The 54,550-nt window shown below is 53.1% G+C and carries 59 protein-coding genes and 1 riboswitch (1 of these 60 only partly in view); of the genes, 19 read left to right on the top strand and 40 right to left on the bottom strand.

What is annotated here, in order from left to right; translation table 11 throughout:
* Positions 1-127: 127 nt before the first annotated feature.
* Together Q8W22_RS05715 and Q8W22_RS05710 are read left to right on the top strand one after the other, a co-directional pair.
* Entirely contained in the window at positions 128-2,524 is a 2,397-nt protein-coding gene (locus Q8W22_RS05715; protein WP_305451791.1) for an archaeal ATPase, read from the top strand.
* Positions 2,525-2,572: 48 nt separating this feature from the next.
* Positions 2,573-4,987: an adenosine deaminase gene (locus Q8W22_RS05710; RefSeq protein WP_305451790.1), complete on the top strand. Its 2,415-nt coding sequence runs from the start codon at positions 2,573-2,575 to the stop codon at positions 4,985-4,987.
* 217 nt (positions 4,988-5,204) lie between these two features.
* Here the strand turns inward: Q8W22_RS05710 and Q8W22_RS05705 are convergent, their stop codons facing one another.
* The 10 genes from Q8W22_RS05705 to rutR all read right to left on the bottom strand — a co-directional run bounded on the left by Q8W22_RS05705 (position 5,205) and on the right by rutR (position 17,239).
* On the bottom strand, positions 5,205-6,749 hold the full coding sequence (locus tag Q8W22_RS05705; RefSeq protein WP_305415473.1) for an esterase-like activity of phytase family protein: 1,545 nt from the start codon (positions 6,747-6,749) through the stop codon (positions 5,205-5,207).
* A gap of 451 nt (positions 6,750-7,200) precedes the next feature.
* Positions 7,201-8,133, bottom strand: a complete 933-nt coding sequence (locus Q8W22_RS05700) for a helix-turn-helix domain-containing protein (protein ID WP_305451789.1) — start codon at positions 8,131-8,133, stop codon at positions 7,201-7,203.
* A gap of 911 nt (positions 8,134-9,044) precedes the next feature.
* Entirely contained in the window at positions 9,045-9,812 is a 768-nt protein-coding gene (locus Q8W22_RS05695) for an SDR family NAD(P)-dependent oxidoreductase (protein WP_303434709.1), read from the bottom strand.
* A 51-nt stretch (positions 9,813-9,863) separates the two neighbouring features.
* A complete protein-coding gene (locus Q8W22_RS05690; protein ID WP_305451788.1) occupies positions 9,864-10,793 on the bottom strand; it encodes an ABC transporter permease in 930 nt (309 codons plus the stop codon).
* Complete coding sequence (locus Q8W22_RS05685) at positions 10,793-11,887, bottom strand: ABC transporter permease (protein ID WP_303434707.1); 1,095 nt, start codon at positions 11,885-11,887, stop codon at positions 10,793-10,795. The genes Q8W22_RS05690 and Q8W22_RS05685 overlap by 1 nt, the downstream gene beginning before the upstream one ends.
* Positions 11,880-13,400, bottom strand: a complete 1,521-nt coding sequence (locus tag Q8W22_RS05680; protein ID WP_303434706.1) for an ABC transporter ATP-binding protein — start codon at positions 13,398-13,400, stop codon at positions 11,880-11,882. The genes Q8W22_RS05685 and Q8W22_RS05680 overlap by 8 nt, the downstream gene beginning before the upstream one ends.
* Positions 13,397-14,491 (bottom strand): BMP family ABC transporter substrate-binding protein, encoded by a 1,095-nt coding sequence (locus Q8W22_RS05675; RefSeq protein ID WP_303434705.1) that lies wholly within the window; start codon positions 14,489-14,491, stop codon positions 13,397-13,399. Before Q8W22_RS05675 ends, Q8W22_RS05680 begins: the two co-directional genes overlap by 4 nt.
* A 57-nt stretch (positions 14,492-14,548) precedes the next feature.
* The gene (locus Q8W22_RS05670) at positions 14,549-14,935 is read right to left on the bottom strand and encodes a VOC family protein (protein ID WP_303434704.1); all 387 of its coding nucleotides are present in this window, start codon (positions 14,933-14,935) and stop codon (positions 14,549-14,551) included.
* Between the two features lies 1 nt (position 14,936).
* Positions 14,937-15,944 (bottom strand): isopenicillin N synthase family oxygenase, encoded by a 1,008-nt coding sequence (locus Q8W22_RS05665; protein WP_303434703.1) that lies wholly within the window; start codon positions 15,942-15,944, stop codon positions 14,937-14,939.
* Between the two features lie 599 nt (positions 15,945-16,543).
* Positions 16,544-17,239, bottom strand: coding sequence for an HTH-type transcriptional regulator RutR (gene rutR, locus Q8W22_RS05660; protein ID WP_303434702.1), 696 nt, complete (start codon positions 17,237-17,239; stop codon positions 16,544-16,546).
* A 281-nt stretch (positions 17,240-17,520) separates the two neighbouring features.
* Here rutR and rutA point away from each other — a divergent pair, with 281 nt between their 5' ends.
* From rutA to Q8W22_RS05630, 6 genes are read left to right on the top strand one after another with little or no spacing between them, the layout of a single operon-like run.
* On the top strand, positions 17,521-18,612 hold the full coding sequence (rutA, locus tag Q8W22_RS05655; protein WP_303434701.1) for a pyrimidine utilization protein A: 1,092 nt from the start codon (positions 17,521-17,523) through the stop codon (positions 18,610-18,612).
* On the top strand, positions 18,609-19,364 hold the full coding sequence (rutB, locus tag Q8W22_RS05650; RefSeq protein ID WP_303434700.1) for a pyrimidine utilization protein B: 756 nt from the start codon (positions 18,609-18,611) through the stop codon (positions 19,362-19,364). The genes rutA and rutB overlap by 4 nt, the downstream gene beginning before the upstream one ends.
* Positions 19,361-19,744, top strand: coding sequence for a pyrimidine utilization protein C (gene rutC, locus Q8W22_RS05645; RefSeq protein WP_303434699.1), 384 nt, complete (start codon positions 19,361-19,363; stop codon positions 19,742-19,744). Before rutB ends, rutC begins: the two co-directional genes overlap by 4 nt.
* A gap of 15 nt (positions 19,745-19,759) precedes the next feature.
* Entirely contained in the window at positions 19,760-20,557 is a 798-nt protein-coding gene (rutD, locus tag Q8W22_RS05640; protein ID WP_305415470.1) for a pyrimidine utilization protein D, read from the top strand.
* An 11-nt stretch (positions 20,558-20,568) separates the two neighbouring features.
* On the top strand, positions 20,569-21,159 hold the full coding sequence (locus Q8W22_RS05635) for a malonic semialdehyde reductase (RefSeq protein ID WP_303434697.1): 591 nt from the start codon (positions 20,569-20,571) through the stop codon (positions 21,157-21,159).
* An 11-nt stretch (positions 21,160-21,170) separates the two neighbouring features.
* Positions 21,171-21,692, top strand: coding sequence for a flavin reductase (locus tag Q8W22_RS05630; RefSeq protein WP_303434696.1), 522 nt, complete (start codon positions 21,171-21,173; stop codon positions 21,690-21,692).
* Positions 21,693-21,776: 84 nt separating this feature from the next.
* Here the strand turns inward: Q8W22_RS05630 and hemW are convergent, their stop codons facing one another.
* The 18 genes from hemW to Q8W22_RS05540 all read right to left on the bottom strand — a co-directional run bounded on the left by hemW (position 21,777) and on the right by Q8W22_RS05540 (position 34,734).
* Complete coding sequence (hemW, locus tag Q8W22_RS05625) at positions 21,777-22,922, bottom strand: radical SAM family heme chaperone HemW (RefSeq protein WP_305451787.1); 1,146 nt, start codon at positions 22,920-22,922, stop codon at positions 21,777-21,779.
* Between the two features lie 2 nt (positions 22,923-22,924).
* Positions 22,925-23,422 carry a hypothetical protein gene (locus tag Q8W22_RS05620; protein ID WP_305451786.1) on the bottom strand — a complete coding sequence of 166 codons (498 nt, stop codon included), beginning with the start codon at positions 23,420-23,422 and terminating at the stop codon, positions 22,925-22,927.
* A gap of 96 nt (positions 23,423-23,518) precedes the next feature.
* Complete coding sequence (gene rdgB, locus Q8W22_RS05615; protein WP_303434693.1) at positions 23,519-24,127, bottom strand: RdgB/HAM1 family non-canonical purine NTP pyrophosphatase; 609 nt, start codon at positions 24,125-24,127, stop codon at positions 23,519-23,521.
* A gap of 87 nt (positions 24,128-24,214) precedes the next feature.
* Positions 24,215-24,661, bottom strand: a complete 447-nt coding sequence (locus Q8W22_RS05610) for a DUF4426 domain-containing protein (RefSeq protein WP_303434692.1) — start codon at positions 24,659-24,661, stop codon at positions 24,215-24,217.
* Positions 24,661-25,257 (bottom strand): methionine biosynthesis protein MetW, encoded by a 597-nt coding sequence (gene metW, locus Q8W22_RS05605; protein WP_303434714.1) that lies wholly within the window; start codon positions 25,255-25,257, stop codon positions 24,661-24,663. The genes Q8W22_RS05610 and metW overlap by 1 nt, the downstream gene beginning before the upstream one ends.
* 20 nt (positions 25,258-25,277) lie before the next feature.
* A complete protein-coding gene (locus tag Q8W22_RS05600) occupies positions 25,278-26,432 on the bottom strand; it encodes a homoserine O-acetyltransferase (RefSeq protein ID WP_303434691.1) in 1,155 nt (384 codons plus the stop codon).
* Positions 26,433-26,496: 64 nt separating this feature from the next.
* Positions 26,497-27,258, bottom strand: coding sequence for a twin-arginine translocase subunit TatC (tatC, locus tag Q8W22_RS05595; protein ID WP_305415467.1), 762 nt, complete (start codon positions 27,256-27,258; stop codon positions 26,497-26,499).
* Positions 27,255-27,710, bottom strand: coding sequence for a Sec-independent protein translocase protein TatB (tatB, locus tag Q8W22_RS05590; RefSeq protein WP_305451785.1), 456 nt, complete (start codon positions 27,708-27,710; stop codon positions 27,255-27,257). The genes tatC and tatB overlap by 4 nt, the downstream gene beginning before the upstream one ends.
* On the bottom strand, positions 27,710-27,964 hold the full coding sequence (tatA, locus tag Q8W22_RS05585) for a Sec-independent protein translocase subunit TatA (RefSeq protein WP_303434688.1): 255 nt from the start codon (positions 27,962-27,964) through the stop codon (positions 27,710-27,712). Before tatA ends, tatB begins: the two co-directional genes overlap by 1 nt.
* 21 nt (positions 27,965-27,985) lie before the next feature.
* The gene (locus Q8W22_RS05580; protein ID WP_303434687.1) at positions 27,986-28,318 is read right to left on the bottom strand and encodes a histidine triad nucleotide-binding protein; all 333 of its coding nucleotides are present in this window, start codon (positions 28,316-28,318) and stop codon (positions 27,986-27,988) included.
* A gap of 36 nt (positions 28,319-28,354) precedes the next feature.
* A complete protein-coding gene (locus Q8W22_RS05575) occupies positions 28,355-28,687 on the bottom strand; it encodes a phosphoribosyl-ATP diphosphatase (RefSeq protein WP_303434686.1) in 333 nt (110 codons plus the stop codon).
* 41 nt (positions 28,688-28,728) lie between these two features.
* Positions 28,729-29,112, bottom strand: coding sequence for a phosphoribosyl-AMP cyclohydrolase (gene hisI / locus Q8W22_RS05570; protein ID WP_303434685.1), 384 nt, complete (start codon positions 29,110-29,112; stop codon positions 28,729-28,731).
* 127 nt (positions 29,113-29,239) lie between these two features.
* Complete coding sequence (gene ubiB / locus Q8W22_RS05565; RefSeq protein ID WP_305451784.1) at positions 29,240-30,877, bottom strand: ubiquinone biosynthesis regulatory protein kinase UbiB; 1,638 nt, start codon at positions 30,875-30,877, stop codon at positions 29,240-29,242.
* 3 nt (positions 30,878-30,880) lie between these two features.
* On the bottom strand, positions 30,881-31,543 hold the full coding sequence (locus tag Q8W22_RS05560; RefSeq protein ID WP_303434683.1) for an SCP2 domain-containing protein: 663 nt from the start codon (positions 31,541-31,543) through the stop codon (positions 30,881-30,883).
* The gene (ubiE, locus tag Q8W22_RS05555; RefSeq protein ID WP_303434682.1) at positions 31,543-32,304 is read right to left on the bottom strand and encodes a bifunctional demethylmenaquinone methyltransferase/2-methoxy-6-polyprenyl-1,4-benzoquinol methylase UbiE; all 762 of its coding nucleotides are present in this window, start codon (positions 32,302-32,304) and stop codon (positions 31,543-31,545) included. Before ubiE ends, Q8W22_RS05560 begins: the two co-directional genes overlap by 1 nt.
* Before the next feature lie 192 nt (positions 32,305-32,496).
* A complete protein-coding gene (locus Q8W22_RS05550; protein WP_303434681.1) occupies positions 32,497-33,087 on the bottom strand; it encodes a YggT family protein in 591 nt (196 codons plus the stop codon).
* Positions 33,088-33,175: 88 nt separating this feature from the next.
* Entirely contained in the window at positions 33,176-33,994 is an 819-nt protein-coding gene (gene proC / locus Q8W22_RS05545; protein WP_303434680.1) for a pyrroline-5-carboxylate reductase, read from the bottom strand.
* Positions 33,991-34,734, bottom strand: a complete 744-nt coding sequence (locus tag Q8W22_RS05540) for a YggS family pyridoxal phosphate-dependent enzyme (RefSeq protein ID WP_305415463.1) — start codon at positions 34,732-34,734, stop codon at positions 33,991-33,993. The genes proC and Q8W22_RS05540 overlap by 4 nt, the downstream gene beginning before the upstream one ends.
* Positions 34,735-34,883: 149 nt before the next feature.
* On the opposite strand from Q8W22_RS05540, the gene Q8W22_RS05535 reads away from it, so the two are divergent.
* Positions 34,884-35,918 (top strand): type IV pilus twitching motility protein PilT, encoded by a 1,035-nt coding sequence (locus Q8W22_RS05535; protein WP_303434678.1) that lies wholly within the window; start codon positions 34,884-34,886, stop codon positions 35,916-35,918.
* Positions 35,919-35,952: 34 nt separating this feature from the next.
* Positions 35,953-37,068, top strand: coding sequence for a PilT/PilU family type 4a pilus ATPase (locus tag Q8W22_RS05530; RefSeq protein ID WP_303434677.1), 1,116 nt, complete (start codon positions 35,953-35,955; stop codon positions 37,066-37,068).
* 6 nt (positions 37,069-37,074) lie between these two features.
* Here the strand turns inward: Q8W22_RS05530 and Q8W22_RS05525 are convergent, their stop codons facing one another.
* The 9 genes from Q8W22_RS05525 to pyk form a co-directional block, all read right to left on the bottom strand.
* Positions 37,075-37,893 (bottom strand): class III extradiol ring-cleavage dioxygenase, encoded by an 819-nt coding sequence (locus Q8W22_RS05525; RefSeq protein WP_305451783.1) that lies wholly within the window; start codon positions 37,891-37,893, stop codon positions 37,075-37,077.
* 75 nt (positions 37,894-37,968) lie between these two features.
* Positions 37,969-38,430: an isoprenylcysteine carboxylmethyltransferase family protein gene (locus Q8W22_RS05520; RefSeq protein WP_303434675.1), complete on the bottom strand. Its 462-nt coding sequence runs from the start codon at positions 38,428-38,430 to the stop codon at positions 37,969-37,971.
* Positions 38,431-38,505: 75 nt separating this feature from the next.
* The gene (gene moaE / locus Q8W22_RS05515; protein ID WP_305451782.1) at positions 38,506-39,003 is read right to left on the bottom strand and encodes a molybdopterin synthase catalytic subunit MoaE; all 498 of its coding nucleotides are present in this window, start codon (positions 39,001-39,003) and stop codon (positions 38,506-38,508) included.
* Between the two features lies 1 nt (position 39,004).
* Positions 39,005-39,256, bottom strand: coding sequence for a MoaD/ThiS family protein (locus Q8W22_RS05510; RefSeq protein ID WP_303434673.1), 252 nt, complete (start codon positions 39,254-39,256; stop codon positions 39,005-39,007).
* Positions 39,253-39,768, bottom strand: a complete 516-nt coding sequence (gene moaC, locus Q8W22_RS05505; RefSeq protein ID WP_305451781.1) for a cyclic pyranopterin monophosphate synthase MoaC — start codon at positions 39,766-39,768, stop codon at positions 39,253-39,255. Before moaC ends, Q8W22_RS05510 begins: the two co-directional genes overlap by 4 nt.
* Positions 39,769-39,789: 21 nt before the next feature.
* On the bottom strand, positions 39,790-40,335 hold the full coding sequence (gene moaB, locus Q8W22_RS05500) for a molybdenum cofactor biosynthesis protein B (protein WP_303434671.1): 546 nt from the start codon (positions 40,333-40,335) through the stop codon (positions 39,790-39,792).
* A gap of 5 nt (positions 40,336-40,340) precedes the next feature.
* On the bottom strand, positions 40,341-40,967 hold the full coding sequence (locus Q8W22_RS05495; RefSeq protein WP_303434670.1) for a molybdenum cofactor guanylyltransferase: 627 nt from the start codon (positions 40,965-40,967) through the stop codon (positions 40,341-40,343).
* A gap of 30 nt (positions 40,968-40,997) precedes the next feature.
* Entirely contained in the window at positions 40,998-41,987 is a 990-nt protein-coding gene (gene moaA / locus Q8W22_RS05490; RefSeq protein WP_303434669.1) for a GTP 3',8-cyclase MoaA, read from the bottom strand.
* Positions 41,975-42,148, bottom strand: a riboswitch (molybdenum cofactor riboswitch). (Overlaps the previous gene by 13 nt.)
* A gap of 195 nt (positions 42,149-42,343) precedes the next feature.
* Entirely contained in the window at positions 42,344-43,780 is a 1,437-nt protein-coding gene (pyk, locus tag Q8W22_RS05485) for a pyruvate kinase (protein ID WP_305451780.1), read from the bottom strand.
* A 519-nt stretch (positions 43,781-44,299) separates the two neighbouring features.
* Here pyk and Q8W22_RS05480 point away from each other — a divergent pair.
* The 5 genes from Q8W22_RS05480 (at position 44,300) to Q8W22_RS05460 (ending at position 48,551) form a co-directional block, all read left to right on the top strand.
* Positions 44,300-45,658 (top strand): ammonium transporter, encoded by a 1,359-nt coding sequence (locus Q8W22_RS05480; protein WP_303434519.1) that lies wholly within the window; start codon positions 44,300-44,302, stop codon positions 45,656-45,658.
* 79 nt (positions 45,659-45,737) lie between these two features.
* Entirely contained in the window at positions 45,738-45,908 is a 171-nt protein-coding gene (locus Q8W22_RS05475) for a hypothetical protein (protein WP_303434518.1), read from the top strand.
* Positions 45,909-46,079: 171 nt separating this feature from the next.
* Positions 46,080-47,471, top strand: coding sequence for an ethanolamine ammonia-lyase subunit EutB (locus Q8W22_RS05470; protein ID WP_305451779.1), 1,392 nt, complete (start codon positions 46,080-46,082; stop codon positions 47,469-47,471).
* A gap of 1 nt (position 47,472) precedes the next feature.
* A complete protein-coding gene (eutC, locus tag Q8W22_RS05465; RefSeq protein ID WP_305415460.1) occupies positions 47,473-48,315 on the top strand; it encodes an ethanolamine ammonia-lyase subunit EutC in 843 nt (280 codons plus the stop codon).
* 35 nt (positions 48,316-48,350) lie between these two features.
* Entirely contained in the window at positions 48,351-48,551 is a 201-nt protein-coding gene (locus Q8W22_RS05460) for a hypothetical protein (RefSeq protein WP_303434515.1), read from the top strand.
* Here the strand turns inward: Q8W22_RS05460 and Q8W22_RS05455 are convergent.
* Entirely contained in the window at positions 48,524-48,775 is a 252-nt protein-coding gene (locus tag Q8W22_RS05455; RefSeq protein WP_305451778.1) for an accessory factor UbiK family protein, read from the bottom strand. The two genes, Q8W22_RS05460 and Q8W22_RS05455, sit on opposite strands and share 28 nt — an antisense overlap.
* Positions 48,776-49,101: 326 nt before the next feature.
* Here Q8W22_RS05455 and Q8W22_RS05450 point away from each other — a divergent pair, with 326 nt between their 5' ends.
* The 3 genes from Q8W22_RS05450 (at position 49,102) to Q8W22_RS05440 (ending at position 51,494) form a co-directional block, all read left to right on the top strand.
* Positions 49,102-49,764, top strand: coding sequence for a TorF family putative porin (locus Q8W22_RS05450; RefSeq protein WP_305451777.1), 663 nt, complete (start codon positions 49,102-49,104; stop codon positions 49,762-49,764).
* Positions 49,765-49,832: 68 nt separating this feature from the next.
* On the top strand, positions 49,833-50,171 hold the full coding sequence (gene glnK, locus Q8W22_RS05445) for a P-II family nitrogen regulator (protein ID WP_303434512.1): 339 nt from the start codon (positions 49,833-49,835) through the stop codon (positions 50,169-50,171).
* A gap of 54 nt (positions 50,172-50,225) precedes the next feature.
* A complete protein-coding gene (locus Q8W22_RS05440; RefSeq protein WP_303434511.1) occupies positions 50,226-51,494 on the top strand; it encodes an ammonium transporter in 1,269 nt (422 codons plus the stop codon).
* Between the two features lie 145 nt (positions 51,495-51,639).
* On the opposite strand, the gene Q8W22_RS05435 is transcribed toward Q8W22_RS05440, so the two are convergent.
* Both Q8W22_RS05435 and Q8W22_RS05430 read right to left on the bottom strand, forming a co-directional pair.
* Positions 51,640-51,831 carry a PA3496 family putative envelope integrity protein gene (locus Q8W22_RS05435; protein WP_303434510.1) on the bottom strand — a complete coding sequence of 64 codons (192 nt, stop codon included), beginning with the start codon at positions 51,829-51,831 and terminating at the stop codon, positions 51,640-51,642.
* Between the two features lie 123 nt (positions 51,832-51,954).
* Positions 51,955-52,842, bottom strand: coding sequence for a MurR/RpiR family transcriptional regulator (locus tag Q8W22_RS05430; RefSeq protein ID WP_303434509.1), 888 nt, complete (start codon positions 52,840-52,842; stop codon positions 51,955-51,957).
* A 147-nt stretch (positions 52,843-52,989) separates the two neighbouring features.
* Here Q8W22_RS05430 and uvrD point away from each other — a divergent pair, with 147 nt between their 5' ends.
* On the top strand, positions 52,990-54,550 hold the 5' portion of the coding sequence (uvrD, locus tag Q8W22_RS05425) for a DNA helicase II (protein WP_303434508.1). 617 nt of this gene lie beyond the right edge of the window; the window shows 1,561 of its 2,178 coding nt (coding positions 1-1,561); it begins with the start codon at positions 52,990-52,992; its stop codon lies off the right edge, out of view.

Raw genomic sequence — 54,550 nt, 5'->3', positions numbered from 1 at the left:
TGCTGGTCATCAGACACCTCGTTTATGGTGGCGATATTACCACCTACGTTGGTGTCCGGAATCATTGAACCACTACAAATGTCTGCCTCCAATTGATCCAACTAAGTTGCCAAGATCAGAACCGATTTTGGTTACAGTAACCGCTCGTTTGAATTATGTGGTTTCAAAAAAATTCAAAGGCTGTTGGTCATCAGATAAAAACAAACCGAACAAAGAAAAGTGGCAACAGCAACTTCAGCAACTGGAGCGTGGATTACGTTTATTGAATGATAAAGAATACAAACCAGAATATTTTAGTGAAGCTCTACAGTTGAATGCTCAACTTGAATACTCCATGGGTGGGCAGGATCTATCGGCCATCTTTGGGACGTTAGTGGAGTTGGCATGTGATATTTTGGAATGTAAAGCAATTCTTATTTCATTTGATGATATTGACACTCAGTTTGATACAGGCTGGACTGTGTTGGAGTCGATTCGAAAATTCTTTAATAGTAATAGATTGATAGTTATAGCAACAGGAGATCTTCGGCTTTATTCACAACTGATTCGGGGTAAACAATATGAAAATTATAGTCAGGTTTTATTGGAGCAGGAAAGTGAGACAAAAAGAACTGCAGAACGTGGATATATGGTCGAGCACCTTGAACAACAGTATTTGTTGAAGATATTTCCAGTTCAAAAACGAATTCAATTGAAAAACATGCTCCAATTGGTTGGTGAAAAAGGACAAGAATTAAGTGAGCATGAGGAAATACTAATAATAACAGATTCGGGTGACTCTGTAGGTATCCGTAAGGCGTTGGAAGATTCTGTTCGTGATGGTTTGAATATTAGATCTTATTCGGATTTGAATATTTATGTTGATGAGATGCTTAAACAACCTGTGCGTCTGTTAATGCAAGTTTTGCAAGACTATTACACGAAAATAAGTACTGGTGTGGATAAGCCTTTGCTTTTTCGCAATGCTTTATATGGCGCGATGTTGAGTAGTATTTATAGGGCTGGTTTAAATTATGAACAACATCGTTTTGGAATGGATTCTATTTGTAAGGATGTATTTATATATACTCGACAGGATCAAGATCTTAATACTGGATTTTATCTGAGGCCACAATCAGACTCTGAAGCCCTGAGGAATTGTTCGATATATCTTTCTGCTCAGGTTGGAGCTATTTGTCAAAGGGATTTGTCCAAAGTTCTTCAAATGCTTTTGGTTGGGTGTGGATCTATTAGCATATTTAATCAATTTGTTATGAATTTGGGGGTCTCTAAAATTCAAGGTCAGACTGATGATCAAATAGCTAATAGCTATGTCTCATATATGTCGGTAGGACGTAGAGAGAGCGCTACTCATTGGGCAAATCGATGCTGCGCTGTTATATCTGGTTATGCTAATATTGGTGTCTTTTTAGGAATGGTTCAGTTAAATCGCAAAGGTGGCAAGAAAGCAGATACATATTCGGCATTTAAGTTGAATCAGGAAAATGGTTTGGCGAAGGCTTCCATGGCAGCATCTTTGAGTTCTGTATCTGGAAGTAATTTGACAGACTATACAAGTGTTTTTAACTTGATTGGTGCGATTTCTGATTTGTCTTCTTCATATGCAGGAGAAGACGGGGAATCCAAGACCGCTTCATTTGTGAAGTCATTTAATAAAATAATATCTCAACCTACTTGTATTGTTCCGCCTTGGAAAAATGAAGCAGAGTTAGCAAAAATGAAAAGCGGCAGTGATGAAACAATCCAAGAAGATTATTTGATAGATGACGTGAGTGATAGTGATGGATACAAAAAATATTCAGGTGTAAATAATGAGTTCACAGACGCTATTGAGTCTCTTGAAAAATGGGTGGAATATGTTCATGAACATCAGAAAAATATAAAACCATCATCTATACTTATTGGTAAAATATGGACACGGTTGTATTTTAATCTTAATAATATTGCTGACAAACATAGAGTAAGACTCCACAGTGATGCTGATGGCGGTGCTATGGCAAGTCAGTCTAACGCTGCCAAAATCATGCGGTTTAATGTATTGGCTTTTCTTCATGCCGTCTTGGTTGAGGAAGATTTATATCATGCTGCAAGTGAAAAAGAATATCTTGGAAGTGGCCTTCGATTGAATCCCGTGACCTCTGTGGATGTATTTACTGAAAAGCTTGAGGAAATTAATAAAAAATTGGACAGCGCTGGGAAATCATGGGTTAGTTCTCATCCAATTTTTTATTTTCTGATAAAATGCCCACTATTACACCCATTTTTATTTCCTGTAGGGGGAATGAGTGTCGATACGATGCGTTCTAGCGAGCAGAAGTTTTATGACATCGTATTAAAAGTTCTTGGTGAGACTGATTTTCATGGATTAAGATTTGATGATTTAAATAATAGTACCAATAAATTAGAATCATCGTTTTCGATAAAAACATTGAACTGTGCAAGTATAGCTGGCGCCAAGTATGATACAAGCACTCCAAGAGGCAATTCAAAAAGTACAGGGGGTTTGAGTGATGATGCTCAATAAAATATTTATTTGTCGTGGCTTTTTAAATATATTTACAAGTGGGCAGGCATGGAAAGATATATAATCAGTTCTACCCACTTGCTACACGAATTATTGACAACCTGTTTTTCTGAAAAGATTACTGATGAGCAGGTAGAGACTTCGATATTTCTGACTCAGTATGAACTGGATAGAAATTTTCCTGATCATATTGCTAAGGCAGAGTGGTTGTCTTTACAGCAGAGCCTGAAAAGACAACATCTATCACTAGGACCTATAGCGGCGCTACGTAATATCGCCAAAATATTCGTGAAAAACGAAAAAGATGGGCCTAAGGCAGATTTAGGTTTGTATTCAACTTGGCAGACATTGATGAGCCGGATTTCTTGCTTGCCAGTCATGGCTTGTCATCAGGTTTTTAATCCTGGAGCTGCCAATCAGCAATACGATTTTCATTGGCCTCTGTATCCGTATCACCCAGGAGTGGAAGATTATATCCGCTGTGAGCAGTTGCATGAATCTCATCAGCATCTGAATGGCAGTACTAGTGCTGAGGAATGCTGGCTGGATACTTTGGCGTCTCCGGATCTCTCTGTTAAGGAGTTTGAAAAAGCATTTCATAAATTCTCGATGTTGCGTCAACTTTGTCGCCAGGTAGATTTCTCGCTGACTCCTAAGACATTGAGTATGCGTTTGAAAATAGCAGACAATATTCGGGAGATACTATGCCGAGTTGCACAAGGGATGATACTACCAGATTGGTTATCGGCTTTGGAGCACCCTGACCAGTTAAAAGAAAACAGCTTATGGCACAAACAAGAAAATGGAACAATGGAGGAATACTTTTTTACAACTTCATGGCCATCTGATAATAAATATAGCCAGATATCTGAATACTGCTTGTTGGTTAAATTGTTCGAACGCTGGAAATATGGTGCTCCGAAAGAATTGGAACGATTGTTGTGGATCTATTTACTGATTCAAAATCAGTATTTGACGTTATTAGTACAGCGTGATGACTTCTTTGGGTTTGACCAGTTTCAGAAATACACGACTACTGAATTGCGGGAGGAAACAGAAAAGACATATTTGTCGCGTTTTAAAAATGCTCATGGTAGTGGTGAACACTCTCAAACCTTTTATCTGGAGGGGCGTTTTGCACCAAAAGATACATCAGTGAAAATGCAGAAACTGTTGTTTAGTATTCTCCGTGGATATTGGGAGTATTTGTGTTTGTATAATAATAATGACTGGCCTCACACTAACCCTCTTAGTCTCTATCAGGTTTTGGATAATCTGGAAAATATAGGTGTTGATAACCGAGTTGCTCAGTTGGCTTTAGTCCCTCATTTTATCAAACAACAACAGAAAAATAATGAGGTTTACCCATACGCGATACTATTTAAAGATTTAAAAACCAGGGCAGCTATTTTGATGGAGCTGCTACAACATGACCCTCGCTTGACTCGCTGGGTACGAGGTATTGATGCTGCCGCGAATGAAATGCACGCACCACCAGAAGTCTTTGCACCTTTGTTCCGTGTATTGTCGCGAGCTGGAATCAGTCATATTACGTATCACGTCGGTGAAGACTTTCCTCATCTTATCAGTGGTGTTCGTTCAATTGATGACGCCATTCGATTTTTGCCACTTAGAAATGGTGATCGGCTGGGGCATTGCACGGCAATCGGCATCACTCCCGCTATCTGGAAGCGGTCGCTACCACCCAAGTTGGCAATCACGAAAGAAACTCGCTTGCTGGATTTGGTATTTATCTGGAGGGAATTGAAAAATCATCCTGAATTATTACGTTATGCTCATGATGCCGCAATGCAGGCAGTGCAACTGGCTCAGGAAGTTTTTGGGTTGGAAGAAGAAATATCAATCACTACACTGGATCAGCTCTTTAATTTGCGTGATTTACTACCTGAAGCTGAAGGGTTACTTGGTGAGATTGATGGACCTTTGCAGCCTGCGTCCTTGTGGACAGAAGAACATGAACGTGTGCATGAATGTTTGCGCTTAACTTATATGAAACGGCCATTAAGGTTGTATAAGGAATGGCTTAGGTCTACAGAAATTCGTGAACAGCGACAAGAATATATTGATGTTGATATGACAGCTCTACCTGATAATGCTTTGATTGTATTGCAACAGGCAGTCATGGCAAAACTTGCCCAAAAGAATATTGCCATTGAATGCCCACCGACCAGTAATACTAGAATAAGCCAATACCGTGACGTAAGTGAGCACCATATATTTCGATGGATGGGGTTGCCTGGAGAGGCGATTGACGGCGATATATCCATGTCTATTTGTCTAGGGTCAGATGATCCTGGAGTGTTTGCTGCTGATTTGAAATCCGAATTTTATCATCTGTTTGTTGTATTGACGGGAAAATTTGGTTTATCCGCTACAGAAGCATTAAGGAAAGTAGCGGAAGTAAATGAAAACGGCCGGATTTACCGATTTCATTTGAATTAGGATGACTTCATTATTTGGGTGTTAGCACAGTGTCAAGTAATGGTGTATATGTTATCAAATATAGAATTCGATATTAAATCCAATATTCTTGTCAATAAGCTATTTACTGATTGTATTTATATTTTCGGAGAAATTCCTATATAAAACTTTCTGTATGAATAAAAAACCCATATCTGCAGCGCAGATATGGGTTTTTTAAAACACTCAACCGATTATATTAAAGATCCAGGTCTTCAATAATATAGACGGTGTTGGCATCAATCTCGGTTTGTCCTGCGTCCAGGTATTTTTGTTCCAGCACGCCGCTGGTTGACCAGGTTGCAAAGTCATCATCATTGATAACAGCAATGGTTGAATCGTTAATCAGCCACATGCCTTCAAGCTTGTCGTGCGGGTATTGAACTTCTGCCACCAAATCAACCAGGAAGGTTTTGGTAACCGGTGTAATGGTATTTAAACCTGTCCAGCCTTCATTCAGTACAACTTCTTCCAGAGTTTGTCCGTCTTTGGTTAACCCAAGCTCGGCATCCTGAACCCATGATCCTGAATCGGTAATGCTTTCCAGGTCGGTAGCGTTACTGATATCAATTTTATACAGGTATTTCATGGCGCTGGCATCGGAGGCGAAGAAAGCACCATCACGTTCGATCACAACAAATTCAGTGGCGCTGAGAGCAACAATACCCGACTGGGAGTTTTGTGTTTTCTCCTGGCGGTAGAGGTACTGCGCCACGCTGCCTGTTTCTGTATTGACTGTAACAATACGCACGATATCCAGGTCTTTTACTGCGCTGCTTGGGTTATACATGGTGGATTGCATGATGCCGACCAGTGTTTTTTCATCTGGTGTTACGGCTAAACCTTCCATGCCGCGATTGGCTCGGCGATTGGAAAATTCTGCAGGCAGATTGATCGATACGCGGTCATCATCGGCAAAGGCATTAATACGATCGATTTCATTACCGTCAGCGTCGAAGTGAACCATGTGTGGGCCATATTCGTCGCTTACCCAGAAGGTACCATCAGAAAGCGCGACCATGCCTTCGCCATCCAGTCCATAATCATCCAGCAGGATAGGATTGGTCGTTTCATCGTAAGGCTGGCTCATATCTTCACGAAGCACTTCGACAGTGCCATCGTCCAATACGGCGTAAGGTGTTTCACCGGTACCGCCTAGCGCGGAGTTATTGGGCAAGCCGGTTATTAAGGTGCCGTCTGGACGTTTTAATAGAGTTTCCTGGATCAGTTTTACATCGCCATTGTCCTGAATTTCAAATAAGCCGATGCGTGGAGTGTAATCTTCTACCGGGAATATTTTACCGGTACCCTGGTCGCCAGTGTAAACAGCGTTTGGTCCACGGTCGGTCAGGGCATAAAACTGGCTGGCATTGGTTGGGTGCTTAACCATGTCAGAGCCGTAGCCGCCATTACGAATCTCGAACAGAGCGCCCGGTTTTGCACCGTCTTCAATGTCGCTACGTAATACGGTGTAGGGTAATGTCGAGCCATTGACACCAACGGTATTTGCGTCGCAATCATACGTTGTCTGAGCCACTTCGCTCTCTGACAGGGTGCCATCGGCATCGGCATCCAAACCGGATTCGATTTTTACACCACCAAATACACACTCATTATCGCCAAATGCAACCAGCTCATGGTTTACCAGGCTGTTGAAACCTTCGTTTCCATTGTCGCCGTCATCTCCGGCACATGCAGTCAGCAAACCGAATACAGTTAATGAAATTATCCTTTTCTTGAACATGTTCTGATTCCTAGGGTGTGAGAAATCGACGCATGGTAGTGACGGGTTCTTACAAACAAACGACATATTTATTACAAATATAATTATAAATATATCGATTTGACATCAAGGTTTAATATAGTTCTGAGGTTGAATTTTTCTGTGCCGTTTGTTTTTTATAAATCGCCATAAATGCAAACAAATGGTCGGATTTGTCATATTGGCTTTATTGGTCTGAGATATTTGAAGCGATATAAAGGAATATGGTAGCCGTTTTGTCTTTTATTTGTGCTGGTCAGGGTTCTGTCCGGTTGTGAATATTTTCGGCGTTATCTGCGAGATATCTGCTGGCATGTCTGCGTTTGACAGCAGGCATCACGTTTTTGGGTTTGGGTTCCGGTCTTCTGGTTTGGGTTCCTCTGGATTGGGTCTGCTGCCATCGGTGGCCGGAGTGGTTACAGCCAGAGCGGAGTCAGGCAATGGCCCGGCGCAGGGTGCTGGAAGGTGATTCACCAAACAGGGCGGTGTAGTCACGGGCAAAGCGGCCAAGGTGCAAAAAATGCCAGCGCATGGCTGCTTCCGTGACGGTGATGGTGTGATACGGAGGGTGAAGCAAGAGTGCGCGTACCCGGTTAAGACGAAACAGGCGCAGGTAGGTATTGGGAGACATTCCCAGCTGAGTCTTGAAGCTGTATTGCAGGGTACGTTCACTGACACTGGTTTCGCGACACAGATCGACAATACCTGGGCTGGCGTCGGCATTGGGTACCGCTTCCAGATAAGCACAAACATGATGCACCAGCCGGACAGCCCGACGGCGGCTACTGATGCTGGAGTGCATGATATCCGGCTGCGGCCGTGACGACTGCAACATCATCATCAGGTTGTCGGTGAGGTAGCGTTCTATACCCGCAGGGGTCAGGCACGGCTGACCGAGGCTTATGTGGTGCAGCAACTGGTTGATATGCTGATCCAGCTGAGCCTGTCCCGGGGTTTCAAGGCACATCAGCTCAGGGGTGTCGGGGCCTTCCCGGCGCTCAGGGTCAATAATCATCATCTGTTGCTGAAAATGCTCCTGATCGAAGCGAAAATACACCGTTTCGGCTTCACCACCGACATGCACATCCGCCTCGGTTCCGGCAGGGATCAGAAACAGCGCCTTATGGTTGGCCTGATATTCAGAGACCCGGGCGGTATCGAGGGTGCCGCGGACATAGGAAAGAGTGCAATATTTCTTATCCATGGTGAAACGTTTGTGCACTGTGCAGTTCTGGCGCTCGATCACCATCTTGATGCCCGGCAGATTGAGTTCCTGATAGCGCCCGGCATAGCGACCGCTGCTGACCTGATCAATTGAAATCGGTAGCCAGTCTTGTACCAGCGCCTGCTCCGACGCATCTTGCACTGCAAGATTCTGGAAGTGTATATCAGCGGCTGTGTTCAAGCCGTGGCGAGTCGCAGCGAAGGGCTCTGTTGATGTAATGAGTGCCGGGGTGAGAGCGGAATCATGACAGTCCATAAGCATTGGGGTCGGGTGATGAATGGGTGTTTTCAGAGTAATGGATAAGTCATCTTGCCCGTAAAATCGGACGGATTTTGGACTTTATAGAAAGGTTGTGAAGCAGCCGGAGAATATTGCGTAACCATTCTTTTGACTGATGTGGTGGGTGTTTTTTTTCCTTATATTCGACAGGTTTTGCCAGTCTTTAGTCTCAGATATATCAGGCCCGGTTATGGCGCTGCCCAATCCGGTTTTATATCGAATACCCTGGTTTTTATTGTTTATATTGTGCGTCGGTAATGAGTGCAGCCCATGGCCAAAGTGGCCTGGGCGGGAATATTCGTGGCGCGATGACCTGAAGCTGGAACCAATGCAGTTCCAGTGGCTTGCCACAACCGCGTGATGTTCATGCCAATCGCCCGACATCGTGACGCAGTTGTGTTGAATAGGGGGCCGAAATCCGTTTCAACCAGCTCTAAAACCTGTTTGTTGCCAGCGCTCGGGCGATTGATTGCCTTGCTGGACTTGTTCGGGTGTTCTGGCGACGGGTTATCGCATTACCCTTGCCAATATTACAAGCATGAAACAGGCCAATGCTTTATTTTTTGCCACCGTGCCCATAATAACGGCAGGATCGCTTTCTGAGCGATATTGCATGTGTTATTGGCCGCGGATGACACACCAAAAAAGGGCAATGCGGTTAGTGCAGTGCCCTTCAGGGAGGCAGGTGATTTGCGGAATCTATCGGTTTGCGCCCCGTATGGCGATCACCGCAGGGATGATCACCGGGGCCGCAAGTTCCTGTTCGCAAATATCTATTCGGCGGGGTCGCGGTGAATGGCGTAAGGGCCCCAGGCCTGGCGGACGGGGACGATTTCCATGCGGTTGATGTTCATATGTACCGGCAGGGCGGCGATATAGGCGACCTGTTCGGCAACATCATTGGCGGTTAATGGCACGGTGTCCTGATATACGGCATCGGCGGCATCGGCATCTCCGGCGTTACGTACCAGGCTGAATTCGGTTTCGGCGATACCCGGTGACAGGTCGGTAACGCGTACTCCGGTGCCTTGCAGGTCGCAGCGCAGGTTAAAAGAAAACTGTTGCACAAAGGCCTTGCTGGCGCCGTAAACGTGGCTGCCCGGGTAAGGATTGCCCGCTGCGGTGGAGCCGATATTGATAACACTGGCTCCAACACCCCATTCGATCAGTCGTGGCAGTACCGCGTGGGTGACGTTGACCAGGCCGGTGATATTGGTGTCGATCATGGTGTGCCAGTCGGCCAGGTCGGATTGCTGCGCCGGGCCGGGGGCCAAGGCCAGACCGGCGTTGTTGACCAGTAATTGAATACCGGCAAAAGCGTCGGGTAATTCATCAATAGCGTGCTTGACGGCGTCGGCATCCCGTACGTCCATTTTCAAAGCCAATACGGGCGTAGTCGAAGACAGTTCGTCGGCGAGGGCGTCGAGGCGTTCCTGACGACGACCACAAATAATCAGTGGCCAACCTTGTGCGGCCAAATGGCGGGCACTGGCGGCACCGAAACCGGAAGTGGCTCCAGTAATCAAAGCTACACCTTTCATGCAAATATCCTGTTGTCTGTAGTGTGTCTGTAATAGGGTGAGCACGCCGCTTCAGCGGCGCTCTTCACGAATAAAGGGTTCGCCCAGCGCACCGGGCTGGCTGCTGTTATCACGGCTGGCAACGGCCACCCAGATCATTACGCCAAGGGTGACAGCATAGGGCGTCATAAAGACAAAATATTGTGGCAGGCGAATGCCGGAGGCGGCCATCTGTGGAATCAGCGCTTCGATACAGCCAAACAGCACCGCCCCGGCGAGGGCTTTCCAGGGAGACCAACGGGCAAAAATCACCAGTGCGACGGCAATCCAGCCGCGTCCACCGACCATATCCGCCAGCCACATCTTGGTGCTTAATACCGAAATATAGGCACCGGCCAGACCAATCAGGGCTGACCCGGCGGCAATTGCAGCACAGCGGTAAGCCAATACCGGAATCCCGGCGGCGTCGGCGGCCTGGGGGTTTTCACCCACGGCACGCAAGCGTAAACCGAGTACAGTGCGGTTCAGTACCAGCACCACCAACAGGAAGATAATAGGCGTCAGATAGACCACCGGGTCCTGAATAAACAGTTTGCCGAGAACAGGCAGTTCCGACAGCGGCCATAACGACAGGTCTGAGAGGCCGGACACAGGTCGGCTGGTCCAGTTCATCAAGGTGCCACACAGCCCGGTCAGACCCTGGCAGAAGAACACCAGCGCCAGCCCGGCAATCACCTGGTTAATACGCATGATCAGCACCATCAGGGCGAATAGCTGCGATACCACGGCGGCGGCGATCATCGCCATGATCAAGGCGGCAACGGTGGAGCCGTCAGTCATCAGGGAAGCACCGATGCCGGACATGGCACCGACCAGCATCAAACCTTCAGCACCCAGGGCCAGAACTCCGGAGCGTTCAATAATGATCAGCCCCAGGGCTGCCAATGCAAAAGGCACGGCAAAGTCGGGGATATTACCGATCCAGCTTGCGATCAGGCTCATCAGCTCTGCCCTCCTTGAATACGGCGAATACGGTGACGAATAAAGAACTCGGAAGAGGCAACACAAATCACCAGAATGGCCTGGATCAGCTGCACCATGGAGAAAGGAATCTGGTAGAACACCTGCAAACTGCGACCTGCGACAAACAGTGTCGCGACCAACAGCGCCACTACGGTGGCGGCGATCGGTTGGTTACGGGCCAGAAAGGCAATCAGGATTCCCGAGAAGCCATAGCCAACGTAGAACGAATGGGTCAGGCGGCCTTCCTGTCCGGCAGTAATCATAAAACCGGCCAGCCCGGCCAGCGCTCCGGACAACAGTACGGTACCAAGGATTACCCGATTAACCGGCACCCCCACGGCACGGGCCACACCGGGACTGTTGTCGACAAAACGCAGGTACAGCCCAGCCCGGGAGACGTTGGTAAACCAGAGCACCAGAAAGGCAACCAGGGTGGCCAGCACAATCGCCAGGCTGAGTCCGTCAAAGACATCGGGCAGGCGTTCGAATACCCGGTACTGAGGGGAGTAGGGGAAATTGTCACGGGGGTCTTTCCAGTCGCCGTATACCAGATGCAGCAAGAAATTCAGCGCGATGTAGTTGAGCATCAGGGTCGAAATGATTTCGTTCACCTTGAGGTGCAGCTTCAGTAATACCGGCGCCAGCGCCCAGATCAGGCCACAGACCACGGCACTGAGCAGCATCAAGGGCAAGCGCATCGACGGTGGCCCGATCTCGAACAGCGAAATCGCAGTCGCGCCGATAGCTCCCCAGATCATCTGCCCTTCCAGGCCGAGGTTCCAGAACCGCGCCCGGAACGCAACGCAGCCAGCCAGGCCGACCATAATCAGCGGCGCGGCCTGAAACAGCACGGCCCGCAGGCTTTGTGCATCAAACAGCGTCAGAATAACAAACTCATTGAGCAGTTCGCCCGCAGGCACTCCGGCCACCACCAGAATCGCTGCTGAAATCAGCAGGCCGACCAGCAAGGCCAGGGCAATCACTAGCGCCTGCCAGTACCAGGCCATCTGCTGACGTACTTCCAGCGTATAACGCCGTGCCAGCAAGGGTTGAAAATTCGTTGCATCAAACATGGTTCACCATGGCTTGCCCAATTGCCTGACGGTCTGCCGGTTGGGCAAACTCGCCGATAATACGTCCTGCTGACATCACGCCAATGCGATCTGCCAGCGCCATTACTTCATCCAGGTCTTCGCTGATCAGCAACACGGCTGCTCCGGCATCCCGGGCGCTGCGCAAGCGCTGGTGTACGGCCAGAGTGGCGCGCACATCCAGCCCCCGGCTGGGGCTGTGAACAATCACCAGTTGTGGCTGGCGGCTGAACTCGCGAGCGATCACCAGTTTCTGGGCGTTGCCACCCGACAGCAGCGCGGCTTTCTGTTGCAGTGAGCGCACCCCCTGGACATCAAATTCGCTGACGGCGGCGGCGGTATCGGCTTCGATCCGGCGGCGGCGCAGAAACCAGAACGGCCCGTACCGGCCGCTGTGAATCTCGCCCATGGCGAAGTTGTCACTGATCGACAGCGGTGCAGCCAGGGCGGCGGAATAACGGTCAGCGGGAATACAGGCAATACCCAGTTCGCGCCGTCGGCTGGCGCTGAGGTCGCGCAAATCGCCTTCACCAACCAGCTGCATCGAGCCGCTGACCGGTTCTGGCAGGCCCATCAAGGCTCCGGCCAGTTCGCTTTGACCGTTACCGCCCACCCCGGCAATGCCGTAGATTTCTCCGGCGTGCAGGCTCAGGTTAACGCCGCGCAGTATCGGCGCATTGGGATTGGTTGAGCACAGCTCGCTGACTTCCAGCTTGACCTCACCGGCTGCCCGGCTGGCAGGAACCTGGGGTGGGGTCGGGGCGTCGCCAACGGTCAGCTTGACCAGCTCGCCAACCGTTACCGATTGCGGCTTGAGGCTGGCGACGGTGCGACCGGTACGCATGACCGTCACTTCGTCGGCGTAGCGCATAACGTCGTTCATCTTGTGCGTCACCAGAATGACCGCAGCGCCTTCCTGGTGAGCAAAATTCTGTACCGTGGTCAGCAGGTTTTCTGCTTCCGCATCGGTGAGTACGGCGGTTGGTTCATCCAGAATCAGGATGCGGGCACCGGCCAGCAGCACTTTGAGAATCTCAACGCGCTGCTGTTCGGCGACCGACAGCTGATCGACCCGCGCAAACGGGTCAATGGTAAACCCCAGCCTGGCCGCCGTGGTCTTGATCTCCTCGGCGGTTTGCTGCAGACGTTGGCGGAAACTGAGGGCCTGGTCATTACGCAGGCCCAACAGAATGTTTTCCGCCACGCTGAAGGGTTTAACCAGCTTGAAATGCTGATGCACCATGCCGATACCCTGGGTGGATGCATCCAGTGGCCCCTTGAGGCGCACCAGGTTGTCATCAATGAACAGCGATCCGGTTTCTGGTGCGTACAGTCCGGCAGCAATGTTCATCAGTGATGACTTGCCAGCGCCATTCTCGCCCAGCAAGGCATGGACCTCGCCCCATCGAGCTGTAAAGGAAGCCTCGGAAAGAGCCTTGAAGCCGTCAAAGGATTTGCTGACGGCATCGAGTTGGATCGCGTTCTTGTTGCTCATTGCTGGGTAACCACGCCCTTGACGAACCAGTCCATGGACCACAGTTCCCCATCAGACAGACTTTCGCCTTTGGCTGCCTTGATGTTGCCATCACGATCCGAGATTGGCCCGGCGTAGATCAGCTTGTCACCTTTCAGCAGTTCGTCACGAGCGGCCATGATTTTGGCTTCATCTTCTTTGCTGATAATGTCGCTGCCACAGCAGGAGACGTCGGTACCGCCTTCTTCCATCGACAGCAGCGCGCCATGTTCGGCTGGCTGCCAGCCACCGGCCATGATTTTTTTCAGTTCAGGGGCAAGGAAACGATCCCAGACCCAAACCGAAGAACACACGGTCGCTTTCGGGGCAAACTCGCTCATATCACGGTGGTGACCGGTGCCATAGACGCCACGTTCTTGTGCGACGATCTGTGGGGTCGGGCTGTCCACGTGCTGGCCAATTACATCAGCACCCTGGTCAATCAGCGCTGTTGCCGCTGCGCGTTCCTTGACCGGGTCGTTCCAGGCTCCGGTGTAGATAACGGTGACGGTGGCGTCCGGGTTGATTTGCTGGGCACCCATGGCGAAGGCGTTAACGGTCCAGTTAACCTGGCCAAACGGGTTGGCGGCAACAAATCCGAGCTTGCCGGTCGGTGAAGCGGCACCGGCTGCCATGCCACACAGGTACTGGCTTTCGTAGGTACGGCCGTAGAAGGATTCAAGGTTGTCTGAATTGGTGGTACCGGAACCGTTCAGGAATGCGACATCCGGGTACTTGTCGGCCAGTTCCTTGAAGGTATCGGAGTAACCAAAGGCGGTACCGATAATGATGTTGGAGCCACGCTGGATCAGACGCTCAACGGTGGGTTTGATCGCGGAGGCTGTTTCCGGGACGCTTTCCACGTACTGGATTTTCTGGTCGATATCGTCTTCCAGACGCTGGCGTGCTTCGTCGAAGGCCTGAGTCCAGCCGCCATCGTTACGCGGGCTGATATACAGCATGGCGATTTTCGCCGGGCCTTTCAGGGTAAAACCAGCATCTTCCGCTGACACGGAGGTCGTCATGGCGCATGCGGCCAGGGCACATAATGTGCCCGTGAGCAGTTTCTTCATTGTCACAATCCTTCTTGCGGTGAGTCGTTGGAGGTCGTGCGGTAGGTAGAGCCCTGCTTAAAGCATGTGGTTGATACGGAAGACATTGCCTTCCGGGTCAAGCAAAACGGCCTGATACCAGTTGTAGTACGTGGTATAGGGAGCCTTGATCATGGTCGCGCCTGCAGCACAGGCGATCGGTACCATACGGTCGACCTCTTCGGGACTGTCGACGTCGATATTCAGTAAAAACTTGCAGCCGGAGGTGTCGGCGTACTCGCTCAGGTGCAGCAATTCGTAGGCATCCAGCGCATTGAAGCCGATGCAGCAGCTGCCGGCATCGATGCCACGAAATATCGGCGAGCGGATGGCTTCCACTTCCGGGAAGTCGAAGACGCGCTGATAAAAACCACTCAGGGCGACGATGTCTTTGGCGAATACGTTGACGTAAGAAAGTGTGCTCATATCAGGCTACCTTGTTGCCGCCAAAGGTGGTTTGGCGGACGAATTTGGATTGCAGATGGTCGCCGGAGCTAACCGGGGCGTAGCGAGGTTCTTCGCCTTCTGGCACACAGCTGGGCAAGCACTCCACCATGACGTCGTAGTTCGGCTGGTGGAAGAACACCAGTGACTGGCGTTGCTGGTCGCCGTCGACGTCTTCCGGAGGATTCACCACCCGGTGCAGGGTTGAGATCCATTGGTCGTTGGTCCACTGCATCATCAGGTCGCCAATGTTGACGACAAAACCGTCTTCCACATAAGGCACATCGACCCATTCGCCTTCGCGGTTGCAAACTTGCAGACCACCCTGGGCGCTGTCGGGTTTGACGATGGTGAGGCTGCCATAATCGGAGTGAGCACCGGCCCGTAACTGACCTTCTTCGATGCCTTCTTTCAAGTGCGGATAACGCAGGCTGCGGAACATACTGATGTGCTTGTCGATCTTGTCGTCGAAAAAGGTCTCTGGCATTTCCAGTGACAGGGCAAAAATACGCATCACGCTGCGGGCCAGGTCGCCCATGGCAGCAAAATATTCCGCGTACGCTTCCTCAAATCCAGGCAGCGTTGTCGGCCAGACATTGGGGGCAAAATGCGGCCCGGCCATGGCTTCGGAGTAATAAGGTTCATCCGGCACATTCAATGGCCCGATGGAGAAGGATTCTTTCAGGTCGCCCGGAGCGGCTTCTTCCATGGAGTACGACAGGCTCTCTTCTGCTACCGCGCTGTAGCCGCGCACCATGTCGGGACGGGGACGGTTGGCTTTGCGTTTTTCTTCCATGGGCAGGTCGAAGAAGCGGCTGGTCAGTTTGCTGACCCGCTCGATCAGCTCTGCAGGGATCTGGTGTTGGGTAATGACCAGGAAACCAATATCCCGGCAAGCCTGATTCACGGCCTTGGCCACGCTGGCCTTGCCTTCGGCCGTGCCATCAAAATAAGGGCCAAGATCGATGATAGGAACATATTGAAGCGTCATACGATTGCATCCTCCGACTGAAATTCAGGTACTGATTTGATCAGTTACCTGATCTGAAGAATCCGCAGGCGATACCAATCGCCCACCGTTTCCGAACAAAGAAACAAAAGCAGCAACTATGCCAATAAGAAATTTATGTTAGATAACAATGATTTATGTCTTTTTTGATACTTAGTTTTTATCAAATGGTCTGAATTAGAGCACTCGGTTTGTGCGGGAGGCCCGAAAACAGGGCGAGATAATCGTGACTTTGGCAGGAGTTCAGAAGATCGGGATAAATAACCCTTTAAACATAAAGGTTAATGGGTAAAAAACAGCCAATGGGAATAATAGAAAGGCATTGTGACACCGGTATTATGGGCATGGATGCCTTGGAATTGGCAGCACAAACGGCCATGAAAATAACCAGCAAGACACAGTTGCCACTTTGATCCATATCATTGATTTATAAAAAGTTATCTATTAAGCAACAAGGAAAAACAGCCAAGGCAAGAGCGCAGTGACAGCATGCTGTCTGACCCATATGGGTTTTGGGTCAGACTCTGCACCGTGATTGGACAGGGCAAGGATAAAAGAAGACAGCGGGATCTTGGCTGGTCTCAGGGGCGCGGGCAAATGCCTTGCAGCACCAGCATTTTGAGATTGGCGAGGGTTTCCGCAAAAAAGTCGGGATCATCCAGGGTGTGACCCGCCACGGCTTCTACCTGTACGCGGAAGTCGGCGTAATGCTGTGTGGTTGCCCACAGGGAAAAAATCAGATGATGCGGTTCTATCGGGGCCAGTTTGCCCGCTTCTATCCAGGCATTAATCACCGCGACCCGGGATTCGACGGTGTCCCGCAGGGAAGAGCTCAGCTCATTCAGCAATAGAGGGGCACCTTGAATCATTTCCAGACAAAACAGGCGGGACTCTGCCGGATGATCCCGTGACAGCTCCAGCTTGACCTGAAGATAGGCGCCAATGGCTTCCACCGGGTCCTGTTCGATGTGGAACTCCTGCAAGGGCCGCAACCAGATATCCATCAACTGACGCAATACATTCAGGTACAGATCTTCTTTGGAGGCGAAGTAATACAGTAGGTTGGTTTTGGATACATCGGCCTGGCTGGCCACTTTATCGAGGCTGGTACCGTGCAGGCCATAGCGTGAAAACACATCCAGGGCAGCGTCCATAATAGCGGCTCGTTTGGTTTCCATCAGGCGTTTGCGCCTGCTCAAGGTTGCTTCACTCGGGACCCGGCTACGGGCTTTCGGCTTCTTTGCGGGCGTTGCCGTCCGCTGTATCTGCTTGTTCACTCTGCTTACCGTTTGTTCCTTGGTTGCCGCATTCTACCCCATTGTGCTGCCTGCAGCTCAAGCGCTTGATTTGTGCCCCAATTCGGACCGGAGCGCACAAACCAAGTGCTCTAAATCAGACTATTTGGTCTGAACTAAAACACAAAAAATAACTAAGTAATTGATATATATCAACAATATCAAAATGGCACACTTGATGCTTTGGTCTTATTACAGCCAAGCCGCAAAGCAACATAACAGGCGCCAAGGCAAATCTATTACCAAACCCTGAGGGCAGAGCAATGAATGTAGGCATCTTCATACCTATCGGCAACAACGGTTGGCTGATCTCCAAGAACGCTCCGCAGTACATGCCAACGTTTGACCTGAACAAGACCATCGTCCAGCGCGCCGAGCATTATGGCTTTGAATTTGCTCTGTCGATGATCAAGTTGCGCGGCTTCGGTGGCGAGACCGAATTCTGGGAACACAACATGGAATCGTTCACGCTGATGGCCGGTCTGGCTGCCGTCACCGACAAGATCCAGCTGTTTGCTACCGCCGCAACCCTGACCATTCCGCCAGCCATTGTGGCACGTATGGCCTCAACGATTGATTCCATTTCCCACGGCCGCTTTGGCGTTAACCTGGTTACTGGCTGGCAGAAGCCGGAGTACTCGCAAATGGGGTTGTGGCCTGGTGATGAGTTCTTCGCCAATCGTTACGACTACCTCAGTGAATACGCCACGGTATTGCGCGACCTGTGGACAACCGGCACGTGCGATATGAAAGGCGAGTACTTCCAGATGGACGACTGCCGCGTCAGCCCCAAACCCCAGGCCGACATGAAAATTATCTGCGCTGGCCAGAGTGAAGCGGGAATGGCCTTTACCGCCAAATACGCCGACTACAACTTCTGTTTTGGTAAAGGGGTCAACACGCCAAAAGCCTTTGCTCCAACGGTTGAGCGACTGGAAAAAGCCACCGCCGACAGTGGCCGGGATGTGACCTCCGTAGCGCTGTTTATGGTGATTGCTGCGGATACCGACGACGAAGCCCGCGCCCGCTGGGAATCCTATAAAGACGGTGTCGACGAAGAAGCCGTTGCCTGGCTTGGTCAGCAAGGGGCCGCCGATACCAAATCCAAAGGCGATACCAATATTCGCCAGATGGCCGACCCGACGTCTGCGGTCAATATCAACATGGGCACGCTGGTGGGTTCGTTTGCAACCGTCGCCGGCATGCTCGATGAAATTGCTGAAATCCCCGCCACCAGTGGTGTGATGCTGACGTTTGATGATTTTGTTCAGGGCATCGAAGATTTTGGCCAGAAGATTCAGCCATTAATGAAAAGCCGCAAACACGTTGTGGATATGTTGGAGAATGCGTCATGAGCAGTATTGATAATCCGGTTGTGGGTTATGCCCCCGACCAGCAAGGTGATGTCAGCATGGTGCTGCCCGCCAGTCCGGAATCGTTGGCAATCAATGTCAAAGAAACGGCGCTGATTGTGGTCGATATGCAGAACGCCTATTCCACCAAGGGCGGTTATCTCGACCTGGCCGGTTTTGATGTGTCGACCACCGGGCCGGTGATTGAATCCATCACCAAAGCCATCAAGGCCGCCCGTGCGGCGGGTGTGCAAGTGGTGTTCTTCCAGAACGGCTGGGATGCGGAATACACCGAAGCCGGCGGCCCTGGCTCGCCTAACTGGCACAAGTCCAACGCCCTGAAAGCGATCCGCAAGAACCCGGAACTGATGGGCACGTTGCTGGCCAAGGGTACCTGGGATTACGATCTGGTGGATGAACTCAAGCCTCTGCCCGGCGATCTGGTGATCCCCAAACCACGTTACAGCGGCTTCTTTAATACCGCTCTCGACAGCATGTTGCGCAGCCGCGGCATCCGTAATCTGGTGTTTACCGGGATCGCCACCAATGTCTGCGTGGAATCAACCCTGCGCGACGGCTTTTTCCTCGAATACTTTGGCGTTGTACTGGCCGATGCCACCCATCAGGCCGGGCCGGACTACGTCCAGCAAGCCGCCCTGTACAACATTGAAACCTTTTTTGGCTGGGTCAGCACTGTCGATGACTTCTGCACCACCCTGGCCGCCTCTACCCCAACCCAAGGAGCAACCGCATGAGCAAGCAAACAGTCCTTCCTGCCGGTACCGGCAAACCGTTAGCACCGTACGTTCCTGGCTCCATGGCCGATGGCGTGTTGTACGTATCCGGCACCTTGCCGTTTGATAAAGACAACAACGTGGTACACGTGGGTGATGCCACTGCGCAAACCCGTCACGTGCTGGAAACCATCAAGGGTGTGGTGGAAGAAGCGGGGGGCACCATGGATGACGTCACCTTCAATATGATCATGATCCGTGACTGGAGTGACTACCCGGCGGTTAACGAAGTCTACGCATCGTACTTTCCGGGTGAAAAACCGGCGCGTTACTGCATCCAGTGTGGTCTGGTAAAACCGGATGCCCTGATCGAAATCGCCAGCATCGCGCATGTTGGCTAACCGATGAGCAATGTCATGCATATTGAAATTCATGGCCGGCAAGACGCCGATGCCCCGACGCTGGTTTTCAGCTCGGGGCTAGGTGGCGCTGCCCATTTTTGGGCACCGCAGCTGAGCAGCCTGGGCAAAGACTTCCGCATTGTCCTCTATGATCAACTCGGCACCGGGCATAGCCCGGCCGAATTGCCTGAAGGTTACGCAATTGGCGATATGGCCAATGAGCTGCAACGCCTGTTAGCCGAGTATCACATTGGCGACTACCATCTGGTGGGGCATGCGCTGGGTGGTTTGGTTGGTCTGGAACTGGCACTGCAAAAAGCCCCCGGACTCAAAAGCCTGACGCTGATGAACGCCTGGGCCAAGGCCAGTCCTCACACCGCTCGCTGCTTCTCGGTACGCAAGCAGCTGTTGGCGGGTGCCGGTGCTGCTGCCTATATCGAAGCCCAGGCGCTGTTTCTTTATCCGCCGACCTGGATTGCCGAACATATCGAGCATCTGGAAGTGGAAGAATGCAAACAGCTGGCAGGGTTTCCTCCGGTCGAGAATCTGCTACGACGCATTCAGGCGCTGCTGACGTTTAACCCGGGAGAAGCCTTGTCCAAGGTTGAACAGCCCACTTTACTGCTCGCCAACAGTGATGATTCGCTGGTGCCCTGGACCTGCTCCCAAGAGCTGCAACGGGTACTGCCCAACGCCACTCTGAAAGTCTTTGATTACGGCGGCCATGCTTCCAGCATCACCTGCGCCGAGACCATTAATACAACGCTGGCCGATTTTATTCACAGTGTTGCACCTACTACTCCAGCGGCCTGAGCGAGGGCTTTATGAACGAACCACTTGATTCCGGCGCTCTGGCGCAATTGTTTACTGAAGCCCGCAGCCACAACGGCTGGCAAGACCAGCCTGTGCCAGACAGCCTGCTGGAGCAGCTGTACGACCTGGTCAAAATGGGCCCGACCTCTGCCAACTGCAGCCCGGCACGTTTTGTGTTTGTCCGTACCGCAGCAGGCAAGGAGCGTCTGAAACCTTGCCTGTCATCCGGCAACCTCGACAAAACCATGACCGCGCCCGTTACCGTCATTGTTGCTTACGACAGCGAATTCTACGACGAGCTGCCAGCACTCTTTCCCCATGGTGACGCCCGCAGCTGGTTTACCGGCACACCAGAACTGATTTACGAAACCGCTTTCCGTAACAGCTCGATGCAAGCGGCCTACCTGGTGTTTGCCGCCCGCAGCCTGGGTCTGGATACCGGGCCGATGTCCGGCTTTGATAACGCCGCCCTGGATCAGGAGTTTTTCAGTGACGGTCAGTGGAAGTCGAACCTGTTGATCAACCTGGGCTACGGCGACAGCAGCAAGGTCTACGACCGTCTGCCGCGTCTGGACCTTTCCAAAGCCTGTCTGTTTTCCTGAAGGAGCCTGCTATGTTGGCCGTCAAAACCCCAGAAACCGCGCCGCAGACTGTTAGCCGCGACGTATTCCGTAGCGCCATGTCGATATTGGCTGCCGCCGTTAACGTCGTGACCACCGAAGGCCCGGATGGCCGTGCGGGTTTTACCGCAACCGCGGTGTGCAGTGTCTCGGATGAACCCGCCAGCTTGCTGGTATGCCTGAACCGCAATGCCTCGGTCTACCCGGCATTTCGCGACAGCGATTACTTGTGTGTGAATACCCTGAGCGCCGATCAACAGGCGTTGTCGAATACCTTTGGTGGCAAATCCCCCATGGCCGAACGTTTTGCGGCAGCGCAGTGGAGCACCGACGTTACCGGCTCACCAATGCTGGACGGCGCGCTGGTCAACTTCGACTGCCGCATCAGCAACCGTGTTGCCGCTGGCAGTCACGATATCCTGATCTGTGAGATTGTCGGTATTCGCCAGCAGGAAAGTGGCGATGGCCTGATTTATTTCCAGCGTGGTTATTGCAACGCCACACCGTTGGGTTAAAGCGCGGATACGCAATACGGCCATAACCGTGGGGATGTTCTCTGCGGTTGTCCGTATGAACAGGACACACGCCACGGACGGGCCCTAGAGAAATAACCCCAGTAATTCATTCAGGTACTGTTGGCCGCGTTCGGTGGCCCGGATGTCTTGTCCTACTTCCAGCAGCCCCATGGCTTTGGCTTTGGCGATGGGGGCGGCAACGCTGGCCAGTGTTTGGCCGGTACGTTGCTCAAAGCATGCAACGCTGATGCCCTGGCGCAGGCGCAGGGCATTCATCAGGCATTCCAGCCCCATGTCGTGGGCGGCAATTGGCTGGTTACCGGCAAGGAATGGCTTGTCGGGGTTGAGGTAATCACTGGGCTGGCGGGTTTTCCAGCGCCGGGCGCTGTGGATCTGGCCCCGGCTGTCGAGCCAGCTGACTTTGCCGTGCGCACCGGCACCAATGCCGAGGTAGTCGCCAAACTGCCAGTAGTTGAGGTTATGCCGCGCCTGTTTGCCGGGTTGGGCAAAGGCGGAAATTTCATAGTGGGCAAATCCGGCGTCGGCCAGGCGTTGTTGGCCGGCGTCCTGAATATCCCAGAGGGTATCGTCTTCGGGCAGCACTGGCGGGCGTTTGTAAAATTCGGTGTTGGGTTCGATGGTGAGCTGATACCAGGAGAGATGTGGCGGGTCAAAGCTCAGGGCGGTGTTGAGGTCGTCCATGGCGTCGGCTAACGACTGTCCGGGAAGGCCATGCATCAGGTCGAGGTTGAGGTTGTCGAACCCGGCAGTCCGGGCAGCCGTGATGGCGGCTTTGGCCTGGTCGCTGTCGTGGATGCGGCCGAGTTTCTGCAAGTGCAGGTCGTTAAAGCTCTGGATGCCCATCGACAGGCGGTTGATGCCGAGTGCACGGTAGGCGGCAAAACGGTCGGCTTCGAAGGTGCCGGGGTTGGCTTCCAGCGTGATTTCGATATCGTCGGCAAACGTTAGCCGTTGGCGCAAGCCGTTGAACAAGCTGGCGTAAGCCTGCGCCGATAACAGGCTGGGGGTGCCTCCACCAATAAAAATGGTCTGGATGACACGCCCATAGCGGTGTTCCAGCTCGCTGTCGAGGTCATTTAACAGCGCTGCCACATAGTCTGTTTCCGGTAATTCGGTGCTGGCTGTGTGCGAGTTGAAGTCGCAGTACGGACATTTGCGAATGCACCAGGGCACATGGATGTACAGACTGAGTGGCGGCAGCTGGCGCATGCTCAGTTCCAGTTGTTGTCGTGGTGCTCGCCGTGGTGTTCACCTTCATGATGCTCGTGGTGCTCACTGTGGTGTTCACCTTCATGGTGCTCCTCGTGGTGCTCACCGTCATGACCCTGTTCATGGCCACCTTCGTGTTCACCTTCACCTTCACCTTCACCTTCACCTGCGTGTTCGCCATCGGAGTGTTCACTGGCGTTTTCGTCGCCTACTGCCTCGTCTTCTTTGGCGGGCAGCAGTTCTGCAACTGCGACATCAAGAGTCTGCAGCAAGGCCTGAACCTGGGCTTCCATTTGGTGTTGCTGGTGGGAAAGGCGGGTTTGCTCCTTGTCCAGTTCATCGTTCTGTTGCATCAATTCGGTATTTTTTTGCTCGGCAGTGGCCAGAGCTTGCTGGGTTTGTTCCAGGTCTTCCTGCAGTTGCAGGTTTTCCAGTTGCAGGTTTTCCAGGGTTTGAATGGTCTGGGTGATCTTTTGCTGTAACTGCTCAAGTATTTCCACGATGTGCTCCTTTTCTCGATTAACAATGCACCACATGGTGTGCAGAAAACCCCTCACCGCATAACAACAGAGTGTGACGGGGTAAAACAATAATAGTCAGGGTTGCCAGCGTTGCAGCAGTTGCTGCATGGCCTGGCCCCGGTGTGACAGGGCATTCTTACGGGCCTTGTCGAGATCCGCCGCGGCACATTGCTCCGCCGCGACATAAAACAGGGGATCGTAACCAAAGCCGTTGCTGCCGGATGGCGAGGTTAATATGGTGCCTTCCCAGTGGCCTTGAAAGACTTGGGGGGTCGGATCTTCGCCATGGCGCATGTAGACCAGTACACATTGGAATCGTGCCGTGCGCTGTGCTGCCGGAACGTCGGCCAGGCGTTGTAATAGCAGGTGATTGTTGTCGTGATCGCCGCTACCTGCCTGGTTCATGCTGGCAAACCGGGCGGAATAGATACCTGGCTGCCCTTGCAGGGCATCTACTTCGAGACCGGAGTCGTCGGCCAAGGCGGGCAAGCCGGTGATGGTCGCAGCGTGGCGGGCTTTGAGAATGGCGTTTTCGACAAAGCTGAGGCCGGTTTCGTCCGCGTCGCTGACACCAAGGTCACTCTGGGGGATAAGAGTGATGTGGCGGTCGGCAAAGTGGCTGTCGAACAGCTGGGAAAATTCCCGTAATTTGCCAGCGTTGCCGCTGGCGAGAACGATTTTCATAGCAGAGCCTTATGGCGCATCGCAAGGTGTCCGGGCATACCGGGCCGCGTTGGCGTTACCCGGTGTGCTGCTGGCGACACGGGTGGATTATTCTTCTTCGTAAAAACGTTGGCTGAAACGGACATCGAAGTGCTTGTTGATGCCATCGGGGGCAACGTCGAGCCGGATTCGATAGGTTTCTTCTTCATCAAAGCGGAACGTCGCAATGTAATAGACGGCGTTGGTTTCCTTGATTTCCTTGAACTGCAGTTCGTTTTCCTGGCCGATCAGGTTTTTTAACGTGCCTTGAATCTGTGCTGTCACTGGCTTGGGCAGGACGTCATCGCCGGGGTTGTTCAGTACCGAAATACTGAGGAATCCCAAGCTGCGCGAGCGTTCTATGCCATAGGCGCTGGCCACGTCTTCACTGAGGAAGCTGCTGGTCAGGCCGATGTAGTGGACTTCATAGTCGCCAAATACCTTTTTTTGTTCACCGCGATCGGCCAGGGCCGTCAGGCTCAATAGCATCAGACAGGTGGTTAGTAGTGCTTTCATCAGCGTCTCCGGGTCAGGTGATAGATGGCAATTTCTCCTAACAGTGCAGGCCAGAAGTTGATCGACCAGTGTTCCTGGTGGTGATCATCCAGCACGGTTTTACGGAGAATCCGAATGTGTTTTTCCGCACACAGTGCTTCAAAGTCGGCCACGGTACACAGGTGAATATTGGGGGTGTTGTACCAGGCATGGGGCAAGGTTTCCGACATTGGCATCCGGCCCTTGAGCGCCAGGTATAGCCGGGTGCGCCAGTGGCCAAAATTGGGGAAGGTGACAATGGCTTCATCACCGATGCGCAGCATTTCGTCGAGCAGGGCATCGGGCCGTTCAACCGCTTGTAACGCCTGGGTCATGATGACGGTATCGATGCTGTTGTCTTTGTAATTACTCAAGCCTTCGTTCAGATCCTGCTCGATCACGTTGATGCCATTGGCAATGCAGGCGGAGATATTGTCCGGGTTGATCTCCAGCCCATAACCTCGCACGTTTTTGTGCTCTTGCAGGTAGTGTAACAGTTGGCCTTCGCCACAACCGAGATCCAGTACCTGACTGTTGGGTTGCACCCACTGCTGGATAATGGACAGATCGGCTCGCAGGTTGGCCAAAGATGTCTGACTCATGAGTGTTTCTCCACGTCGTTGGCAATGCGGCCCATATAGGCGCGGAGGACCTGGTGGTAGCGGGCGCTGGGCAGCAGGAAGGCATCGTGGCCACCGTCGGAATCAATGCAGGCGTAGCTGACGTTCTTGTCGGCTTCGATCAGGGCGTTGACGATTTCTTCGGAGCGCTCCGGGGCAAAACGCCAGTCGCTGGTAAAGGAGACGACCAGGAAGTGGCAGTGCGCCTGACTCAGGCATTTGACCAGGTCGTTATCGTAATCGCCGGCGGGGTCGAAGTAGTCGAGGGCCTTGGTCATCAACATATAGGTGTTGGCATCAAAGCGGGTGCTGAATTTCTCGCCCTGGTAATGCAGGTAACTTTCGACCTGAAACTCTGGGCTGAAGCTGTAGTTCAGCTTGCCTTCCCGTAGCTCGCGACCAAATTTCTGCCGCATGGCGTCATCCGACAGATAGGTCAGATGGCCCAGCATCCGCGCCTGGGTGAGGCCGACTTTGGGAATGGTGTTGTGTTCCAGATAGTTGCCGTCGTGGAAGTCCGGGTCTTTGGCTATGGCCTGACGGGCGACTTCGTTAAAGGCAATGTTCTGTGCCGACAGTTTGGAGGCTGAAGCAATCACTACGGCGTGACGTAACCGTTCCGGGAATTGAATCGACCAGCGGATAACCTGCATGCCGCCGAGGCTGCCACCGACAACGGCAGCCCATTGCTGGATTCCCAGATGGTCGGCCAGTTGCGCCTGACTGGCAACCCAGTCACGCACGGCAACAATCGGGAAGTCGGGGCCATAGGGCTTGCCGGTTTCCGGGTTTGGGCTGACAGGGCCGGTGGAACCGGAGCAGCCACCCAGATTGTTCAGTGAAACAATAAAAAACTGGCTGGTATCGATCGGTTTGCCCGGCCCGATGGCGTTGTCCCACCAGCCGGGTTTGGCATCATCCATATGATGATAACCGGCAGCATGATGGTCGCCGCTGAGGGCATGACACAGCAGTATGGCGTTGGAACGTTCGGCGTTGAGTTCGCCGTAGGTTTCATAAACGAGGTCGTATTCTGGCAGCACGCGACCACTACGAAGTGTCAGTGGTACATCGGAATGAAATTGCTGGGGAGTAACCAGACCGACGGAATCGTCAGGGATAACTTCCGGCATGGTGGGCGTATTCCTGGAGTATAGAAGCTGGGTAAAAGGCGAGTGTAGCAGTAATCGCGGGGAATCACAGGGTGTCTGTGGCGTCCTGCGGCTCGTCTTCATCGACGGGTTGGCGGATCAGGCGAGCGGCCAGTATTCCCCCTTCAAACAGGGCGTACATGGGCAGCGCCAGAATGGTTTGAGAGATAATGTCGGGAGGTGTCACCAGCATGCCGACAACAAAACAGCCAAGGAAAATATACGGCCGTTTTTCACTCAGGGAAGCAACGGTGGTGATGCCGCTCAAGACCATCAGAAAGGTGGCCACAGGTATCTCGAAGGCGAAGCCAAAGGCAAAAAAGATCTTCAGAATAAAGTCGAGTACGTTGGCGATGTCGGGCATAAACGAAATGCCATCCGGCCCGGCCATGGTAAAAAAACCAAACGCCAGCGGCAGGACCACGTAGTAGGCAAACAGAATGCCGGTGTAAAACAGGATGGTGCTGGACAGCAACAGCGGTACGGCAAAGCGCTTTTCATTTTGATACAGGCCCGGTGAGATAAACCCCCAGAGCTGGTGCAGCATAAAGGGCATGGCGATCAGTACCGCCAGTACCAGTGTCAGCTTGAACGGCACCAGAAAGGGTGAGGCAACGCCGATGGCGATCATTTGTCCCTGGGTTTCAGGGAGCAGGACCGAGAGCGGCTGAACCAGTATCAGATACAGGTCGTTGGCAAAATAGAACATGCCAAGAAACAGTGCCAATACCACCAGCACCGACTTCAGCAAGCGGTTGCGCAGTTCGACCAGATGGGCAATAAGGGGTTGTTCCTGATCCTGGCTCATGATTCGGGCTTGATGTCCTTGGCAGGTGGTGTCGGTATATCGGGCAATATACGGGGTTGGTCGCCGGTACCAGACGGGTATTCAGGGTCGATGGCTGCCGGTGATACGGCTTCCCGGCTGTCGATGGCTGGTCTGGCTGTGGCTGCTGCTGCGGTCGCCGGTTCTGCCGCAGGGGGCTGGCCGTGGTCTGTACCCTTTGCGCTGTCCCGCACGGCGGCTGGCCGACGGTCGTCGTCATCGAGAAACGTGGCGTAAGGGTCCTTGAGTTTTTCCCGCAGTTCATCGGCCCGTACCTGGCGCTCCAGTTCATCCTGGAAGCCACTCATGGTACGGCGCACACGGCCAATCATCAGGCCAACGGTACGGGCTGCCTTGGGCAGACGCTCCGGGCCAAGCACCAACAAACCAAGGACGCCGACAACCACAAGCTCGAGAAAGCCGATATCAAACATCAGTGCTTGTCTTTCTGCTCGCTGAAGTCAGCATCTTTTTCCACGCTGCCAGACTGATCAGACATCAGCGGTTTGGGTTTGGCCGGGGCGGCAGCGTCGTCGTCCTTGTCGGCGCCTTCGTTCATTGCACTTTTGAAGTTTTTGATGGCTCCGCCAAGATCACCGCCCATATTGCGCAGTTTCTTGGTGCCAAAAATCACGATCACGATGACCAGGATGATAACCAATTGCCAGATGCTGATACCGCCAAGCATAAGTGTGTCCTCGTTGAGTGCTCAGAATCCGGGCAGCGCAGAGCCGCCCAGAATATGAAAATGCATATGAAATACTTCTTGTCCGCCTTCGACACCGGTATTGGTGATGGTGCGATAGCCGGTCAGGTTCTGGGTGGCGGCAATACGCGGAATAGTCAGCATCAATTTGCCCATCAAGGCGCTGTCTGTGTCGTTGAGGTCGTTGAGATTGACGATATGGCGTTTGGGAATCACCAGCAAGTGAGTCTCTGCCTTGGGGGCAATATCGTGGAACGCCAGAAAATCATCGTCTTCGTAGACCTTGTTGGCCGGAATCTCGCCTGCCACTATTTTGCAAAAAATACAGTCAGTCATCTTGATGTCCTTACGGATAAACGTATGGCAGCGGGGTTATTGGTCGCCGCGTGACGCTTTTTCTTCCAGCCCGGACATATTGAAGCGACGGGCCAGTTCGTTAATCACGGCTTCCGGGCGTTCACCCAGATGCGCCAGCGCTACCAGGCTGTGAAACCAGAGGTCGGCGGTTTCGTAGATAACGTCCTGGTTATCACCACTGCGCTCGGCGTCCTTGGCGGCGATAATGGTTTCGGTGGCTTCTTCACCCACTTTTTCCAGAATCTTGTTCAGGCCCTTGGTGTACAGACTGGCCACGTAAGAGGAATCTGCCGACGCGCCTTTGCGTTCGTCGAGGATGTCACCCAGGGAGGAGAGAATATCACTCATTTTTATAACAGCTCTGTGAATTATGGAAGATCAGACCCGATCTAGTAGATTTCTTGCGGATCTTTTAATACCGGGTCAACCGCGACCCATTCGCCGTCCTGCCACACTTGATAAAAGCAGCTTTCGCGGCCGGTGTGACAGGCAATGCCGCCTAATTGTTCGACCTGTAACACAATGACATCGGCATCGCAGTCGAGGCGGACTTCATGCAAGGGCTGGATATGGCCCGATTCTTCGCCTTTGCGCCACAGCTTCTGGCGTGAGCGAGAGTAATAAATGGCGCGATTTTCCTCAATGGTCAGAGCGAGGGCTTCGCGATTCATCCAGGCCATCATCAGGATGCGACCGGTTTTGTAATCCTGGGCGATGGCGGGTACCAGACCCTTGTCATCCCATTTTACGGCATCTAGCCAGTTGCTGTTCATGTTGCGTATTACCTGCTGGTCGACACGCTGAAGCCGTGTCGAAAATTCAAACGGTGCCGCCAATGGTGTGGTGACTGGCGCGGTGGTGTTATCCGGGCTGTGAGCATACCGCAAGCGGTTACGGTCGTCAGGCCTTGAGTAATATCCATAACAACCCTAGCAAGCTGATGCTGATACCAAGGGCGTCGGTGATGCCCAGTGCAAAGGCTTGCCACCACAGAAACAGGCCGCCGACGGTCATCAGACTGGCCAGAATATGATGGCGTTTTTGCTGGTTCTGATATTCCAGTGCCTGACGCAGGGCGGTGATTTCGCGTTGCAACTGCTGCTGGTTTTCGTCCATGTGGTTGATGCGAGTGAGCGCACCATGCAGCAGCCCTGGCATTTTCGGGGCTTTTTCGATCCAGCTCGGCAGTTGCCGTTTGAGTTCCTGAAACGCCGCCTTGGGGCCAAAACGGTCACGCACCCAGCGCTCCAGGTAGGGCTTGGCGGTGCTCCACAAATCCAGCTCGGGATACAGTTGACGACCCAGCCCTTCGATATTGAGCAGGGTTTTTTGTAGCAGTACCAGTTGGGGCTGTACTTCCATATTGAAGCGGCGAGCGGTGCTGAACAGCTGGATCAGTACCTGGCCAAAGGAAATCTCCGCCAGTGGTTTTTCAAAGATGGGTTCGCAGACACTGCGAATGGCCGCGGCCAGGTCATGCACCTTGGTGGTCGCGGGTACCCAGCCAGAATCGACGTGTAACTGGGCAACCTGATAATAGTCCTGATTAAAAAAGGCCAGCAGGTTCATGGCCAGATAATGCTGGTCTTCGTCGGTCAGGCTACCGACGATGCCGCAGTCGATACCGATGTATTGTGGCGATTCGGGGTGCTCGCGGGAGACAAAAATATTACCGGGGTGCATATCGGCATGGAAAAAGCTGTCGCGGAATACCTGGGTAAAGAAGATCTCAACGCCACGTTCGGCGAGCAACTTCATATTGGTGCCCTGGGCCCGCAGCTCATCGATATTGGCCACAGGAATACCGTAAATACGTTCACTGACCATCACGCTGGTGCGGGTGTAATCCCAGTACACTTCCGGAATATAGAGATCGTCGGAGTCGGCAAAGTTGCGGCGCAACTGCGTGGCGTTGGAGGCTTCAATCTGCAGGTTCAGCTCGCCGTAAATGGTGTGGCGGTAATCTTCGACCACTTCCATCGGCTTCAGGCGGCGGGCGTCGGCGGAATAGGTCACGGCCAGTTTTGCCATGGTTTCGAGCAGCTGCAAATCCCGTTCTATCGTATGTTCGATGTTGGGACGAACCACCTTGACTACCACGTCCTTGCCATCAAACAGGCGGGCGGTGTGTACCTGGGCAATGGAAGCCGAGGCCAATGGCGTCGGAGAGAATTCGGCAAACAGCTGCTCGACGGACTGGCCCAGCTGGGCTTCGATCAAGGCGATGGCCTGATCTTCCGGAAAGGGCGGTACCTTGTCTTGCAGGCGTTTCAGTTCCTGCACCATATCGTCGGGCACAAGATCGGGCCGGGTCGAGAGGATCTGGCCGAACTTGATGAAAATCGGTCCCAGTGCTTCCAGCGCCAGTCGCAAGCGGGCACCACGACTGAGGTTGGGCGGTACCGGACTCAGACGCCAGGGTGCTATCCACAGCAGAATCCTCAAACTGAACGGCAGGTGCTGCAGCGGAATCAGGCCATCGAGGCGGTACTTGCTGAAAACAAACAGGATTTTCCATAAACGCCAGAGTCGGGACACGATTTATTTCTCTCCCTTACCTGGTTGCGTCGAACGGCTCGCTTCCAATAACTGGATGCGAGCGGCCAGGCGGTCGGTTGCTAGCTTGAGTTGGTCGATCTGGTCGGCAACCTGATCCATTTCAGTCTGGGAGACCAGTAATCCGGCTTCTTCCACTGCGTAGTCCCGGGCGGCGGTGGACATGGTTTTGGCGGTGGCTTGTCCCCAACTCATCAGGCCCCGCAGGCCTGCGCCGATCTGGTGGGCTATCAGGCCTCCGGTGGCCGGGCTGATCATGGCTTCCCAGTCGATATCGAGTTGATCCATCAGGCGGCTGAGTGCCATGGCCAGTTCGGTGTCACCTTCGATGGCGACAGCGCCTGACATCAGTACACTGGCCTTGTTGTTGGCACGGGCAAGGCTGATAAAGTCGGGCAAGGTACCTGTGAGGGTGACATCCGCCATGGCCAGCTCGTCAGGGTCCTGTTGGGACAGCCCCAGTTCGATGCCCTGGTCGAGAATACGCAGCGACAGGGTTCCGGTCGCCACCAGACGAATATGCACCAGTCGGCCGTTATAGCGGCCCAGCTGTTGCAGGGTGGCAGGATCGTAGCGCAAGGCGTGATTGATTGCCGCTTCCCATGGCAAACACAGGGCATGGGTCAGTTCTGCTGGCAGAGAAAACATCAGGGTTTGATTCCCCGGTGCAAAGCGACCACGCCGCTGGTGAGGTTATGGTAGGAACAACGTACCAGTCCGGCGTTTTCCATCATGCCTTTGAGGGTTTCCTGATCCGGGTGCATGCGGATGGATTCGGCCAGGTAACGATAGCTGTCGGCATCGTTGGTCACCAGTTTGCCCATAAACGGCAGTGCCGAGAATGAGTAGAGGTCGTAGGCCTTGCTCATCAAGGGGTTGGTGGGCTTGGAAAACTCCAGCACCAGCAGGCGACCGCCGGGCTTGAGTACCCGGGTGATGGACGCCAGTGCGCCATCCTTGTCGGTGACATTCCGCAAGCCAAAGGCAATCGTCACCACATCAAAACTGTTGTCTTCGAATGGCAGGCATTCGGCATTGGCCTGGACGTACTCGATATTGCCAACGTAACCCTGGTCGGTCAGACGGTCGCGGCCGACATTCAGCATGGAGGAATTGATGTCGGCCAGTACTACCTTGCCTTGAGGGCCAACAATACGGGCGAATTTCTTGGTCAGGTCGCCAGTGCCCCCGGCCAGGTCGAGTACCTGATTGCCAGGGCGAACACCGCTCATTTCGATGGTGATGCGTTTCCACAAACGATGCACTCCGAACGACATCAGGTCGTTCATCAGATCGTACTTGGCGGCGACCGAGTGGAAGACATCGGCAACCATTGCCTGTTTCTCGTCAGTAGCGACGGTTTTGTAGCCAAAATGAGTGGTTTTTTGATCCGGCGGTTGTTGCGACATTAGGCACCTCCAAATGTGGTCGGTCATTTTAGCCATGCGCGCGGCGAATGTCTTGCGCTGTGCCTGTTTGTCGTATGCCGACGGGTAAATCAAGGCGGGAGCAGGTTCTGGATTTGCAGGCCGGAGGAAAGCCGGTGGCGATTGTGCGGGAGAATGGCATGGGCAATCGTTGCCCATGCCACATGGTTGGCATTATATGCCGATGGCGATGCCTGTTGGCATACTGGAGAGTGTGGCCAGTTGGCCAATAACCATGATTTCGAGTACCTGGATCAACAGGAAAGCGATAATCGGCGACAGGTCCAGGCCACCCAGGTCGGGCATGGCATTACGGATTGGACGAATGGCGGGTTCCAGAATCTGGTTGATCAGAATCAGCGCCGGGTTGTAGCTGTTGGGAGCTACCCAGGAGGCGATGACGGTAATCAGCAAGCCCCAGAAGTAGATGTTGAGCCAGAGTGACAGCACACCAATCAGCGCCCATACCAGCAGATAACCCCATGGCAGCATAAATTGACCGGCAATCATCAGAATGGCGACCATTAACAGCAGCTGGGCAAGATAGGTCAGCACCAGTGAGGCGATGTCCAAGCCACCAAAACCGGGAATGACCCGACGCAGCGGCACCAGTAGCGGATTGGAAAAACGCAGAATGAATTGGGAAATCGGATTATAAAAATCCGCCCGTACCAGCTGCAGCAAGAAGCGCAGCAAGAAAATCAGCAATACCATGCTGCCGATGGTGTTCACCAACAGCATTCCAACTTGTGACAGGGGAGACATGATTACTCCGTTTATAGCTTAAAAAAACGCTGTGTGTTCTGGATCAGAAAGTCAGCTGGCTGGCGACATCCCACAGGGTATGCCGATGCTATTCGCTGAGTTCCCGGTTCATTGCTGCCGCACGGTTCTGGGCTGCGGACATGGCTGCCTGAACAATGTCACGAATCCCGGCTTCTTCAAAGGTCAAAACCGCTTGTTCCGTGGTGCCTTTGGGAGATGTAACCCGGCGACGTAATTCATCTGGGCCAACATCGGATTGTGAGGCCATCATGCCAGCGCCGAGTGCCGTTTGGACGGTCAGGGCGCGAGCGGTGTCTTCACTCAGACCGAGTCGGGTTCCGGCCGCGATCATGGCTTCCATCAACAGGAAGTAATAGGCCGGGCCACTGCCTGAGAGTGCCGTTACGATGTCGAGTTCCTGCTCGTCTTTCAGCCAGACGGTGGTGCCGGTGGCCTGCAGCAGCCGGTCGGCACCATTACGCTGGTCGATACTGACGCCGGGGCTGGCCATCAGGCCGGTCGCGCCGGCACTGAGTAATGCCGGGGTATTGGGCATGCAGCGGACAATGGCAGAGCAACCGCTCCACTGTGCCAGGTTCTCCAGGGTGATACCGGCAGCGATGGATACGACCAGTGGCTGGCGTGCCTTGAGGGTTTCCCGCAATGGCTCCAGCACGCTTTTCATCATTTGCGGCTTGACCGCCAGAATCACGGTATTGGCGTTGCGAATGGCTTCCAGGTTGTCGGCAAAAGTCTGGATGCCAAATTGGCTGGCCAGTGCCTGGCGCTTGTCTTCACCGGGGTCGCTGACCTGAATCATCTGGGCTGACAGGTCGCCCTGGCGTAACAAGCCGCCGATAATGGCGGTGGCCATATTACCGCCACCAATAAATGCGATATGCGTCATAGGGAATCCTCGTGTTTGTCGTGGCCGTCCGTATCAGAGTGGCTCTGCTGTCCGGGACGTGCGCCAAAAATATCTGTGCCGATTCGTACCTGGGTAGCGCCATGGCGTATGGCCAGCTCCAGGTCGTTCGACATGCCCATCGACAGTGTGTCGACGCCGGGGTACTGCTGTTGCAAGGCTTCAAACAGATGCCGCATTTGCTGGAACTGTGCGACCACAACAGCCTCATCTTCACTGGCTTGCGGAATGCACATCAGCCCGCGCAGTTGTAACCGGGGTAATGAGTTTATCATAGCCGCCAGACGGGTGATGTCTGCGGGGGGCAGGCCGGCCTTTTGTGGTTCGGCGCTGATATTCACCTGAATCAGAACATTCAGGGGCGGCAAATGGGGTGGCCGCTGTTCGTTCAGACGCTGGGCGATCTTGTCGCGATCCAGGGTTTCCATCCACTGGAAGTGTTCGGCTACTGCGCGGGTCTTGTTGGATTGTAATGGTCCGATAAAATGCCACTCGATATCGCTCAGACCAGCCAGTGCGGTGATCTTCTCGACCGCATCCTGCAGATAGTTTTCGCCAAAGCGACGCTGACCCAGCTGGTAACAGCTTTCGACCATACTGGCGGGTTTGGTTTTACTGACGGCCAGCAAGCTGACCTCTTCGGGTATCCGGCCGCTGTTCTGGCAGGCCTGCCGGATGCGGTCGCAGACGCTCTGGTAGTGTTCGGCAAGTGTTGTAGACATTAGTTACGCTTTGGTTAGGATTGAGTGGTCGTGCAGAGCATTACACGCTCTGGTATATGATGATCGTATAAAAGGTTGATCCATGCCATCACCTGGCTCAGATATCAGCTGTACGAATAAAATGTTGTGCCTACAGAGGAAAACAGGCGATGGATATTACCGAATTGCTGGCTTTTAGTGCCAAGCAAGGTGCTTCGGATTTGCATTTGTCGGCAGGCTTGCCGCCGATGATTCGTGTTGATGGTGATGTACGCCGGATCAATGTACCGGCACTGGAACATAAAGAAGTGCACTCGCTGGTGTACGACATCATGAATGACAAGCAACGCAAGGATTTCGAGGAATTTCTTGAAACCGACTTTTCGTTTGAAGTGCCAGGGGTCGCCCGCTTCCGGGTCAATGCTTTTAACCAAAACCGGGGTGCCGGTGCGGTATTCCGGACGATTCCGTCCAAGGTTCTGAACATGGACCAGCTTGGTATGGGCGAAGTGTTCAAGGATCTGGCCAGAATCCCCCGTGGCATTGTGCTGGTGACTGGCCCGACCGGTTCCGGTAAGTCGACGACCCTGGCAGCCATGATTGATTACATCAATGAAACCAAGCACGACCATATTCTGACCATTGAAGACCCGATTGAATTTGTTCACGAATCGAAAAAAAGCCTGATCAACCAGCGTGAAGTTCACCGCGATACCCTGGGCTTTAACGAATCCCTGCGTTCGGCGTTGCGGGAAGACCCGGACGTGATTCTGGTGGGTGAGATGCGAGATCTGGAAACCATCCGGCTGGCATTGACCGCTGCCGAAACCGGCCACGTGGTGTTTGGTACGCTGCACACCACCTCGGCTGCCAAAACCATTGACCGGATCGTCGACGTGTTTCCCGCGGAAGAAAAATCCATGGTGCGGTCGATGTTGTCGGAATCCCTGCAAGGGGTTATTTCCCAGGCGCTGTTAAAACGCACCGGCGGTGGCCGGGTTGCGTCCCATGAAATCATGATTGGTACCCCGGCGATTCGTAACCTGATCCGGGAAGATAAAGTCGCACAAATGTACTCGGCCATTCAGACCGGGGCGTCCTACGGCATGGTGACCATGGACCAGTCGCTCAAAACCTTGCTGTCACGTGGTCTGATTTCCCGTGAAGCTGCGCAGGAAAAAGCCAAAAACCCGGATGCTTTCTAGGCCGGAGTATTGTGACGACATGGAGTAAGCTGTTATGTCGATGGACAAGTTTTTACGTTTGATGGTCGATAAAGGCGCGTCGGATCTGTTTATTACAGCCGGTGTTGCCCCATCGATGAAGGTCAACGGCCAGATTTTGCCACTGAGCAAATCGCCGTTAGCCGCTGAACAGACCCGGGATATTGTTCTGGGTTTGATGAACAGCAAGCAGCAGGATGAGTTTGAAAGTACCAAGGAACTCAACTTTGCGATCAACGCTCGAGGAATCGGGCGGTTCCGGGCCAGTGCATTTTATCAGCGTAACGTCGCCGGTATGGTGTTGCGGCGTATCGAGACCCGGATTCCCAGTGTTGATCAGCTCGGTTTGCCCGAGATTATCAAAGAGCTGGCGATGACCAAGCGGGGTCTGATTCTGTTTGTGGGAGCGACCGGTACGGGTAAGTCCACCTCGCTGGCGTCGATGATTGGTTTTCGCAACCATAACAGCAAGGGTCATATTCTCAGTATTGAAGACCCGATTGAATATATTCATCAGCATGACGGCTGCATCATCACCCAGCGTGAAGTGGGTCTGGATACCGAAAGCTTTGAAGTGGCATTGCGGAACTGCCTGAGGCAGGCCCCGGACGTGATTATGATTGGTGAGGTACGTTCGCCGGAAATTATGGAAAATGCGGTGACCTTTGCCGAGACCGGGCACTTGTGTCTGGCCACGCTACACGCCAACAACGCCAACCAGGCACTGGAACGGGTGATTCACTTTTTCCCACCGGAGCGGCACGGGCAGGTGTGGATGGATTTGTCACTTAACCTGAAGGCGATTATTGCCCAGCAACTGATTCCAACGCCGGATGGTCGTTCACGTCGGGCGGTCATTGAGGTGCTGATCAATACACCGTTGGCATCGGACCTGATTCGCAAGGGCGAAGTTCATGCCCTTAAGCCTTTGATGAGAAAATCCACCGAAGCGGGGATGCAAACCTTCGATCAGGCCTTGTACCACTTGTATGAACAAGGCGAGATTACTTACGAAGATGCGCTGGCCCATGCGGACTCTGCCAACGATCTGCGCTTGATGATCAAGCTGGCATCCGAAAGTGATGCCGAGCATCTGACCGGTATGAGCAAAAGCTTCAAACTCGAAAACTAACGCATGTCATGCCCGGCTGTATTCGATAGCGGATATCCAGGCACCACCAAAACAGCCGTTATAAACAATGTGGCCAGGGTCCTGGCCAGCGGCTCCGGCAATCACCATCATCGGCAGCAGATGCTCTTCCCGTGGGTGTACCAGTCGGGCGTTGGGAGCCGATACCCAGTCGGCCAGTTTGCGTTTCCGTTCGGTAGGCGCTTGCAGGGCAATTTCCTGTAACCATTCATCAAATGGCCGGGACAGTTGCTGGCTGGTTGGGGTGCACAGCTGGCGCAGGTTGTGAAACGACATGCCACTGCCAATAATCAGTACACCTTCGTCCCGCAATGGCTGTAATGCCTTGCCAATCTGGATGTGATGGGCCGGATTCAGGCTGCCCAGCATCGACATCTGCAGTACCGGAATATCTGCTTCCGGGAACATCACTTTCAGTGGCACAAAGGTGCCGTGGTCGTAACCGCGCTGATCATCGCTATCGGTGGCAAAGCCAGCCTGGTGAAGCAGTTCGGCGACCCGTGGTGCCAGTTGTGGGGCGCCGGGAGCGGGCCATTGGATATGATAGGACGCGGGTGGAAAATTGTAATAGTCATACAGCATGGGCGGATGGGGTGCGGTTGCCAGGGTGATAACCGGTGCTTCCCAGTGCGCGGAAATGACCAGCAAGGCCTTGGGTCGTTGTGGCAGGGTGGCAGGGTAGTGTTGCAGGAACTGGCGCAGTGCCTGCATTTCGTTGTCACCAAATTGCCCGCCCAGATCCACAAAAGGCCACGGGCCTCCGCCATGAGGAATAAAAACCGTGGGCATGGTTAGTGGCGACGACATAGTGAGCTCCAGCGAGTAATTCTGAGGAAAAGCGGGTAGTGCGAAAGCAGTTGCCCGAAAGACTTGTCAGTTTACTCACAGCCAGCGTGGGACAGTATCCCGATAGCTGGTGAACTCTGTTCCAAAATGTTCGGCCAAGCGTTGCTCTTCCGGCTCGATCTGGAAGCGGTTGAGGTAATAGACAAACACCGGTAACAGCAACAGGGGCAATACGTGAGTCAGGTAAATAGCCCAGCCCGCAAGGTTCAGTAACAGGCCAACGTACATGGGGTTACGGGTATGGCGATAGATACCGGAGGTTACCAGGAACGCGGTGTTTTCCGGTTTCATCGGGTTGATGGTGGTGCGTCGACGGATAAAACTGATCAGTGCGATCAGGTCCAGTCCCAGCCCGGCCCCCACACAGCAACCCACCAGAATCTTGTCCATCAGTCCAAGCTGGCTCAGTGTTGGCAGGTTAGGGGATATCAGCCACATGGCGGCGGCAAAAATAATGGCTACCAGTGGCGGGGGTATCATGAGTTCCAGTCGTTTCAAACGTATTGTCCTTTTGGTCGGATCAAGGGTGCGTCAGACTGACCGCAGTGTGTTGTCACGGCTGTACGTGTCTGGCTATGGTAACGAATCCGGCGTGGCAGGGTTATCCCACTTCTGTCGGGCTTGCGTGTCGCTGCTGCGAGTGTCGACCCAGCGCTCCGACAGCGTCTCGCCTGTTGGCCCGATCAAGATCTCCTTTTTCCAGAACGGGGCCTGGCTTTTGAGAAAGTCCATGATATACGCCGCCGCATCAAAGGCGTTTTGGCGATGGCCACTGGAGACTCCGATAAAGATAATCTGGTCTTCAATATCGAGCGCACCGATACGATGAATCAGCCGCACCCGGCCCAGTGACCAGCGTTTCCTGGCGGCGGCAACGATGTCGGCCAGAGCGCGCTCAGTCATGCCGGGATAATGTTCCAGAAACAGACGTGAGATGGTGTCACCCTGATTCTGTTCTCTGACCCGGCCGACAAAAAAGACCACGGCACCATCATCGCGATTGTCCTGACAGAGCTGCTGATATTCGTCGGCAACGGAAAAATCATCACGCTGTACCCGGATATCATCCATATCAACCTCCCGTCATGGGCGGAAACAAGGCGACCTCATCGCCGCTGTTGATCACCATGGTTTCATCATTACAAAGCGACTGGTTGATGGCGACCAGAGCCTGCCCGGCTGCGAGGGAGTCCGCGTGCTCGGTAAACTGCTGTTGCAGCGCCAGGCGCATGGCCTGCACGGTGGTTGGTGCTGCCAGTGTCAGATTGATCGCTCCGGTACCAAGCTGGTCTCGCAAGCGGGCAAACAGTAATACCTGAATCATGGTGATACCTCCTGGGGGGCATCAACCTGCCAGTGACCGGTTTTGCCTCCGAGTTTTTCCAGCACCCGGATGCCACCGAGCGTCATACCGGGGTCGACGGCCTTGCACATATCAAACAGGGTCAGGGCGGCGACACTGACGGCGGTAAGGGCTTCCATCTCGACGCCGGTTTGACCCGTGAGTTTGCAGTAGCTGGTAATGCGAATGCGGTTTTGTTCTGGCTGGGGGGCGAAATCAACGGCTACCTTGCTCAGCATCAGCGGATGACAAAGCGGAATCAGCTGGCTGGTCTGTTTGGCCGCCTGAATCCCGGCGATACGGGCAACAGCAAAGACGTCGCCCTTGTGGTGATCCCCGGCCAGAATTTGTTCCAGGGTAGCCGCCTGCATGGTGACAAAACCTTCGGCCCGGGCTTCCCGGACGGTTGGCTGTTTGTTGCTGACGTCGACCATATTGGCTTCGCCACGGGCGTTGACGTGGGAAAACCCGGTTACTTCGTTGGGTTCAGACATGGATAAATAGCCTCGTACGTATCAGCCGCGGCTGTCACACAGCTGGTTGGCGGTGTTTTTCAGGCGCAAGACAAAGTTGCAGGGCTTGAAACGGCTGTCCAGCTGGCTGGCAATAATCTCGTCCCAGGCGGTACGACAGGCATTGGTGGAACCCGGCATACAGAAAATCAGAGTGCTGTTGGCCAATCCGGCAACGGCCCGGCTCTGAATGGTGGAGGTGCCGATTTGCTGATAGGAAATATGGCGGAACAGTTCACCAAAGCCATCGATGGTCTGGTCAAACAGCGGAATCATGGCATCTGGTGTGGTGTCGCGTTCGGTGAAGCCGGTGCCACCGGTAATCAGTACCACCTGGGTGGTGGCGTCGGCTATCCAGTTAGAGACGGTGGCCCGCAGCAGGTATTTGTCATCAACGACAATGCGTTTGTCGGCCAGCTGGTGGCCGGCATCGGTCAGTTTGTCGATTAACAGTTTGCCGCTGGTGTCGTTTTCCTCGGTACGACTGTCGGAAACCGTTAGTACGGCAATGTTCAGCGGCATGAATTGATCGGTAAAAGTCTTGGACATCAGAGTTACTCGCGTTCGATAACGTTGGGATAAGCACCGACTTGCTGGCTGGCAAGCCATTCGTCATGGGTGTTGGTATTGGTCAGTGCGGTAGGATTGGCGGGTTGCAGAGACAAGGCCTGGCAAAAGCTCAGCAGCCCGCGGATCGATTTGTCGGCGGTCGCCAACGTCAGCTGGTCTTCCAGATATTGCCGTACGTTGGCAGATAGTGGCAGGTACAGTGGTAGATATTCCTGCAGAAAATAAACGGCTCGATGATCACTATGGCCGGTAGTGAGCAGGTAACGCAGCGTGGGCAAGTCCATCAACGGCAGATCGACGGGCATCACCAGCAAGGCGGTTGCCTTGGGGCAGGCATTGGCAATGCTGAACAGTCCGGCCAGTGGGCCATCGTGGTGTTCGTCATTGACATCACAGACCACCAGGTGTTGCAGGTCGTCCGGGGTGGACAGGGAGGCATGGCGGCTGATAAACAGTTGTTGCAGCCCAAGCTGCTGCATCAGATCGACTTGGTGGTGCAGCAAGCTGGCATGTTCTCTGGCGGGAAGCATGGCCTTGTCTTGCCCCATGCGACGGGACGCCCCGCCTGCCAGAATCACCCCGATGGTTGTTGCCTTTGCGTGTGTATCCATATCGCCTCCGCTGTCGGGTTTATCCCGGTGTTAGCCACCCAGCATGGCAAAATGACGGGTAGCGCCCGTATTGCCGCTTTGCAGGTAATGGGTTTCGTCTTTCAGGCCCAGGCGCTGCTCCAGCTCTGCTACCAGCAGTTCGGGGTCTACGCCGGGCTGTAGTAGCGATCGTATGTCATAACCCTGTTCGCCAAACAGACAGAGATGCAATTTCCCCAGCGACGAAATACGCAGACGATTGCAGCTGGAACAAAAGTCTTTGCTATAGGGCATGATCAATCCCAGTTTGCCACGATAATCCGGATGGGAAAATTCTTCTGCCGGGCCATCATGCTGGTGGCGCATGGCGACCTGCCAGCCGGTGTCTCGCAGCTGTTGCCGGATGGATTCGCCACTGACGTGATGCTCGGCAAAAAAGACCGGGTGATCACCGGTTTCCATCAGTTCGATAAAACGCAAGGTCACCGGGGTGTGTTTGATCCAGTCGAGAAACTGTTGCAAACGCTCGCTGTTAAAGCCACGCAACAACACGGCGTTGATTTTGACATCCAGCCCGAGGCTTAACGCCCGTTCCAGCCCCGCCATGATACGGTCGAGATGTGAGTAGCCCGTGATGGCGGCAAATTGCTGTGGGTCGAGGCTGTCGATGCTGAGATTCAGGCGTTGCAGACCGGCTTGCTGCCAGTCGTCAACCTGGTCTGCCAGGCGGTAACCATTGGTGGTTAACGCCACTTGCTCGATGCCAGGTGTCTGGGCCGCCAGACTGATGATGTCGGTGAGGTCCTTGCGGACACTGGGTTCACCGCCGGTAATACGTATTTTACGGGTGCCAAGATGGGCAAAGGTTTGCAGCAGTGGTGTCATTTCTGCCAGCGTCAGTGGTTCTGGCTGATCGGTTTTCTGATAGCCATCGGGTAAACAGTAGTGGCAGCGAAAATTGCACACGTCGGTAATCGACAGGCGCAAATAGCTGAAGCGGCGACCATAACGGTCGCTCAGCTCGGGCTTGAAGCGGGTCATATACACCTTTCCAAATAAGGGAGGCCCAATGGTTTCCCATCGAACCCTGGTGGCTGGGGCGTTATGCCTTCAGGCGTCAGCCTGTGCCACGGCAGAGGCTTCATCACAGGATGGCTTGCCACCCTTGTCTTAGAAGCAACTGCTCGGCGTTTGTCAGCGCCCAGTGTAGGCGGTTTGAGTGCAAAAATGTAGCGACGCCCAATCAGGTTCAAAAAAATATTGAATGACTGTTCAGAGTGGCGAGAATAGTGTGAGTCAAAGCAGTGCCATGACAGTGTTACAGGGTTGGGGTCAGGAGTGGGATCAGGAGGGATGGAAAGCACCCGGCCGGAGAGAGTACCCGGCCGGTGTCTGGGTCAGTCTACACGCACAATTTTCATGGTGTTGGTGCCGCCCTGGGCGTTGAGATAATCACCCCGGGTAATCACAACGTAATCGCCGCTGCTGATTTCACCCGATTCTTTCAGGATGGCGATGGCAGAGGGGTTGATGGCATCCGGTTCCAGCTGGTCGGCGTAGAATGGCACGGTTTGCACACCACGATACAGTGCCACCCGGGATTGGGTGTCTTCCCGGCGACAGAAGGCAAAGATCGGCAGGGCTGAACGCAGTCGCGACATCATGCGTGGTGTTGCACCGGTTTCGGTCAGCGAGATAATTGCGGTCACACCAACCAGGTGATTGGCGGCATACATGGCCGACAGTGCGATGGTCTCTTCGATGCTGTGCATGTCTTCATACAGACGATGCTTGGAACGTTTGGCCAATGGGTGACGCTCGGCTCCCATAATAATGCGGGTCATGGCGGCAACGGCTTCAACCGGGTAGTCACCGGCAGCGGTTTCAGCTGACAGCATAACGGCATCGGTGTAGTCGAGAACGGCGTTGGCAACGTCGGAGACTTCAGCGCGGGTTGGCATTGGGCTGTCGATCATGGATTCCATCATCTGGGTCGCCGTGATCACCGGCTTGTTCAGCTGACGGGAGCGGGAGATGATTTTTTTCTGTACGCCGACCAGTTCGGCATCACCGATTTCTACGGCCAGGTCGCCACGAGCCACCATAACGGCATCGGAAGCGCGAATAATGCCATCCAGTACGGCATCGTCGGCAACACATTCTGCCCGTTCAATCTTGGAGACCAGCCCGGCATGACCACCTGCGGCCGTCAGTAGCTCGCGGGCTTCGATCATGTCGTGTTCGTCACGGGGGAAAGAAACGGCGAGGTAATCGACCAGCAGTTCTGAAGCCAGCTTGATGTCAACCTTGTCCTTGTCGGTCAGGGCTTTGGCGGACAGGCCACCACCCAGTCGGTTGATGCCCTTGTTGTTCGACAACCAGCCACCAATACGAACACGGGTGTTCAGCTTTGAAGGAAAGGTTTCGGTGACTTCCAGTTCAACGCGGCCATCATCCAGCAGCAGGATATCGCCCACGTGGGCATCTTCGATCAGTGCTTTATAGTCGATGCCGACCTGTTCTTTATTACCGGCGTCACGGTCGAGAGTGGCGTCCAGTACAAAGGATTGGCCAACATCCAGATGGACTTTTTGTTCAGCAAAGCGGGATATGCGGATTTTCGGGCCTTGCAGATCACCCAGGATGGCGACGTGACGTCCCAGTTTTTTGGCTGCTCGTCGCACCATGGCGGCACGGTCGCGGTGATCGTCAGCGTCACCATGGGAGAAATTGAGACGGAATACATCAGCGCCCGCTTCGATCAGTTGTTCGATTTTTTCATCGGTGTTGGTAGCGGGCCCAAGGGTGGCCACAATTTTGGTGCGTCTTAACATGAAGAATCTCCTGGCGGACGGTGGAGTGCAGGGTGTGATACGAAAGTATTATCTACCAAGCATGAGACGGAGTCTTTACACATGGGTAACAACGGCTGGAATTTCTGTTGTTTCCCTGATTTGGCGTGACCTTATCCTGAGTACTTGTGACTGCTGGGCAGAAAAATAGGCGTTGCTCTGTCGCAGGGCGTTTTCGGGAGGTTTTTGCCTGTTTTTGGTGCGCGCAACACCATGCGCCGATTGTGTTGGCAAACAAAATCGGTCTCGATCTCAATGCCAGGCCAAACAGGTGTTGGCAATGTGGACATTGATTGCAAGCTTATACCTCTATCTACCCATTCTAAAGCGGACAAATCTGTCATTGTCTGAATATTTGAACTTGCGACAGGCTTGGCACCGGCCATGCAATATTCCCTCTGAGAATATTTTTGTCTGGTCAGTATTCCCGTACCCAGTACGACCCTGACCAGTCTGAATTGGTTTAGCTAAAAACTTACTCAATCAGAGAGGGGAAATCCCATGACTCCAGAAGAATTGGAAGCCTTTAAAGCGGCTTTCGAAATGCATCAGGCGATGAATGTCGAGGTGTTCTATTGGTGGTGTACTGCCATCATGTTCATGATCCACGCCGGTTTCCTTGCGTATGAAATTGGTGCGTCGCGCGTCAAAAACGCGTTGGCATCCGGTATGAAAAATATTCTGACTTTGGCCGTTGTTGTGCCTACTTTCTACTTCTTCGGCTGGTGGATCTATAACGCATTCCCTGGTGGTCTGATTCCTATTGATGCTTCTGGTGCCCTGCCATGGGCTGCCAGTATGGGTCCTGATGTCTCTGATATGGGCACTGGTATCTTCTGGGCTGCTTTCGCCATGTTTGGTGCCACAACCGGTTCCATTCTGTCGGGTGCGGTGATCGAGCGTATTCGCATGAGTGCGTACCTGATCCTGACCATTGTGGTGGGTTCTGGTGTCTGGATTCTGGCCGGTGCCTGGGGATGGCATCCTGATGGCTGGTTGCTGCTGGATCTGGGCTACCACGATGTGGGCGCATCAGGTGTGGTTCACGCCATCGCCGGTTTCTTTGCGCTGGGTGTGCTGATCAATCTGGGGCCTCGTTTGGGCAAATTCGTCGACGGCAAGGCGATGGCCATTGTGCCTCACAACCTGCCAATGGCGTTGATTGGTCTGATGATGATTATTGTCGGCTTCTTTGGCTTCCTGGGTGGCTGCATCATCTTTAACGGTGGTGAAACTGGCTGGACAACTATTTACGGTAACCCAACCAACTTGTCTGCTTTTGCATTCAACACACTGATGGGTTTTGCCGGTGGCGTGATTGGTGCTTACCTGTCTTCTCGTGAGCCGTTCATGACCATGTCCGGTGGCCTGGCTGGCATCATTACTGTTGCGGCCGGTCTGGATCTTTACTATCCGGGACTGACCTTCTTCCTGGCGGTTGTTGGTGGTATTTCCATGCCAATCGTTGGCAAGTTCGTTGAGAAGTGCGGTATCGATGACGCAGTTGGCGCGGTAGCGGTACACGGCTGGTGTGGCTTCCTGGGTGTGGTTCTGGTTGGTGTCTTCGCCTCCGGTTACCCAAGTGTTCCAGAAGGTGCTCCAGACATTACTTTCTTCGGTCAGCTGTTGGGCGCCGTGGTTATGTGTGTCACTGGTTTTGTACCTGGCTATGGCATCTCCTTGCTGTTGAAGAAAATGAACATGCTGCGTGTTCCTGCCAAGGCAGAAGCTGCAGGTCTGGATCTGGTTGAAATTCCAGCCATTCCTTACCCAGAGCGTGTGCCTTCCCGCGACATCATTGAAGGTACTGTTCCTGCGGATGCCGCTGGTCTGCCTGCGAATGGTGTGCTGGGTAGCTGATCGACCGCTTGATTCTCAAACGGGCGGGGCGCTGCTGCCCCGCTTGTCTTAACTTGCTGTTAGTAAAGAGGAATACATTATGGATACTTCACCGATTGATAGCTGGGAAGGCGTAGGCGCTTACTTTACCTTCGCAGACCAACCTGGCGTTGTGGCTTTTCTGTGTGGTTTGGCTGTCGTAACCTTTGTTGGTTTTATGTACGCCCTGATCAAGCACGAGAACGACGCGTTTGATAAGCACGAAGGCTGATTCGTCAGTCTGCATGACGGAAGCGTCCGTTACATCCGACTTGTACGCCCGGCTTGTTCCGGGCGCTTTCTGTTTATCCCTTTGGGAATGTACAACGGATTCCGTTGGTACTGACAAGAGCGACAGCAACCCGACGCTGGAATCCATTATCTTTGGCAAAGGCCCGTCGATATGAGTTATCAGATTTCACTTGGCCAGAAAAGCTGGCAATTTAATGACCTGAAAAGCTTGCTGGCAAAAGCATCACCGTTGCGTTCTGGGGATTGCCTGGCGGGTGTGGCTGCTCTGGATGAGCAGGAACGGGTCGCTGCACAATTGGCGTTGGCTGATGTGCCGCTCAAAACTTTCCTGAATGAACTGGTGATTCCTTACGAAGCCGATGAGATATCCCGACTGATTATTGACCGGCATGATGCCTTGGCCTTTGCGCCGATCGCGCATTTGACGGTAGGGGATTTCCGTAACTGGTTGTTGAGTGAACAAGCCTCAACCGCGATGCTGGCACGTATTGCACCGGGTGTGACGCCGGAAATGGCTGCCGCGGTGAGCAAGATCATGCGACTGCAGGATCTGGTGCTGGTGGCTTCCAAATGTCAGGTGGTCACCCGGTTTCGTAATACCATTGGCTTGCCGGGCCGCATGTCGACACGGTTACAGCCCAATCACCCGACCGATGATCCGGCCGGTGTTGCCGCCTCTGTTCTGGATGGCTTGCTGTATGGCAGTGGTGATGCGGTCATTGGTATCAACCCGGCCAGCGACAATACCGAAGCGGTGATCACCCTGATGAAAATGCTGGATGATGTGATTCAGCATTACGATATTCCTACCCAGAGCTGTGTCCTGACACACGTGACCACCCATATTGAAGCGATAAACCGGGGTGCTCCGGTCGATCTGATTTTCCAGTCCATTGCCGGTACCGAGAAAGCCAACGACAGTTTTGGCATCAATCTGGCTTTACTCAAAGAAGCTTACGCTGCCGGACAAACCCTGGGGCGTGGCAGTGTTGGCCAGAATTGCATGTATTTTGAAACCGGACAGGGCAGTGCCCTGTCCGCCGATGCCAATTTTGGTCTGGATCAACAAACCTGTGAAACCCGTGCCTATGCCGTTGCCCGGGAATTCAAACCGCTGTTGGTGAATACCGTGGTTGGGTTTATTGGCCCTGAATACTTATACAACGGTAAACAGATTATTCGGGCGGGTCTGGAAGATCATTTTTGCGGCAAGCTGATGGGCGTTCCGATGGGTTGCGACATTTGTTACACCAATCACGCGGAAGCTGATCAGGATGATATGGATGCGTTGCTCACCCTGTTCGCCGCCGCTGGCGGTAGCTTTATTATGGGTATTCCTGGTTCGGACGACATCATGCTGAATTATCAGACGACGTCGTTCCATGATGCCTTGTATGCCCGTGAATTATTGGGTCTGAAACCGGCACCGGAGTTTGAAGCCTGGCTGCAGACCATTGGTATTTTTGATCAACAGAATCATCTGGCGTATGGCAACCAGTCTCTGCCGGCACCGTTTGAACATGTGATCCGGGGAGGTCACTGATATGGCTGATAAACCCGATACCATTCTGGTAGAAAACCCATGGCAGACCTTGCGTGAATACACCGATGCCCGCATTGGTCTCGGCCGGGCCGGAATCAGTTTACCGACCCGGGCACATCTGGAGTTTCAGCTGGCCCATGCCAGAGCCAGGGATGCCGTGCATCTGCCGCTGGGTTTTGTGCAGTTGCAACAGGATCTGGAACAGGTGTTGGCGCAAGCCGGATTGCCGGGGCCGGTCTTGAAGCTGGCCAGTCAGGCCGATGGACGGCCGCAGTATTTACAACGACCCGATTACGGTCGCCAGCTTTCATCAAGTAGTCAGGAAGCACTGACACAGTGGATGGCAGACAGTCCTCCGGCCGCTTTTGATATTGCTGTGGTGGTGGCTGATGGCTTGTCATCATTGGCGGTGCAGCGGCATGCCGCCCCGATGTTGGACTGCTTGCTGACATCACTGGCTGATACTTCATTGAAGGTGGGGCCGGTTGTCATGGTGGAACAAGGGCGAGTAGCCATTGGCGACCCGATTGGTGAAACCCTCAAGGCCAGGATGCTGGTGATGTTGATTGGTGAGCGGCCAGGATTAAGCTCGCCAGACTCGCTGGGCATTTATTTCACGTGGGAGCCTGCCAGCGGCAAGCACGATGCAAATCGTAACTGTATCTCCAATGTGCGCCACGAAGGACTGCGTTATGAAGAGGCGACTCATAAATTGATGTATCTGCTGCTGGAGGCTGACCGCCGGGCGTTGTCCGGGGTGGCCCTGAAAGATGAATCAGACAATGGTCAGCCGTCGCTGGCCAGCAAGTCGGGCAATTTGCTCTTGAAAACCCCCAACACCTAATGACGTTATTTGCTGCTATTTGATGGAGAAACACTATGAATAAACTGCAACTTGTTCTTAAGCGGACACTTTTTTATCCCAGTTTCCTGATGCTTTCTAGTGGCTTTTTCTTGCTGGAATTTCGTGGCCTCACCGCCATTGCTACCGCTGCCGGGTTGGCTCTGGGTTTACACCTGGCGGTGAATGGCTATGACGTCTGGAAAGAGCGTCAGGCGTCCTTATCATCAGAAGGCTGAGCTTCCAGTTTGGCAAGCCGGTTTTCCAGAGTGGCCAGTAGTGCGCGGTATTCTTCCAGAACGCGCTGCTGGGCATCAAATTCTTTTCGTGTGACCAAATCGGCACTACTGAACAGCAACTGCAGCTGGGATGCCATATTCTTGTGCGCTTCTTGTGAGAGGAATGCAAAGGGTGACTGTGCCAGTAACTGTTCGATTTTAAAGCGTATTTCATCTGCATTCATTTTTTGGCTCTCATTGCGTGGGTTGTTGTTGCGCCATTGAGGGGCTTTAAGGGCTTATTGGCACCAATCTGGAGCCAAGTGTTTTTTAAAGGTGGTAAAAATTGATGCATTTTGTTTATTCGCGCACAAAATTGGAGCAATCAGGATCTCTGGATCCTGAAGATTATATCAGGAAAGCCGCTAATATCGGGGGTTTTCAAAGTTGGCACGGTCACTGCTAACTCTCTCTCACAGAATTACAACGATGCTCAAGGTGCAGTTCCTGGCCCCAAAGCATCGAACATGTTTAATGACTAGCTTCGCTAACCGATGAAGGAAAAAAAACGATGAAAAAACTGTCTCAAGCAATCGTTCTCGCTGGTGCCATGACGGCAGGACTGACTGCTGTTCAAACTGCTCAAGCAGAAATCTCTGCATCTGTTGATCTGGCCAGCGTGTACTTGTGGCACGGTCAGGATCTGGGCGGCGGCGCTCCTGTTGTTTCCGGTTCTTTGGATTACAGCCACGAGTCTGGCTTGTACGCTGGTGTTTGGACTTCTTCAGGTGATACCAGCCTGGGTACAGAAACTGACCTGTACATTGGTTATGCTGGTGCCGTTGGTGATCTGGGTTACGACATTGGTTACGCAACTTACCTGTACCCAGAAACAGATGAATACGATCAATTCGACGATTCTGCCAACTTCTCTCTAGGCTTCTCTTACAGCATGGCCAGCATTCGCTTCGATAAAAGCAGCGATTCCGATGCTGATGGTTTCTACTTCGTAGTAGGTGCTGATATTCCTGACACGTCTTTCTCCGCTTCTCTGGGTGGCGACGTCGATAAAGGCAATGACTTCATGCACCTTGACGTAACTTACGCTTACAACGATACCGTTGCTTTCACTATCTCGAAAATCCTGGATCAGGACATCGAGATGAATGAAGCCGGTCACATCGATGAGTCTGCAAAATACGTTGTGTCTTACAGCCTGCCTATCGAGATGTAAAAAGCATACAATGGCCTGTGCCCTCGCATAGGCCATTCCCATCCCTTTAGCTCAAAAAGGAGTTTTCTATGAAGCTCATTACTGCTGTTGTGAAGCCATTCAAGCTGGACGATGTGCGTGAAGCATTGTCCGAGATCGGCGTACAAGGCATCACTGTTACCGAAGTCAAAGGTTTTGGTCGTCAGAAAGGACACACCGAGTTGTATCGTGGTGCCGAGTATGTGGTTGATTTCCTGCCTAAAGTAAAAATAGAAGTAGCGGTTGATGATGACCTGACTGACAAGGTTATTGAAGCGATCACCAAGGCTGCCAACACTGGCAAAATTGGCGATGGCAAGATTTTTGTTACAACTCTGGAGCAGGTTGTTCGCATTCGTACTGGTGAAACCGGTGCTGACGCGCTCTGATCCTTTTCAGTTCTAACTAATAGATAAAATCTGGCCTGATGCGGGGGGCTTAGAATGGAAAATAATATTTACGAATTGCAGTACGCCATGGATACCTTTTATTTCCTGGTATGTGGCGCGTTGGTTATGTGGATGGCTGCTGGCTTTTCCATGCTGGAAGCAGGTCTGGTTCGTGCCAAAAACACAACTGAAATCCTGACCAAAAACATCGCGTTGTTTGCAATCGCTTGTACCATGTATCTGGTTTGCGGTTATGAATTGATGTACGGCGGTGGTTACTTCCTGGCTGGTATTGCAGATGTCGATACCGCCGCTGTACTGGGTGATTTTGCAGCACGTGAAGACGGTTTCCAGGGTGGTTCAATCTACTCCGGTGCGTCTGACTTCTTTTTCCAGGTTGTGTTCGTAGCTACCGCCATGTCGATTGTATCTGGTGCGGTTGCTGAGCGTATGAAGCTGGGTGCTTTCTTGGTTTTCGCTGTCATTATGACTGGCTTCATCTATCCGATGGAAGGCAGCTGGACTTGGGGCGGTGCGTCCGTCTTCGGTATGTTCAGCTTGGGCGATGACTTCGGTTTCTCTGACTTTGCCGGTTCCGGTATTGTTCACATGGCAGGTGCTGCTGCAGCTCTGGCTGGTGTGATACTGCTGGGTGCACGTAAAGGCAAGTACGGTGCAAACGGTGAAATCCGTGCAATCCCTGGCGCTAACCTGCCACTGGCTACACTGGGTTGTTTCATCCTGTGGATGGGCTGGTTCGGTTTCAACGGTGGTTCTGTTCTGAAACTGGGCGATATCGCCAATGCCAATGCGGTTGCTGTTGTGTTCACTAACACAAATGCTGCGGCTGCTGGTGGTCTGATTGGTGCCTTGTTGCTGGCTTATGTGTTGTTCCGCAAAGCGGATCTGACCATGTGTCTGAACGGTGCACTGGCTGGCCTGGTAGCAATTACTGCTGAGCCTTCTACGCCGACGCCTTTCGCTGCAACCATCATCGGCTTTATCGGTGGTCTGATTGTTGTTGTCTCCATCCTGACTCTCGACAAAATGAAGATTGATGATCCGGTTGGCGCGATCTCTGTTCACGGTGTTGTTGGTCTGTTTGGTCTGATCGTTGTTCCGTTCACTAATGGCGGCGCTTCTATCGGTGGCCAGCTGATGGGTGCAATCACTATCTTCGTCTGGGTCTTTATCACATCACTGATCGCTTGGGGCGCTATCAAAGCCGTCATGGGTCTGCGTGTGAGCGAAGAAGCTGAATACGAAGGTGTTGATATTTCAGAATGTGGTATGGAAGCGTACCCTGAATTTACTGGCAAGTAAGTTCGTCTGAGACAGTAATCTGCGGTAACGGATTCCCGCTAAAAACCCGGCAATGATTTGCCGGGTTTTTTTATGTCTGTTATTTGGGTTACTGATCAATGTAGCGACAGAGTGTTACTGGTCGGGCTGGCAAAATAACAAGAGTTTAGAGGTCGAGCAGGTTGTCGTAGTAGCGGTCAAAGTCCTGTTCCAGATGCTTGCGTTCGCTATGGGCTTCAATTGCCCGCCGGGCAATGACCTTGGAAGACACCTTGCTGGTCTTGTTAACAACGACCTTGCCCTGACTATCAAACGTCACAACCTGTTCATGAGATTCAAGTTTGGTTATTGCTGACATCGTCACTCTCCTTGGATTGATTTGGCTATGACGATGTTTGATGCTCGAAGTTGCATTCCAATGACAGTGACAAGACAGATTGATGTTTCCATGACCTGGTTGCTGCTGCGGGCAGGTGAGAGGCTAGCGGGTGATGTTTTTGGGATCAAACGGCTCGTTGCCCTGCTCCAATCGTAGCGATTTGATGCTGCGCTTGATGTTGGTGAGGTGGCGGGCAAATTCAGGGCCGCGACGCTGGGTAACAGCAACCGCCAGCATGTCGATCACCATCAGGTGAGCAATGCGGGATGTCATTGGCGTAAACTGATCGGTATCTTCTTCAATATTGATATGAATCGGATAGTCGGCCTGTTTGCTGACCGCAGTATTGGCGGGTGCCAGGCTCACTACCTTGGCACCATGATGCTGGGCCAGGGCAATCGAGTTAAGCAAATCCTTGGTGCGACCACTTTGGGAAATGGCCACTGCGACATCTTCAGGCCCGAGGGTGACCGCAGACATGGCTTGCATATGCGGGTCACTGTAGGCCGCGGTGGCCACCTGAAGACGGAAAAACTTGTGCTGGGCATCGATCGCTACCGCACCGGAGGCACCATAGCCGTAGAATTCGACTCGGGTTGCCATGCTGATGGCATTGGCGGCGACGCCAACCTGTTCCGGTTTCAGTTGTGATTTGACCTGATGCAGCCGCTGAATGGTGGTATCGGCAATCTTGCTGCAAATATTGTCGATGCTGTCGTCTGTGGCGATAGCAAATTGACCAATATTGTTGGTGATGGCCATTTCCTGGGCCACTCGCACCTTGAATTCCTGAAAACTGTTGCAGCCGATGCCCCGGCAAAAGCGCACAATCGTTGGCTCGCTGACCTGGGCTTCTTGAGCCAGGTCGACGATGCGCATATGCATCACTTGCTGTGGCGACCGCAGTACGTATTCAGCCACCTTGACTTCAGATTTACGTAAGTTGGGGATAGCTGCGGATATTTCGGCCAGAATCGGGCTATTTCTCACTCTAATGAGTCCGAATAATTAAAATTTGGTCACGGATTATAGAGTGCCTCACTGTCATCGTCCTGTTAAATCTCCCGCTGTACGGATAAACAGGGTGATTGTCGATCAGAATCTGCCGTGACGGTTGCAATCTGGTAAACTCGCGACATGGATACTTCACTGATAATTGATCAATTAAATGACGGCCAGCGCAACGCGGTGGCTGCCCAATCTCCTCACCAGCTGGTATTGGCCGGTGCCGGCTCGGGTAAAACACGGGTATTGGTGCACCGGATTGCCTGGTTGCTCAAGGTGGAAAACGTCTCACCCTTTGCTGTGCTGGCGGTAACCTTTACCAACAAGGCGGCCAGGGAAATGCGTGGCCGGCTGGAGCAACTGCTGGATGTACCTGCCAGTGGCATGTGGGTCGGTACCTTTCACGGCCTGGCGCATCGATTGCTGAAGCATCACTGGCGTGAAGCCCGCTTGCCCCAGTACTTCCAGATTCTGGATAGCGATGACCAGTTGCGCCTGATCAAGCGACTGATGAAAGCCAACAACATCGACGACAGTCGTTATCCGCCAAGACAATTGCAGTGGTTTATCAACGAACAGAAAGACGAAGGGCGTCGTGCGGCGCATGTTATCCCGTCGGCCGATAACTTTACTCGCACCCTGCAGCAGTTTTATCAAATCTATGAAGACAACTGTCAGCAAAATGGCATGGTCGATTTTGGTGAAATCCTGCTGCGTGCCCACGAGCTCTGGTTGCATAATCCCGATTTGCTGCAACATTACCAGCAACGCTTCAGCCATATTCTGGTGGACGAATTCCAGGATACCAACAATATCCAATATGCCTGGATTCGTTTGCTGGCCGGTAATACCGTATCAGTTATGGCAGTGGGGGATGACGATCAGTCGATTTACGGCTGGCGGGGTGCGAATGTGGGCAATATCCGCAACTTCCAACAGGACTTTGCGGGTGCAGAAATGATCAAGCTGGAGCAAAACTATCGCTCCACGGCGACGATTCTGGATGCCGCCAATGCCGTCATCAAGAACAACAGTGGCCGCCTGGGCAAGGAGTTACATACCACCGGTGCCAAGGGTGATCCGATTCGTCTGTACCGTGCGTTTAATGAGCAGGACGAAGCACGTTATATCGCCGATCTGGTGGATGTCTGGGCCAAGCAGGGGCGTGCCCGGGTCGATATGGCCATTCTCTATCGCTCCAATGCGCAATCCAGAACGCTGGAAGAAGCCATGCTGCGGGCAGGGATTCCGTATCGCATCTATGGTGGCCAGCGTTTTTACGAGCGTCTGGAAATCAAGAACGCCATGGCCTATCTGCGCTTGCTGCTCAACCGCCAGGATGATGCAGCCATTGAGCGGGTGATTAATATTCCAGCCCGGGCCATCGGCGAAAAAACCCTCGATACCTTGCGCTCAGTGGCGCGGGATCAGGGTTGTTCGCTGTGGGATGCCTGTGCTTCGGTGGTAGCGGCCGGCGGCCTGTCAAAACGGGCTGGTACGGCTGTCGCTGGTTTTATGACGCTGGTTGATGAAATGAGTGTCGGCATTGACGACCTTGAATTGCATGAGCTGGTGGAGCAGGTACTTGCCCAAACCAACCTGATTGAGCACCACCGCAAGGAAAAAGGTGAGAAAGGCCAGGCCCGAGTCGAAAACCTGGAAGAGCTGGTAAATGCCGCCAAGGTGTTCGAAG

This window comes from Oceanobacter sp. 1_MG-2023, from assembly GCF_030689025.1.
GTDB lineage: Bacteria > Pseudomonadota > Gammaproteobacteria > Pseudomonadales > Oceanobacteraceae > Oceanobacter.
The sequence above is the reverse complement of the archived record's forward strand: the minus strand, read 5'-3'. Positions and strand labels throughout refer to the sequence as shown.

What these genes read in the sequence shown, in the direction of transcription:
- Q8W22_RS05710 (WP_305451790.1), top strand. Translation starts at nt 2,573, where the DNA reads ATGGAAAGATATATAATCAGTTCTACCCACTTGCTACACGAATTATTG.
- tatB (WP_305451785.1), bottom strand. Translation starts at nt 27,710, where the DNA reads ATGTTTGATATCGGCTTTCTCGAGCTTGTGGTTGTCGGCGTCCTTGGT.
- Q8W22_RS05600 (WP_303434691.1), bottom strand. Translation starts at nt 26,432, where the DNA reads ATGCCGGAAGTTATCCCTGACGATTCCGTCGGTCTGGTTACTCCCCAG.
- Q8W22_RS05635 (WP_303434697.1), top strand. Translation starts at nt 20,569, where the DNA reads ATGAACGAACCACTTGATTCCGGCGCTCTGGCGCAATTGTTTACTGAA.
- proC (WP_303434680.1), bottom strand. Translation starts at nt 33,994, where the DNA reads ATGACGCATATCGCATTTATTGGTGGCGGTAATATGGCCACCGCCATT.
- Q8W22_RS05530 (WP_303434677.1), top strand. Translation starts at nt 35,953, where the DNA reads ATGTCGATGGACAAGTTTTTACGTTTGATGGTCGATAAAGGCGCGTCG.
- moaB (WP_303434671.1), bottom strand. Translation starts at nt 40,335, where the DNA reads ATGTCCAAGACTTTTACCGATCAATTCATGCCGCTGAACATTGCCGTA.
- ubiE (WP_303434682.1), bottom strand. Translation starts at nt 32,304, where the DNA reads ATGTCGCAACAACCGCCGGATCAAAAAACCACTCATTTTGGCTACAAA.
- moaA (WP_303434669.1), bottom strand. Translation starts at nt 41,987, where the DNA reads ATGACCCGCTTCAAGCCCGAGCTGAGCGACCGTTATGGTCGCCGCTTC.
- Q8W22_RS05455 (WP_305451778.1), bottom strand. Translation starts at nt 48,775, where the DNA reads ATGAATGCAGATGAAATACGCTTTAAAATCGAACAGTTACTGGCACAG.
- Q8W22_RS05575 (WP_303434686.1), bottom strand. Translation starts at nt 28,687, where the DNA reads ATGAGTGATATTCTCTCCTCCCTGGGTGACATCCTCGACGAACGCAAA.
- Q8W22_RS05695 (WP_303434709.1), bottom strand. Translation starts at nt 9,812, where the DNA reads ATGAAAGGTGTAGCTTTGATTACTGGAGCCACTTCCGGTTTCGGTGCC.
- Q8W22_RS05560 (WP_303434683.1), bottom strand. Translation starts at nt 31,543, where the DNA reads ATGTTTTCTCTGCCAGCAGAACTGACCCATGCCCTGTGTTTGCCATGG.
- moaC (WP_305451781.1), bottom strand. Translation starts at nt 39,768, where the DNA reads ATGTCTGAACCCAACGAAGTAACCGGGTTTTCCCACGTCAACGCCCGT.
- Q8W22_RS05630 (WP_303434696.1), top strand. Translation starts at nt 21,171, where the DNA reads ATGTTGGCCGTCAAAACCCCAGAAACCGCGCCGCAGACTGTTAGCCGC.
- Q8W22_RS05460 (WP_303434515.1), top strand. Translation starts at nt 48,351, where the DNA reads ATGAATAAACTGCAACTTGTTCTTAAGCGGACACTTTTTTATCCCAGT.
- rutB (WP_303434700.1), top strand. Translation starts at nt 18,609, where the DNA reads ATGAGCAGTATTGATAATCCGGTTGTGGGTTATGCCCCCGACCAGCAA.
- Q8W22_RS05670 (WP_303434704.1), bottom strand. Translation starts at nt 14,935, where the DNA reads ATGAGCACACTTTCTTACGTCAACGTATTCGCCAAAGACATCGTCGCC.
- moaE (WP_305451782.1), bottom strand. Translation starts at nt 39,003, where the DNA reads ATGGATGATATCCGGGTACAGCGTGATGATTTTTCCGTTGCCGACGAA.
- Q8W22_RS05470 (WP_305451779.1), top strand. Translation starts at nt 46,080, where the DNA reads ATGAGTTATCAGATTTCACTTGGCCAGAAAAGCTGGCAATTTAATGAC.
- tatA (WP_303434688.1), bottom strand. Translation starts at nt 27,964, where the DNA reads ATGCTTGGCGGTATCAGCATCTGGCAATTGGTTATCATCCTGGTCATC.
- Q8W22_RS05435 (WP_303434510.1), bottom strand. Translation starts at nt 51,831, where the DNA reads ATGTCAGCAATAACCAAACTTGAATCTCATGAACAGGTTGTGACGTTT.
- Q8W22_RS05450 (WP_305451777.1), top strand. Translation starts at nt 49,102, where the DNA reads ATGAAAAAACTGTCTCAAGCAATCGTTCTCGCTGGTGCCATGACGGCA.
- Q8W22_RS05495 (WP_303434670.1), bottom strand. Translation starts at nt 40,967, where the DNA reads ATGGATACACACGCAAAGGCAACAACCATCGGGGTGATTCTGGCAGGC.
- Q8W22_RS05535 (WP_303434678.1), top strand. Translation starts at nt 34,884, where the DNA reads ATGGATATTACCGAATTGCTGGCTTTTAGTGCCAAGCAAGGTGCTTCG.
- glnK (WP_303434512.1), top strand. Translation starts at nt 49,833, where the DNA reads ATGAAGCTCATTACTGCTGTTGTGAAGCCATTCAAGCTGGACGATGTG.
- rdgB (WP_303434693.1), bottom strand. Translation starts at nt 24,127, where the DNA reads ATGAAAATCGTTCTCGCCAGCGGCAACGCTGGCAAATTACGGGAATTT.
- Q8W22_RS05665 (WP_303434703.1), bottom strand. Translation starts at nt 15,944, where the DNA reads ATGACGCTTCAATATGTTCCTATCATCGATCTTGGCCCTTATTTTGAT.
- Q8W22_RS05610 (WP_303434692.1), bottom strand. Translation starts at nt 24,661, where the DNA reads ATGAAAGCACTACTAACCACCTGTCTGATGCTATTGAGCCTGACGGCC.
- rutD (WP_305415470.1), top strand. Translation starts at nt 19,760, where the DNA reads ATGCATATTGAAATTCATGGCCGGCAAGACGCCGATGCCCCGACGCTG.
- hemW (WP_305451787.1), bottom strand. Translation starts at nt 22,922, where the DNA reads ATGCGCCAGCTGCCGCCACTCAGTCTGTACATCCATGTGCCCTGGTGC.
- tatC (WP_305415467.1), bottom strand. Translation starts at nt 27,258, where the DNA reads ATGAGCCAGGATCAGGAACAACCCCTTATTGCCCATCTGGTCGAACTG.
- rutC (WP_303434699.1), top strand. Translation starts at nt 19,361, where the DNA reads ATGAGCAAGCAAACAGTCCTTCCTGCCGGTACCGGCAAACCGTTAGCA.
- Q8W22_RS05580 (WP_303434687.1), bottom strand. Translation starts at nt 28,318, where the DNA reads ATGACTGACTGTATTTTTTGCAAAATAGTGGCAGGCGAGATTCCGGCC.
- Q8W22_RS05690 (WP_305451788.1), bottom strand. Translation starts at nt 10,793, where the DNA reads ATGAGCCTGATCGCAAGCTGGATCGGTAATATCCCCGACTTTGCCGTG.
- hisI (WP_303434685.1), bottom strand. Translation starts at nt 29,112, where the DNA reads ATGAACAGCAACTGGCTAGATGCCGTAAAATGGGATGACAAGGGTCTG.
- Q8W22_RS05685 (WP_303434707.1), bottom strand. Translation starts at nt 11,887, where the DNA reads ATGTTTGATGCAACGAATTTTCAACCCTTGCTGGCACGGCGTTATACG.
- Q8W22_RS05705 (WP_305415473.1), bottom strand. Translation starts at nt 6,749, where the DNA reads ATGTTCAAGAAAAGGATAATTTCATTAACTGTATTCGGTTTGCTGACT.
- Q8W22_RS05675 (WP_303434705.1), bottom strand. Translation starts at nt 14,491, where the DNA reads ATGAAGAAACTGCTCACGGGCACATTATGTGCCCTGGCCGCATGCGCC.
- Q8W22_RS05480 (WP_303434519.1), top strand. Translation starts at nt 44,300, where the DNA reads ATGACTCCAGAAGAATTGGAAGCCTTTAAAGCGGCTTTCGAAATGCAT.
- Q8W22_RS05475 (WP_303434518.1), top strand. Translation starts at nt 45,738, where the DNA reads ATGGATACTTCACCGATTGATAGCTGGGAAGGCGTAGGCGCTTACTTT.
- Q8W22_RS05525 (WP_305451783.1), bottom strand. Translation starts at nt 37,893, where the DNA reads ATGTCGTCGCCACTAACCATGCCCACGGTTTTTATTCCTCATGGCGGA.
- Q8W22_RS05510 (WP_303434673.1), bottom strand. Translation starts at nt 39,256, where the DNA reads ATGATTCAGGTATTACTGTTTGCCCGCTTGCGAGACCAGCTTGGTACC.
- rutA (WP_303434701.1), top strand. Translation starts at nt 17,521, where the DNA reads ATGAATGTAGGCATCTTCATACCTATCGGCAACAACGGTTGGCTGATC.
- Q8W22_RS05440 (WP_303434511.1), top strand. Translation starts at nt 50,226, where the DNA reads ATGGAAAATAATATTTACGAATTGCAGTACGCCATGGATACCTTTTAT.
- Q8W22_RS05680 (WP_303434706.1), bottom strand. Translation starts at nt 13,400, where the DNA reads ATGAGCAACAAGAACGCGATCCAACTCGATGCCGTCAGCAAATCCTTT.
- eutC (WP_305415460.1), top strand. Translation starts at nt 47,473, where the DNA reads ATGGCTGATAAACCCGATACCATTCTGGTAGAAAACCCATGGCAGACC.
- pyk (WP_305451780.1), bottom strand. Translation starts at nt 43,780, where the DNA reads ATGTTAAGACGCACCAAAATTGTGGCCACCCTTGGGCCCGCTACCAAC.
- Q8W22_RS05540 (WP_305415463.1), bottom strand. Translation starts at nt 34,734, where the DNA reads ATGTCTACAACACTTGCCGAACACTACCAGAGCGTCTGCGACCGCATC.
- Q8W22_RS05550 (WP_303434681.1), bottom strand. Translation starts at nt 33,087, where the DNA reads ATGTCTCCCCTGTCACAAGTTGGAATGCTGTTGGTGAACACCATCGGC.